A 55,996-nucleotide genomic window follows, 5' to 3' on the forward strand; every position below is an offset into this window, starting at 1 on the left:
TTCAGGCGAAGCGGTCCAGCAGATCGGTGAACGCTTCCTCATCGAGTGAGGCCTGGAACTGGCAGCCGGCGGTGAAATCGTCCGCCCACATCACGTCAGCCGCGACCGGCCCGATCACCGGCAGGTTGAGCCAGATCGTCTGACCGCGCTTCATCGCCGAATAGGTCTGCAAACGGCAACCGTGCAGCGACAGGTCGACCACCTTGCACAGGGTCCGGCCGATGCCGCCCTGCCCGCCGAGACGCGCATCAAACGAAACCGGCGCACGCGGGGAGCGGCGCCGGCCTTGCGTTTGTGCGGGTTCGAAGTCGGCTGCGAAGGTGGCCATGCCGGGATGCTAATACGGCATCCCTAACAGCTAGTTACCCGCGCCCGCCGGATCGTTACTTGCGCAGCGTCAGACCACCGCCGAAACGCTTGTTGAAGCGCGCGACCTGACCGCCCTGGTCGAGCATCTGGCCGCGACCGCCGGTCCATGCCGGGTGCGCCAGCGGGTCGATTTCGAGCGTCATCGTGTCGCCTTCCTTGCCCCAGGTGGAGCGGGTCTCGTACACGGTGCCGTCGGTCATCTGCACCTTGATCATGTGATAGTCGGGGTGCGTTCCGGTCTTCATGGGTCTTCTCCGATTGGCGGCTGGTTCCGACCAGCCTGGAAGCGCGCGCGGGTAGCGCCCACGCGCGGGAAAGTCAAAGGACGCGCGTCACGCCGCCTTTGGCGGATCGGCGATCATCGCGGTAAAGTTCGCTTGCGCGGCGACCTTGCCATCGATCAGTGCGCGGCCAGCGAACTTGCACACGCTGCTGCGCTTTTGCACGAACTCGACCTCAAGCCGCAGCAGCACGCCCGGCTCGACGGGTGCACGAAACTTCGCCTCGTCGATCGCCATGAAGTAGACGAGCTTGCCCGAACCGGCGAGGCCTAGGCTCTCGACCGCGAGCACCCCCGCCGCCTGCGCCAGCGCCTCGACGATCAGCACGCCCGGCATGATCGGACGGCCAGGAAAATGCCCCTGGAAAAAGCCCTCGTTGATCGTCACCGCCTTGATCGCGGCGATCGACCGGTCAGGGATCAACTCCTCGACACGGTCGACCAGCAGCATCGGATAACGGTGCGGCAGCGCCGCCATGATGCGCGTGATGTCGAGCGGGCCGATCGACCCGCCCGCTGTTGCATCACTGTTCGACGTATCAGTTAGCGTGACGTCGCTCACCGACCCGACGGCGCCTTCCGGTTGCTCGCGGCGGGCGCGGCGGCTGCAGGTGCCGCAGCAGCGGGTGCGCCGGCGCCCTGACCGGGCTGCCAGTTCGCGGGCACGGCGGTGCTGACGCTCGGCACCAGACGATCGAGCTCGGCGGTGATCGCCGGCGTGATATCGGCGGCAGGCTGCGTGAACAGCGTTGCCTGCGGCGAAACGAGCAAGCTGACGTTCTTCGCCTTGACGACGTTCTGCACCGCAGTGGCGAGCTGACGCTGCACCTGCTCGGCGGCATAGGCGCGCGCGCGCTGCGCCGGGGCGGTCAGGCGCTGCAGCTCGTTGTTGCCGGCCTGCTCCTTTGCCTGGATCGCGCTCAGCTGCGGACGCAGCGACGCCTCGGTCGCGCCGGGCGCGCGCGCCGCGGTCTGCGCGGCGGTGACGAGCGGCTGTAGCTCGGCCTGGATCGCGTTGCGACGCGTGTTCGCTTGGTCGAGCTGCGCCTTGTAGGTCGTCTGGATCTGCGTCACCGCAGTGGTAAACGCGCGCGAATTGGCGATCGCCGCTTCGGGGTCGGCGACGGCAACGCCGTTTACCTGTGCACTGGCGGTACCCGCCGCGATAACGCCCGGCGTCGCAAGCGCGGCGGCGAGCAGGATGGTCTTGAAGGTCTTCATCAGAACTGCGTCCCTACGTTGAAGGTAACAAGTTTGGGGTCGTCGCCCGGCTGGGTGACGAGTGCCTTTGCGAGATCGATACGAAGCGGGCCGAACGGCGAGTTCCAGTTGACGCCGACGCCAACTGTCACACGCGGCTTGGGCGAATTGCCCAGGAACTGCTCCTGGAACGGATTCGACCGGATCAGCGGATTGTTCGGCACGACGCCGTTGCAGGTGCCGCCCGTACCGGGGATGCCTGCCGAGCAGATCGTCGTCGCGGTGCTGCCGTCCGCCAGCGTGTAGGTGTAGATCGGTTGTCCCACATCGTTGGTCAGCGGCAAGGGCAGCACGACCGTCTTTCCATCGATCACCGTGGTCGGGAACGTCGCGGTCAGCGGCGGCCGCCTCAGCCCCCACAGGCTGCCGACCTGCGCATAGATCGACGGACGCAGACCGAGCTCACGCGCGCCGGCTCCCAGCGGCAGCTCGAGTTCGAGCTTGGCGAGGTAATAGGCACGACCGCCGAGCGCATCATCGGTGATCTGGTTGCGATCGGTCTGCAGGATCTGGTTGCCGTTCGCGTCGGTCGTGTACGGCGTGCGCAGCACACGCGGGCCGACGCCACGGATGTCGAACCCGCGGAACTGCGGCATGCCGAGGTAGAAGCGATCGTTGATGCGGATGGAGTCGTTCCCGTCCGCGCGCTCGCCCTCGAGCGAGTGGATGTAGCCGCCTTCTGCAGTGAGCGAGGCGATGAAGCCCTTGCCCAGTCCCTTGAATTTCGCGCCCTCGATCCGCGAGCGGATGTACTTAACATCGCCGCCAAGCCCGGCGAGGTCCTGGCTGATCGACAGGCGCTGACCCGCGGTCGGACGCAAGCGGCTGTTAAGGCTGTCGTAGATTAGCGAATAGCCGATCGACGAGGTGAAGCGATTGCCGAGCGCCGAGCAGAGATAGCTGCCCGCCTTCAGCACGTCGCACTGACCGTTGGTGAAGAAGGTATTCCGGTCGAGCGTCACCTCGTCGTACGACAGGCCGTAACGGCCCGCCAGCTGCCAATATTCGGTCAAGGGAACGCCCGCGCGCACCTGGAACCCGGTCGAGACCTGACCGTAGGTCGTGTTGCGATCGTTGCCGATGTAATTGAACGAGTTGTAGTCGCGGCGGAACACGTCGACACCGACCGCGACATTCTTGTCGAACAGGTACGGCTCGGTAAAGCCAAGCTCGATCGACTTGGAATAGCTCGAGTAATTGACCCCAGCGCGCAGTTCCTGTCCGCGCCCGCGGAAATTTCGCTGCGTGATGTTCGCCTGGATGATGAAGCGCTCGAGGCTCGAATAGCCCGCCGACAGCTGGAGCTCGCCGGTCGACTTTTCCTCGACGTTCGCGTTCAGCACGACGCGATCGGGCGACGAGCCCTGCTCCTGCTTGATCTCGAACTTGTCCTGGAAATAACCCAGCGAGTTGATGCGATCCTGACTGCGCTTGACCTGGAAGCTGTTGAACGCATCGCCTTCCGCCAGGCGGATCTCACGGCGGATCACCTTGTCCTGCGTCTGCGTGTTACCGGTGATCTCGACCCGCTCGACATAGGTGCGCTGCGCCTGCGCGATGTGGAAGTTGATCGACATCGTGAGGTCGTCACGATCGCGGTTGAACTCGGGCGACACGTCGGTGAAAGCGTAGCCGAACAGGCCGGTGGTCTGGCTAAGGCTGTCGACCGTATCCTCCACCGCCTTCGCGTTGTACCAGTCGCCCTTCTTGATCGACAACGTCTTGGCGAGCGCCTTGCCGTCGAAATCGCGGATGTCGCTGTCGACCGTGACGTCGCCGAACTTATAGCGCGGGCCTTCCTCCACCACATAAGTGATGATGAAGTCCTTCTTGTCGGGCGTCAGCTCGGCCACCGCGGAAGTCACGCGAAAATCGGCATAGCCTTGCGTCAGGTAGAATTGGCGCAGCTTCTGCTGGTCATAGGCGAGACGGTCCTGATCGTAGGAGGTGTTCGACGACAGCAGACGCGTGAAGCGCGCCTCCTTGGTCGCCATCTGCGCGCGCAGCTCGCTGTCCTTGAACTTCTCGTTGCCGAGGATGTTGATCTGGCGAACCTTGGATTTCGGCCCCTCGCTGATCTCGAACACCACGTCGACGCGGTTCTGATCGAGGTTGACCATCTTGGGGTCGACCGACGCGGCGAAGCGGCCCTGACGGCGATACAGCTCGACGATGCGCGCGACATCGGCGCGCACGGCCGAGCGGGTGAAGATCTGCCGCGGCTTGAGCTTGATCTCTTTGGTGATCTTGTCATCCTTCAGGCGCTTGTTGCCTTCAAGGATGACGCGATTGATGATCGGGTTCTCACGCACGCGGATGATGATGTCGCCGCTCAGCGCACCCTCGATCTGCACGTCGGCGAACAGGTCGCTCGCCAGCAGGTCCTTCAATGCCTGATCGAGCGTCTCGTTGTTGTATGGCTGACCCTGCCGCAGCTTGGTGTAGCTGAGCGCCGTCTCGGGCTCGATCCGCTGCGTGCCTTCGACGCGCAGGCTCTTGATGACGCCGCTCGGCGCAGGCGTCGCGGCCGGTGTCGGCGCAGTGCTCGCCGGTGCGGACTGCGCGGTCGCGGTACGCGCGGCCGGAGCTTGCGCCGTCGGCGTCTGCGCCGCAGCCGCGACCGGGAGCCCGGCAAGGATGGTGCAGCCCAGCAGCGCCGGCAGGGCACGCGTCCGCGAAGTTGAAACGTTCAGAACCGTCACCATGTTACCTTCGAGAAAACCCGTTGCGCTCGCCAGGCTCGCGCCCGCCCTGCAACACCTGCGTCAGCCGATCAAGCCGGCTAGATGTCGCCATAGTCCGAAGTTGCCGAGATCGTTGAAGGTGACGAGCATCATCAACGCCAGCACCGCCGCCAATCCGCCGCGATAGGCCCACTCCTGCGCTTCCGGGCCGACCGGTTTCCGCCTGATCGCCTCGATCAGGTAGAACAACAGATGCCCGCCGTCGAGCATGGGCACTGGCAGCAGGTTGATGAACCCCAGATTGATGGACACGAGCGCGAGCAGGAACACGAACGCGTCCCAGCCGAGCGTGATCTGTTCGCCCGATACCTTGGCAATGGCGAGCGGCCCGCCCAGTTCCTTGACCGAGCGTCGGCCGGTCGCGATCTGGCCGATCGTCTCGACCATCATCTCGACGATCTCGCCGGTGCGGCGGACCGCGACGACCGGGGCCTCGAACAGGCCGACCTGACGAACGACCGGATCGCCTGGCGCGATGCCGAGCAGCCCGACCTTGTAATCGTTGCCGAAGCGATCGCGCTGCTCCTGCGTGCCGATCTGCGCTTCGACGCTGGTCGCCCGGCCGTCCCGAACATAGTCGATCCGCACACGCTCCCCGGCACGGATTTTCACGTACCGGACCATGTCCTCGAATGTGTCGATCTGACGCCCACCGAGTGCCTCGACCCGGTCACCGGCGCGCAAGCCCGCCTGGGCAGCCGCAGTGCCGGGCAGTGCCTGACCGACGATCGCGGGTGTCTGCGCGTCGCCGTAGGCGAGCGCGAAGCCGGCAAGGATTAGGATGGCGAACACGAAGTTGATGGCCGGGCCGGCGGCGACGATGATCGCGCGCTGCCACACGCTTTTCGCCTGGAACGTCCGTGCCCGCTCCTCCGGCGGCAGCAGCAGCCAGTCGGGATCGGTGCGGCCCGCCGCGGTCATGTCACCCGCGAACTTGACGTAGCCGCCGAGCGGCAGAACCGCCAATTTCCAGCGTGTGCCGCGCTTGTCGGTCCAGCCCGCGATCTCGCGCCCGAACCCGATCGAGAACGCGTCCGCCTTCACCCCGAACCAGCGGCCGGCGAGATAATGGCCCATTTCATGGATGAAGACGAGCGGCCCGATCACCAGCGCGAACGCCAGGATGGTCAGCAGCAGTCCCGGTGTCTGGATCAAGCGACGCAATCCTCTACGCGCTCGCCCGCGAGGTGCCGCGCCTCCGCGTCGATCGCGATCACCGCGTCGATCGTCTCCGGCGCTTCGGGAGCGAAGCGGTTCAAGGTATCTTCCACGATTGCGGCGATTTCAAGAAATCCGATGCGGTCGGCCAGGAACGCGGCGACCGCGACCTCATTGGCGGCATTCATGATCGCGGGGCGTGCCCCCCCCTCCTCCAACGCCGTTCGTGCCAGCGCCAGCGCGCGGAAGCGCACCGCATCTGGCGCCTCGAAGTCGAGCCGGCCGAGCTTCACGAGGTCGAGCGGCGCCATCGGCGTCGTCATCCGGTCGGGCCAGGCGAGGCAATGCGCGATCGGCACGCGCATGTCGCTCGGCCCCAATTGCGCGAGCATCGATCCGTCGACGTAATCGACCATCGAATGGATCACCGACTGGCGATGTACGACGATCTCGATCCGCTCGTGCGCGACCGGGAAGAGTCGCGCCGCCTCGATCAGCTCCAGCCCCTTGTTCATCATCGTCGCGCTGTCGACCGAGATCTTGGCGCCCATCGACCAGTTCGGGTGCGCGACCGCCTGCTCGCGCGTGACGGCCGCCATCTGCTCCAGCGAGGCGTCGCGGAACGGCCCTCCGCTCGCCGTCAGGATGATCCGCCGCACGCGTTCGGGCCGCGCGAAGTCGAAACACTGGAAGATCGCGTTGTGCTCGCTGTCGGCCGGCAACAGCGTCGCGCCGTATGTCCGCGCGGCCTGCATGATGAGGTCGCCCGCAGAGACGAGCGGCTCCTTGTTCGCGAGTACGACGGTGCCGCCGGCGCGGATCGCCGCCATCGTCGGCGCCAGGCCGGCGCACCCGACGATCGCTCCCATCGTCCAGTCGGCACCCAGCGCGGCGGCATCACAGACCGCCTGCATCCCGCCTGTCGCCTCGACGTTCGTTCCGGCAAGCGCCTGTCGCAGCGCCGGCAGGCAGGTCTCGTCCGCCACGACGGCAAGCTCCGCACCCGTGCGGATCGCGGCAGCGGCGAGTCGCTCGACATCGCAGTTTGCGGTCAACGCGCGGACACGAAAACGCTCGGGCTCGCGCTCGACCAGATCAAGCGTGGAGGTACCGACTGACCCGGTCGCACCCAGAATGGTGACCGTCCGCATCACAGCACCGCCGGCACGACGACGAGCAGCGCCGCGAGCGGTGCCACCGGCACCAGCCCGTCGAGGCGATCGAGCAGGCCGCCGTGACCCGGCAGCACATTACCCGAATCCTTGACGCCCGCGCGACGCTTCAGCCAGCTTTCGAACAGGTCGCCGCCCTGCGCAACGACGCCAAGCACCGGCGTCGCCAACAGCAGCAACAGCGGCAGGTCATAGGCGATGTGGAGCACCATTGCATACAGCGTCGCCGCGACGATCCCGCCGATCAGTCCCGCCCAGGTCTTGTTTGGGCTGACGCGCGGTGCAAGCTTCGGGCCGCCGATCGCGCGACCGGCAAAAAACGCGCCGATGTCGGTCATCCACACCAGCACCATCGCCCAGAGCGACAACAGCAATCCGTGGTCCTGCTCGCGGATCAGCACGAGCGACAATACCGGCAGCGCGCAATAGATCGTCCCGCTCGCCAGCCAGGTTCGCCGCGTCACGATCGCGACGAAGAAGAACGCGGCCGCGGTCAGACCGAGCGCGAGGAAGCTCGCCCCTGCCGCGACAGGTGCCAGGATCGCGAGCGGAACAGAGAGCGCATATTGCGCCAGCCGCTTCTCCCGCGCGGGCGTCGCGGTCAGATCGGACCATTCCGCCATCATGAACAAGGCGACCACGACCATCAGCAGCCAATAGGCAACGCCACCGATCCACAATGCGACGAGCGCGACCGCAGCCATCACTGCGGCCGCAGCGATCCGCAAGGTCAGTTCGGAACGCCGCGGGCGCGTGGTCACAGGCCACCGAAGCGGCGTTGCCGCTGCCCGAACGCCTCAACCGCGGCGGCGAGATCGCGCGCGCTGAAATCAGGCCACAGCGTGTCCACGAACAGCAGTTCGGCATAAGCGGCCTGCCACAGCAGGAAATTGGACAGACGATGTTCGCCGGAGGTACGGATCATCAGGTCGAGCGGCGGCAGTTCGCGCGTTTCCAGCTCTCGCTCGATCGTGCCGACGTCGATCGCGGCCGGATCGAGCGTGCCGTCCTGCGCCCGCACCGCCAGCGCCTGCGCTGCGCGCACCAGCTCAGCCTGCGCACCATAGTTGAGCGCGATCGCGAGAATCGGGCCCGAGTTCTTCGCCGTCCGCGCCAGCGCATCGTCGATCAGCGCGACGACGTCGGCCGAGAAGCGCGTGTAATCACCCAGCACACGAAGCCGTACGTTCTCACGGATCAGTTCGGCAAGGTCATTGCGGATGAAGAATTTGAGCAGACCCATCAGGTCGCTCACTTCTTCTGCTGGCCGACGCCAGTTTTCCGACGAGAAGGCGTAAAGCGTCAGCGCCTCGATCCCCATCGTGCGCGCGGCGCGTGTGACGGCGCGAACCGCCTCCACGCCGGCCTTGTGCCCCGCCGCGCGCGGCAACAAGCGCTTCTTCGCCCAGCGTCCGTTGCCATCCATGATGATGGCGACGTGACGCGGCAGCGGCCCGCCAGCGATCTGCGGCCTAGCTGCCGTCGCCATCAGCATTCCCCCCTATGCCAACGCTGGCTCACTTGCCGAGGATTTCCTTTTCCTTCGCAGCCGAGACGCTGTCGATGTCGGCGGTGGTCGCATCGGTCAGCTTCTGCACCTCGCCCTCGAGCCGCTTGCGCTCGTCTTCGGAAAAGACACCTTTCTTCTCGTCGGTCTTGAGCGCGTCCATGCCGTCGCGGCGGACGTTGCGCACCGCGATCTTCGCCTTTTCCGAATATTGCCCGGCGAGCTTCGCTAGCTCCTTGCGGCGCTCCTCGGTCAGGTCGGGGATCGGCAGGCGCAAATTCTGCCCGTCGTTGATCGGGTTGAGACCAAGCCCGGCAGACCGGATCGCCTTCTCGACCGGTCCGACGTTGGTCTTGTCCCACACCTGGACCGAGATCATCCGCGGCTCGGGCACCGAAACGGTCGCGACCTGGTTGAGCGGCATCTTCGCGCCGTACACCTCGACCGTCACCGGATCGAGCAGCGAGGTCGATGCACGACCGGTGCGCAGACCACCCAGGTCGCCCTTGAGCGATTCCACCGCGCCGTTCATGCGACGCTCGATATCGGCCTTGTCATACGCGGGCATGGTTCACTTCTCCGAGTTGGACTGAACGATCGTCGAAACGCCCTCACCGTGCAGCACGGCGGCGAAATTACCGTGCTCGCGGATGTTGAACACGACGATCGGAATGTTGCTGTCACGGCACAAGGCGACCGCGCTCGCGTCCATGACGCGTAGGTTCTTCGACAACACCTCGTCATAGCCGATCGTGTCGTAACGCTTGGCGGTCGCGACCTGCTTCGGGTCGGCATCGTAGATACCGTCGACGCTGGTGCCCTTGAACAGGGCGTCGCAGTTCATCTCGGCCGCGCGCAGCGCAGCACCGCTGTCGGTGGTGAAGAATGGCGAGCCGACGCCGGCCGCGAAGATCACGACGCGACCCTTTTCCAGATGCCGCATCGCACGGCGGCGCACGAACGGCTCGCACACCGACTGCATCGGGATCGCGGACTGCACGCGCGTGTCGACGCCGATCTGCTCCAGCGCATTCTGCACCGCCAGCGCGTTCATGACGGTCGCGAGCATGCCCATGTAATCGCCGGTCGCGCGCTCCATGCCGCGCGCCGCACCCGAGATGCCGCGAAAGATGTTGCCGCCACCCACGACGACGCACAGCTCGAACCCTTGCGCCTTCACCTCGGCGATCTCTTCGGCGACGCGCGCGGTGACGGTGGGATCGATCGCGAGACCGCCCTCCCCCATCAACACTTCGCCCGACAGTTTCAGCAAGATACGGTTGTAGCGCGGTTTGGTCATCGATTCCGAATGGTCTGGGGAAAGGCTGGCGGACCTTAGAGGTGAGGTCAGGACGGAGCAACCCGCCCCATACGCAAACCGCCGCCCCGGTGACTACCGGAGCGGCGGCTTGTCTCGACACGTTTCGGCGCGTCAGGCGTTCTGCGGCACACCCGAGGCAGCGGCGACTTCGGCGGCGAAGTCGGACTGTTCCTTCTCGATGCCCTCACCCAGCTGGAAGCGGACATAGTCGACCAGCTTGATCTCGGCGCCGGCATCCTTGCCCGCCTTGGCGACAACGTCGCTGATCTTGGTCTTGCCGTCCATCACGAACAGCTGGCTGACCAGCGCGTGCTCCTTGCGGTACTTGGCGATCGAGCCTTCGACCATCTTGGCGATGATGTCGGCGGGCTTGCCGCTCTCTCCCGCCTTCTCGGTCGCGATCGCGCGCTCGCGCTCGATCTCGGCCTCGTCGAGGTCACCCTCGTTGAGCGCCTTCGGGAAGGCCGCCGCAATGTGCATCGCCAGGCTCTTGCCGAGCGACTGGAGCGCTTCTGCATTCGCCGCGCTCTCCAGCGCGACCAGCACGCCGATCTTGCCCAGACCCGGCGATTGCTGGTTGTGCACATAGGCAACGACCGCGCCCTGCGACACCTCGAGCTTGCGCGCGCGGCGGATCGACTGGTGCTCGCCAATCGTCGCGACATTGTTGGTCAGCGCCTCGGCGACCGTCGTGCCCGACGGCATCGACGCTGCCTTGATCGCCTCGACGTCGTCGCCGGTGCTGAGCGCGATCTGAGTCACCTCGCGAACGAACGCCTGGAACTGATCATTCTTCGCGACGAAATCCGTCTCCGAATTGACCTCGACCGCCGCGCCCTTGGTGCCCGACACGGCGACGCCGACCAGACCCTCGGCCGCGGTGCGGCTCGACTTCTTCTGCGCGGCGGCAAGGCCCTTGGTGCGCAGCCAGTCGAGCGCGGCGTCCATGTCGCCCGACGTCTCGTTCAGCGCTTTCTTGCAATCCATCATGCCCGCGCCGCTCTTCTCGCGCAGGTCCTTCACCATCGAAGCGGTGATGTCGGCCATCGTTCTGGTCCTCGAATGTGGTTGATCGCCATCCCACCGGGCATCCCGCCACGTGTGGAAGAGCATTAAAGCAAGTGGAGGCCGCCACATAGGCAGCCTCCATGACAATTGCACGTCGGCCACCCGGATTACCGGGCGCGAATGCGGAAATTACGCCTGCGCGTTTTCCGCCATGACGTGACCTTCGGCGTTCACGTTGGTGTCGATCGGAGCGTCGGCCCCGGCAATCGCCTCTTCCGCCGGCGGCTCGATCATCGCGCCCAGATCGGCGCCGCTGCGCGCCTGCTGCTGCTGATTGCCGCGGGTCGCCGCGATCGCGATCGCCTCGCAGTACAAACGGATCGCACGCGCCGCATCGTCGTTCGCCGGAACCGGGAACGCGATACCGTCGGGCGAGACGTTCGAGTCGAGGATGCCGACGACCGGGATACCCAACGTATTGGCTTCCTTGATCGCCAGCTCTTCCTTGTTCGCATCGATCACGAACATGACATCAGGCACGCCGCCCATGTCGCGGATGCCGCCCAGCGACATCTCGAGCTTGTCGCGCTCGCGCGTCAGCTGGAGCACTTCCTTCTTGGTCAGACCGTGCGTGTCGCCCGAAAGCTGCTCCTCAAGCGCCTTCAGACGCTTGATCGAGTTCGAGATCGTCTTCCAGTTGGTGAGCATGCCGCCCAGCCAGCGGTGGTTGACGAAATGCTGGCCCGCACGACGCGCCGCCTCGGCGATCGGCTCCTGGGCCTGGCGCTTGGTGCCGACAAACAGGACCTTGCCGCCCGCCGCGACGGTCGACGACACGAACTCGAGCGCGCGCGCGAACAGCGGCACGGTCTGCGACAAGTCAATGATGTGGACGCCGTTGCGATCGCCGAAGATGTAAGGCTTCATCTTCGGGTTCCAGCGGTGGGTCTGGTGACCGAAGTGCGCGCCGGTCTCGATAAGCTGCTGCATGCTGACGACAGGTGCCGCCATAATCATATTCCTTCCGGTTGTGCCGCTGGGAAGCGTGTGACGCGTGCGAGCTGAAAGCCCGGCGCACCGGTGGTGTGATGCTTCCCATGTGGGATTGAGGGGGTGGCGCTTAGCCGTGGTCAGCCGTTCGCGCAAGCCGCAAACATAGGTTGACGACGGAACGAACACGGAACATACAGCGGAACAGACAAGGAACCTTGCTGATCTTGCTCTACATTCGACGGTTATCGTCCGTAGCGGACGCAATCGCCGGAACGAACATGATTAACAAATGTTGGCGGACGTTGGGTTCGCACTGGCGAAGGAAGCGAACATGCTGATCGTGCTTGATGTTCTAATATTCGGGGGCGCCACGATCGGCGCGACTTACGCAATGGCAGCGACGGTGATGCCGAATGTGGGGCGTATCATGGATGCGCTGTCCGGACAGCCTGAGGCGAGATTCGAGCCGTTGGCGACGCTGGTTCGTGCCGAGAACCGTATCGCGGTCAGGCGCTGGTCGGCGGGATCGGTGCGTCCGCAGTCCCGCCAGCGCGAAGCCGCTTAACCCGGGCATAGCTCGACATGCTGAACGGCAGCGCGAGCAGATAGCCGACGCATACCAGCGACAGCGTTTCCCATGGGGCGGAGACGGCGGCGGCACCGACAACGACGACGAGTGCGATCGCCTCGAACCGCACGTTTCGGCGTAGCCGGAGCGATGACCAGGAAAACGTGGCGACGCTCGAAACCATCAACAATGCCACGAACACGGTCCACGGTGCGACAAGGCAAGGCGAACGGAATATCGCCTCCCCTGTTGCGAACCACAGGAACATCGGCAGCAGCGCCAATCCCGCGCCGGCGGGTGCGGGGGCGCCGGTCAGGAAGCCGGCGGATTTATGCGGCTGATCGTCGGCATCGATCGCCGCGTTGAATCTGGCAAGGCGTAGTGCGCAGAACACCGCCAGCATCAAGGCAGCGGTCCAGCCGAAGCGCGGCAAGGTCGACAGTGACCAGAGATACAGGATCAGCGCCGGCGAGACGCCGAAGGAAATCGCATCGCTGAGCGAGTCGAGTTCGGCGCCGAAGCGGCTCTCGCCCCGCAACATGCGGGCGACACGTCCGTCCAATCCGTCGAGCACGCCGGCGAGCAAGACCATCGCGACCGCCATCGCCCAGTTCTGCTGGATCGCAAAACGGATACCCGACAGACCGGAACATAGCGCGAGCGCCGTGACCGCGTTGGGTGCGACCGCGCGCAGCGGCAGTCCGCGCGGACGGCGAAGCGGGCGAGCGGCGCGCATCGTTACTGTGCGATCCCGCGGACCGGATCGCCGCCGAAACGCCCGAGCACGGTTTCACCCGCGATCGCGCGCTGACCAAGCGCTACCTGCGGCACACAACCTTCGGGCAGGAAAACGTCGACGCGGCTGCCGAAGCGGATCAGTCCGACCCGCTGTCCGACCGCAACGATGTCACCGACCTTGACGAAGCCGACGATCCGCCGTGCGACCAGTCCGGCAATCTGCGTGAAGCCGATGCGGCGCCCGTTGTGGCCATCGACGACGAAATGCTGCCGTTCGTTCTCTTCCGACGCCTTGTCGAGATCGGCGTTCAGGAACTTGCCCGAGATGTAGACCACCTGCCGGATCGTGCCCGCGATCGGCGTCCGGTTAATGTGCACATCGAATACCGACATGAACACCGACACTCGCACCATCGGCTCCGCTCCCAGGTCGCCGACCAGTTCGCGGGGGACCGGGACGCGCTCGATCATCGTGATCAACCCGTCGGCGGGCGACACAACCAGATCGTCGCCGATCGGCGTGGTCCGTACGGGATCGCGGAAGAAGGCGGCGACCCACAGGGTCACACCCAGCAACGGCCAGAACAGCACCTTGGTCACGATCGTCGCCAGCAAGGTGATGCCGAGCGCGATGGCGGTAAACTTCTGCCCCTCGGGGTGGACGGCGGGGAAGCGCCACTTGACCGTGGACGTGCCCGCCGGGGGCTTCTGCAATGATGACATGGTTACGGGTCTATCGTCGGTGAACCGACCTGACAACGCGCCGCGTCGTTCCCGCCGCTTTTCGTGTCGTTAGACGGCGCGCAGGTCCGCTGCGCTTGATCGCGGCCCCTGCCCTTTCTATGCGCTGCCCCAACCCTCCCCAACTCGGAAGTGAGAACATGGCCAAGATCAAGGTGAAAACGCCCGTCGTGGAGATCGACGGCGACGAGATGACGCGGATCATCTGGGAATGGATCCGCGAGCGCCTGATCAAGCCGTATCTCGACATCGAGCTCGACTATTACGACCTCGGCATCGAGCATCGCGACGCGACCGACGATCAGGTAACGATCGACAGCGCCGAGGCGACCAAGAAGTATGGCGTCGCGGTCAAGTGCGCGACGATCACGCCGGACGAGGCACGCGTCGAGGAGTTCGGCCTCAAGAAGATGTGGCGCTCGCCCAACGGCACGATCCGCAACATCCTGGGCGGCGTGATCTTCCGTGAGCCGATCGTCATCAAGAACGTGCCCCGTTTGATCCCGGGCTGGACGCACCCGATCGTGGTCGGCCGTCACGCGTTCGGCGACCAGTACAAGGCGACCGACTTCGTAGTGCCGGGCGCGGGCAAGCTGACGATGAAGTGGCAGGGCACCGACGGTCAGGTGATCGAGCGCGAGGTGTTCGACTTCCCCGAAGGCGGCGTCGCGATGGGGATGTACAACCTCGATCAATCGATCCGCGACTTCGCGCGCGCCAGCATGAACTACTCGCTCGGCCGCGGCTGGCCGCTGTACCTGTCGACCAAGAACACGATCCTCAAAGCCTATGATGGCCGCTTCAAGGACCTGTTCGCTGAGATCTTCGAGGCCGAGTTCAAGGACGAGTTCGCCGCCAAGGGCATCGTCTACGAGCACCGCCTGATCGACGACATGGTCGCCTCCGCGCTCAAGTGGAACGGCGAGTTCGTGTGGGCGTGCAAGAACTACGACGGCGACGTGCAATCGGATCAGGTCGCGCAGGGCTTCGGCTCGCTGGGCCTGATGACCTCGGTGCTGATGACGCCGGACGGCAAGACGATCGAGGCCGAGGCCGCGCACGGCACGGTCACGCGCCACTACCGCCAGCACCAGCAGGGAAAGGCGACGTCGACCAACCCGATCGCATCGATCTTCGCATGGACCGGCGGCCTGAAGTACCGTGGCCAGTTCGATGACACTCCCGACGTCACCCGCTTTGCGCAGACGCTGGAGCAGGTCTGCATCGAGACGGTGGAGAACGGCGACATGACCAAGGATCTCGCAATCCTGATCGGTCCCGATCAGAAGTGGATGACGACCGAGCAGTTCTTCGAGGCGGTCCGCGTGAACCTCGAGAACAAGATGGCGAACTGGGCATAAAGCCTGGTCAGCGGCGGCGGAGTTCGACCACGAGCCCGCCGTCGCCTTTCAGTGTCTGGGTGGCGCCGACGGCGAGCGTGACCGTTTGGCGAAGTTCGATCGTGCTGGTTCCGCCGCAGCCCGCATCGCGTGGCCGGGTCCAGCGCGCCTCAACCGAGAAAAGGTCGTCGGCCATGTCGCTGCGCATCACACGGCGAAGCGTGACGCTCGCCTCGCGCTGCGATGCGCCGAACGGCAGGTCGACCTGTTCGCACGACGATGCCACAGCCTCGCTCTGGCTTTGTCGCCACGATGCCCCGCGCGCGCCATCGACCAGCAACCTGCCCGACCGCAACACGCCCTGCGGCACGCGCACTACGACATCGAGCGGAACGCTCTCGCGCATGGCAGCCATGCGATCGCTTGCGGAAGACCGGGTGACGATCGGCGCGGGCACGTAGACCGAGGATGCTGGCGGTGCCAAGACGACGCCGGTCTGCGCAAGAAGCAGCAAGAACATTTGATAACTCCCGATAACCGGCCTCCTTTGTTTATCGCCAGCCGTTACGAAGTACTGCAGTAACAGCGTTAATCCAGCGGACTGGCTGTCCGCGTCGGTTGGCAATGCCGCCCATCTCCGCCAAGGTGCCCGGATGGCGATCGGTTTGGAAAATGCGGGCTTCTCGGACGCGCTCGTCGTGCTGGGCGCGGCGGGCCTCGTCATTCCGGCATTCGCGCGTTTCCGGATCAGCCCGGTCATCGGCTTCATCCTCGTCGGCGCGCTGGTCGGCCCAGCAGGTCTGGGTGCGCTGACGCAGGCGTTCCCGTGGCTCTACTACGTCACCATTTCCGATCCGCATTCGATCGAACCGTTTGCCGAGTTCGGCATCGTGCTGCTGCTGTTCTCGATCGGGTTGGAATTATCGTTCCGGCGATTGTGGTCGATGCGACGGCTGGTGTTCGGCACCGGCGCGGCGCAGTTGCTCGGGTCGGCGGCACTGATCGCCATCGCGCTCCATGTGCTCGGACAACCATGGGCCGGCGCGGCAGGACTGGGGCTTGCGCTGTCGCTGTCCTCGACTGCACTCGTGCTTCCGCTCGTGGGTACAACGGGGCCGGTCGGGCGCGGCGCGTTTGCGATGCTGTTGTTCGAGGATCTCGCACTGGTGCCGATCATCTTTGCGCTTGGTGCGATGGCGCCAGCCGCGGGTGATGGTGGCTGGGGCGCGATCGCGGGCGTGGCGCTGCGCGGCGGCTTAACCGTCGTCGCGATCTACGGTGGGGGGCGCTACTTCCTGCCGCGGCTGTTCGCACAGGCGGCGCGCACGAAGAGCCCGGAGCTTTTCCTCGCGGCATCACTGCTGGTCGTCATCGTCGCAAGCGTCGCTACCACCGCGGCCGGGTTGTCGCCGATCGTCGGTGCGCTGCTCGCCGGATTGCTGATTGCCGAAACCGAATACCATACTGAAGTCGAGGTCATCACCAAGCCGTTCCAGGGGCTCGCGCTCGGCGTATTCCTGATCACGGTCGGCATGAGCGTCGATATTCGACTGATCCTCGCCAACTGGCCGTCGCTGCTGCTTGCCGTGGGCGGTGTGGTGCTGACCAAGGCGGTGGTGACCACGCTGCTGCTGCGCGTGTTCAACGTGCGTCGCGGCGTCGCGGCGGAGACGGGCCTGTTGATGGGCAGCCCGTCGGAGACCACGCTGATCGTCCTCGCGACCGCTGCACAGGCGGGATTGATCCTGCCGTCGACCGCGACCTTTTGGCAGACGGTGACCGCGATCGGGCTGACGATCACGCCGTTGCTTGCCGCATCGGGGCGCGCGATTTCTCGCCGCATCGAACAGCGCGCGCCGCTGGAGGACATTCCCGCTGCCGATGACGGGCGCACGATCATCATCGGCTTCGGCCGCGTCGGCGAGTTGGTCGCAGACATGCTGTCGCGGCACGACCGCGCCTATCTGGCGGTCGAGGCGAACATCGACGCGGTGACCAAAGCGCGCGAAGCGGGTCGAAGCGTCGTATTCGGCGACATCGTGCGACGCGAGTTGGTCGACCGGCTCAACCTCGACACCGCACGTGCGCTGATCCTGACGATGGACGATCCCGTGCTGACGGTGCGCCTGACACGGCAGGTGCGTGCGCAACATGCCGACCTCCCGATCATCGCGCGTGCCCGCGACCCGCGCCACGCCGCCGAATTGTACCGCGCCGGGGTGACCGACGCGGTGCCGGAAACGCTGGAAAGCTCGCTCCAATTGTCAGAAGCGGTGCTGGTGGAACTGGGCGCGGCGATGGGGCCGGTGATCGCGTCGATCCACGAAAAGCGTGAAGAGTTGCGCAACGACATTCGCGCGGAGGCTGCGATGTCGCGTGATCCACGCATCCGTCGTATCCGCAGCCGCGACGAAATAGCGGCCGCAGGTGCGGGCTGACGCCAGCCATACACGCGATGCATCCTACCGCGTCCGCGTCACGTTTATGCCGGAAACAACACCTAGGTGCGTAACGAATGAGGCCTTCCGACCTGCGCGTCGCATTGTTCAGCGGCAACTACAATTACGTGCGCGACGGCGCGAACCAGGCGCAGAACCTGCTGGTAGGCTACCTGCTGTCGCAAGGCATCAAGGTCCGCGTCTACTCCCCCACAAGCGAGACGCCCGCATTCGCGCCGCGTGGCGACCTGGTCGATGTGCCGGCGATCCCCTTTCCCGGGCGCGGCGAATACAAGCTTGGTCGCTCGTTGCCGGTCGGACCGCGGCGCGATCTGGAGGCGTTCGCCCCCAACATCGTCCACGTCTCCGCCCCTGAGTTCCTCGGCCATGCCGCGGTGAGCTGGGCACGCGCGCATGATGTGCCCGTCGTCGCCGCGGTTCACACTCGGTTCGAAACCTACTTCGATTATTACCGCCTCGGTTTCATCCAGCCCGCGATCCGCTGGATCCTCAAACGCTTCTACAACCGTGCCGATCGCGTGCTCGTGCCGACGCCTTCGATGGGTGAGATCATCCGCGCGCTCGGTGTCGAGACGCCTGTCTCGCTTTGGCCACGCGGGGTCAATCACCAGCGCTTCTCGCCCGATCGACGCAGTCTGGAATGGCGACGCTCGCTGGGCATCGCCGACGACGAGGTCGCGGTCGGGTTCCTGGGGCGGCTGGTGCTGGAAAAGGGCCTGGGCGTCTTCGCCGATGTGATCGCGGCGCTGCGCGAGCGCGGCGTACGGCACCGGGTCATCGTCGTCGGCGAAGGACCTGCGCGCGACTGGTTCGCCGGACGCGCGCCCGAGGCGGCGTTCGCCGGCTTCCAGAGCGGCGATGACCTGGGCCGTGCGGTCGCGTCGATGGACATTCTGTTCAATCCCAGCGTCACCGAGACATGGGGCCAAGTGACGTCGGAGGCGATGGCGGCCGGCGTGCCCGTCGTTGCCGCGCGCGCGACCGGCGCGGTCGACCTGGTACAGGATGGCGTGACCGGTTTCCTCGTCACGCCGCAGCAGGTCGACGGCTACGCCGATGCGATCGCGCGGTTGATCCGTGAGCCCGACCTGCGCGCCAGCGCGGGCGCGGCGAGCCACGCGCGTGCGGCCGGGTTCCAATGGGATACCGCCAACGCGCAGGTGCTGGCCGCTTACCGCGAGGTCATGCAGGCACGCACGGCACGTTAGGCGGCCCGCTCCTGCCAGTCGAACGTCAGCGGCGCTTCGCGAAAGGCAAACCGGTCGAGATGGCTTGCCACGACATCGCGCATCCGGGCAGCGTCCTCATTTGCTGGCACGTGCAACAGCAGGTCGAGCGTGTCGTCGCTGGCCTGCATCTCGAGCCTGCTTTCATTGGGAAAGGTGATGACACCTTCTTCTTCAGAAAAGGTGACGGTCATCTTGTGGCTCCAATGCTTGGCGAGCTGCTGAAGGTAGCGGCTCGCCGAAAGCGTCGGCACGCGTGCCACTGAAACCGATCCGCTCATGATTTCAGCCTTTCTACCTTCTGCGCAAGCTCATCGATCATAGCTGCGACCTCGTGCATCCGATCCTGCGACACCTCGCCGGTGGCGAACGTGTGGCCAAGCGCTACCTTGAGGTTGCCCATGGCGCGACGGATCGGCGCTGCATCGACGCGTTCCCGGTGCGCGGCGAGTTCGCGCAGCCGGTTCATCAACGCCGCGATCTCCTCGGCACGCTCTTCCAGGTGCTGCACACCTTCGTCGGTTGCGGCAAAGCGCTTCTTCGCGCCGTCCGACTGCTGCTCCGCGATCAGCCCCATCTCGTCGAGCAAGGTCAGCGTCGGGTAGACGACGCCGGGGCTGGGCACATATGCTCCTGCGGTCAGCGCCTCGATCTCGCGGATCACGTCATAGCCGTGGCGTGGCCGCTCCGCGATCAGCTTGAGCAGCACGAGCCGAAGTTCGCTGCCGTCGAACATGCGCGCGCGCCGGCCGCCACGCGGTTCCTCGCCGCGGGCAAACCAGTCGCCGCCGAATGGCCCATGTCGACCACCGCGAGGCCCCTGCATCTCAAACCCTGCCATCTTTGCGGCAAGTCGCGCCTCCCAGCCGTGCCAGCGTCGTCCGCAATCATTCATGTGATGTTTCATCTCAGTCTCCTTGCGCTCACAGATATATCTTGGAACGCTTTTAGCAAGACCCTTCTAGATATATCTTTGCGCACATGATGGCAGGACATGACGCCGCGGCACGCATTGTCTAGGAATCGACCAATGGCCGATCTGTTCGCCGGGCTTGAGCCCGACACACCGCCTCCCCTGCCCCTCGATGCGCCGCTGGCCGATCGGCTCCGCCCACGCGCGCTCGCCGACGTGGTCGGGCAGGCGCATCTGACCGGCGCCGCGGGTGCGATCGGCCGCATGGTCGCGGCAGGTCGGCTTTCGTCGATGATCCTCTGGGGACCGCCCGGCACCGGCAAGACGACGATCGCGCGACTGCTCGCCGATGCCGTTGGCTTGCGCTTCGCGCCGATCTCGGCGGTGTTCTCGGGCGTCGCCGATTTGAAGAAGGTCTTTGCCGAGGCACGCGATCACGCGCGCATGGGCAAGCGGACGTTGCTGTTCGTCGACGAAATCCACCGCTTCAATCGTGCGCAGCAGGACGGTTTCCTGCCGTACGTCGAGGATGGAACGGTGACGCTGGTGGGTGCCACGACCGAGAACCCGTCGTTCGAGTTGAACGCGGCGCTGCTCAGCCGCGCGCAGGTGCTGATCCTCCATCGGCTCGGGTCGGAGGCGCTGGAACAGCTGATCGCGCGGGCGGAGGCGGAGGTCGGGCGCGACGTGCCGCTCGACGCGGCAGCACGCGACGCGCTGATCGCCAGCGCGGACGGCGATGGGCGCTTCCTGCTCAATCAGGTCGAAACGCTGTTTTCAGTTGCGCTCGACCAGCCGCTCGATCCGGCCGGGCTGTCGTCGTTCCTGCAACGCCGCGTGGCCGTCTACGACAAGGATCGCGAAGGCCATTACAACCTCATCAGCGCACTACATAAGTCGATTCGCGGTTCCGACGCCAATGCCGCGCTCTATTATCTCGCGCGGATGCTGACTGCGGGTGAGGAGCCGCTCTACCTGCTTCGGCGGCTGACCCGCGCGGCGGTGGAGGATGTCGGGCTCGCCGATCCGCAGGCGCTGCAGCAATGCCTCGCGGCGAAGGATGCGTACGACTTTCTCGGCAGTCCGGAGGGTGAACTCGCGATCGCGCAGGCGTGCGTCTATCTGGCGACGGCGCCGAAATCGAACGCCGTCTACGCTGCGCAAAAGGCCGCGTGGCGCAGCGCACGCGAGACGGGGTCGCTGATGCCGCCCGCCAACATCTTGAACGCACCAACCAGGTTGATGCGCGATATCGGCTACGGCAAGGGATACGAATACGACCACGATGTCGAAGGCGCGTTCTCAGGTGCGAACTACTGGCCAGACGATTTGTCGCCGCAGCGCTTCTACGAGCCGAGCGAGCGCGGGTTCGAGAAGCGGATTGCCGAGCGCATGGCTTGGTGGGATGAACGACGCCATGCACAGACGCCGCGCGATTGAACCGCTCTTCCCTGCCCTGGCCGCAGCCGCGCTCCTCAGCGGAGCAGCCACCGCGCAGGACAAGCCGGTACCAGCAAAACCGGATCAGCGCTACGCACGCGCGATCGCCGCAGGGTACAAGGCTGCGACGCTATGTGGCGCCGTCTTCAATGCCGGCCGCACCCAGCCGGCGGTCGAGTCGCTGGAGCTGCGCGGCATCTATCCCGAATACGCTGCGCTCGTCCCGATGCTGACTGCGACGATCGATCGTACCACCCCCCGCGTCACCGTCCCCTTCGCGCCCGACTTGCCGGCGCGGCAGGCGACGTGGCAGCGCGGGCGCGGCTGCACGCTTGCGCCGATCGGCGCGATGCCGCCGCCGGTCGTCACGACCTACGCGCGCCAACCCGCGCCTGCTTCGAGTGACCCTCGCCCTTGGCCGATGGGTGATGCAGGCATCCGGCCAGCCCCTTCCCCGGCGCTGACAAGCGTCGTCGCGCGCGCTTTCTACGCCTATGGAGAAGGCAGCCAGACGGTCGGCGTGGTCGTGCTGAACGATGGCAAGATCGTTGCCGAGCAATACCGTGATGGCTTCGGTCCGTTCGTCGCCAATCGCACCTGGTCGGTCGCGAAGAGCATCAGCGGCACGCTGGTCGGCATGGCGGGCGTCGATCCACAACGGCCGGCCAACATTCCCGAATGGCAGAGCGGCGATCCGCGTCGCACGATCAAGCTCGACGATCTTCTGCGCATGGCCTCGGGCCTGCACAGCGACACCGCCGGCAATCGTACCGACGCGATCTACTTTGGCGGCACGACGGTGACCGAGCAGGTGCCGTCCTGGCCGCTCGAGGCGAAGCCGGCTACGCGTTTTCGCTACGCCAACAACGACATCCTGCTGGCGGTACGCAGCCTTCGGGCATCACTGGGCAACGCGGCATACGCGCAATTGCCGCAATCGCTGTTCACGACGCTGGGCATGACGCACACGGTTGCGCAGCGCGACTGGCAAGGGAACTACATCCTGTCGTCAGACGCATGGTCGACCGCGCGCGATCTCGCCCGACTGGGGCAGTTCTGGCTGCAGGACGGCGTGTGGCAGGGAAAGCGCGTCCTGCCGGCGGGCTGGATGGCCTACATGACGACGCCCTCTGGACCGCAGCCCGACCGCGCCGAAGGCTACGGCGCGACAATGTGGCTGTTTGGTGAGAAGCAGGGCCTGCCTGCCGGCAGCTACGCCGCGCAGGGCAATCGCGGGCAATATGTCATGGTGATCCCGGCCGAGAGGCTGGTGGTGGTCCGCCGCGGCGAGGATCCGACGGGCAGCAGCTTCGATATCGCGCGCTTTACCGCCGACGTGCTTGCCGCTTCGCGCTGAGCAGCCGCGCGATTGATGAGCGAGAATCGTTTCCGTCATTTTGCCGGCATCGACTGGTCGGGCGCGATCGGCGAACGGCAGAAGGGCATCCGCGTCGCGCTGTGCAGCGACAGCAATACGGGACCGGTACTCGTCAGGCCCGATCACATCTGGTCGCGCCAGGAGGTGCTCGACTGGCTGATGAACGAATTGCCCACGGATACGCTGGTCGGGCTCGACCTCGGCACCGCGCTGCCGTTCTTCGATCGTAGCGCCTATTTTCCCGGTTGGCCGCAGACCCCGAGCGATGCGCGCGCGCTCTGGGCGTTGGTCGAGCAAATCTGCGCCGATGATCCACATCTGTGTGCGACGAGCTTCGTCGATCATCTGGATGCTGCGCGTCACTTCCGCCGACATGGCGGGCGCAGCGGCGACTTGTTCCCATCCGGTCGTGGACGCTGGCGACTGGCCGAGCATGCCCAGGCCGCGCTCGGGCTCAACCCGGTCAGCAACCTGAACCTTGTGGGTGCCGCGCAGGTCGGCAAGTCGAGCCTGACGGGCATGCGGATGCTGCACCGATTGAGCGGTCACCTGCCGATCTGGCCGTTCGATCCCGATCCAGGGCACGGCAGCCTGGTGCTGGAGATCTACACCACGCTTGCCGCGCGCGAAGCCGGCGTTGGGCGTGGCCGAAGCAAGCTGCGCGACGTCGCCGCGTTGAATGATGCGCTTGCCTCGCTCGGCAGCGCAGCCGTACCCGGTGCGGGGCCGATCGACGATCACAGCAGCGACGCGCTGCTGACCGCCGCATGGTTGCGGGTCGCCGCGTCCCGCACCGAGCTATGGCACCCGCCTGCCCTAACGAGCCAAGTCGCACGGATTGAGGGCTGGACCTTTGGTGCGCGGTAATGCAGCGCGGCGCAAAGGGGCTGGACGCCGAGGCACGGCTGTCGCATGGCGACGTCGACGGCGGGCCGGTTTAGCTCAGCTGGTAGAGCAGCGGTTTTGTAAACCGAAGGTCGCGGGTTCGATTCCTGCAACCGGCACCACGTCGTCTCCCCTTTCGCATTACCGATTTTTCAGGCAGCGTCGACGCTGCGGCAAGTCGCCGCGCTTTATCCCCGTATCGAACCCGGGAGGATGGCGTGATGACATTTGGAAAAGCAGTGGCGGCGGTAGTGGCGCTGATCGGTCTGACCGCCGGCGCATCGGCGCTGGCCGCCGAGCCGGCGCCCACCGCGTCAATCTACGGAACGTGGATCAATCCGTATCACAGCGTCGCTGTCCGCACCGCACCGTGCGCCGATCGCCTGTGCGGCCGTGTCGTCTGGGCAAGCCGGGAAGCGCAGCAGGATGCGCGCGACGGCAACGTGCCCAACCTGATCGGCACGTCGCTGCTCGAAAACTATCGGCCGACCGGCGCGCGAACCTGGGCCGGGACCGTGTTCGTCCCCGACATGGGACGGCATTTCTATTCGTTGATCGAACAGGTCGACGACAGCAACATGCGGGTCCGCGGCTGTATCCTGCACGGCCTGTTCTGCAAGTCGCAGGTATGGCAGCGCGTCGCGGACGTGCCGCGTGGATAAATTGCTCGCGGCCGCAGCACGCTATCGCGTCGCGCTGTCGGTCGCGGTCGTGCTGTTGCTCGTCGCGCTCGGCTTCGCCGCGATGGAGGAGCTGACGCGGCACCTGAGCTATGCGCAGGTCCGGGACGCACTGCACGCGATGACCGTGCCGCAGATCGTCGCCGCGATCACTTTCACCGCGCTCAGCTACCTGGCGCTGACACTCTATGATGCGCTTGCGCTGCGCGTGATCGGTCGGGCGCTGCCGTGGCGGACCGCGGCGCTCGCCTCGTTCACCAGCTACACGCTCAGCCACAATCTCGGCCTGTCGCTGGTGACCGGCGGATCGGCACGTTACCGCATCTACACCGCCGCCGGACTAGACGGACCGGACATCGCACGCGTGATCGGGGTCGCAAGCGCGACTTTCTGGAGCGGCATCGTCACGGTTGCGGGCGCAGCGCTGCTTGCCCGATCGGAAGCGATTGAGCTCGCCAGGTTCACCTTGTCGCCCACCGTCTCGCATGTCGTCGGCGCGGGTATCCTGCTGGCGGCGACCGCCCTGGTGCTGCTCTGCGCGCGCAGCAAGGGTCCGCTACGATGGCACCGCTTCAGCCTGCCGCTGCCGACGGGAGGGCAAGCCTTGGCGCAGATCGGCGTTGCGCTGCTCGATGTGACCGCGGCCGCCGCCGCACTGTTCGTGCTGATGCCCGGCGCGTCGCTGCACCTGCTGCCCAGCTTCGTCCTCGCCTACGCGCTAGGCATCGTCGCCGCGGTGGTGACGCACGTACCGGGCGGGATCGGCGTGTTCGAGGCGGTGGTGCTGGCAGTGTTGCCAGGTGACCGTGTAACCGCCTTTGCCGCGCTGGTGGCCTATCGGCTGATCTATTACCTGTTGCCGCTCGCCGTGTCCGTGCTGATGCTTGGGGGAAGAGAACTCGCTCGACGTCGGGCGCTGTCGGTTCGACTGCTGCGCGAAGGGCGCGCCGCCGCGACCGGGATCGCCCCGCTCGTTCTTTCCGCAGCGACGTTCACCGGCGGCGCGATGCTGTTGCTGTCGGGATCGCTGCCGTCGCTGAAGGGTCGCATGGGGATGCTGTCGCACATCGCGCCCCTCCCCTTCATCGAGGCGAGCCACATCGCCGCGAGCCTGGTCGGTACCGGGTTGTTGCTGCTCGCACCCGGCCTGTACCGCCGTCTCGACGGTGCGTTCGTCGCGACGCGCGCGCTGTTGATCGCGGGCGCACTGTTCTCGTTGTTCAAGGGCATCGATTACGAGGAGGCGACCGCGTGCCTGATCCTCGCCGGTTTGCTCCACTGGACGCGCGCCGCTTTCTACCGCCGTACCGCGCTCACGCAGATGCCGCTGTCGGGTGCGTGGCTTGGCGCGGTGGCCGTCACGGTCGCGGCCGCGACCTGGGCCGGGTTCTTCGCCTACCGACAGGTTCCGTACCAGGACGACCTGTGGTGGCATTTCGCGCTCCGGGGCGATGCGCCGCGCTTTCTGCGGGCTACGCTGAGCATCGCGGTGCTGTTGTCGGGCGTTGTGGTGTGGCGCTGGATGGGGCCGGCGCCAAGCGCGCCCGAGATCGCCTGCGATCCCGACACGGTCAGCGATATCCTGTCGCGCGGCAATCGCACCGACGCGTTACTCGCGCTTACGGGAGACAAGAACTTTCTGTTGTCGGAAAGCGGGGGCGCGATGCTGATGTATCGCCGTCGCGGCGCAAGCTGGATCGTGATGGGCGATCCGGTCGGCGAGCAGAGCGAATGGCCCGACCTGCTGTGGCGCATCCGCGACCTGGCCGATGCCGCGCAAGGTCGCTTGCTGCTCTACCAGATCGCACCGCCGGTGCTCGACCTCGCGATCGGCATGGGCCTTCACGTCATCAAATATGGCGAGGAAGCGATCGTCGACCTGCCGGACCTGACGTTCGAGACACCGCGGATGCGCTCGGTCCGCAAGGCCGAACGTGCCGCCGCACGTCGCGGCCTAGCCTTCCGCATCGTGCCCGCTGCTGACGTGCCTGCGATCATCGACAAGCTACGCTTGGTGTCAGACGAGTGGACCGAGTCGAAGGGTCATGTCGAGAAGGGATTTAGCCTCGGCCGCTTCGATCCCGATTACCTCACCAACTTCGACGTCGCGCTGGCGATGGTCGATGATCGTATCGTTGCCTTCGCCAACCTGTGGCTGACCGACAATCTGGCCGAAGCGTCGGTCGATCTGATGCGCCACTGCGACGACGCGCCTTCGGGCACGATGGACTTCCTGTTCGTCCACGTCATGCAATGGGCGCGCGAGCAGGGCTATCACCGCTTCTCGTTGGGCATCGCGCCGCTGTCGGGGATTGCTGGTCGTCGCCTGGCACCCGCCTGGGCGCGCGCCGCCGCACTGGTTTTTCAGCATGGCGAGCGCTTCTACGGCTTCCGCGGCCTTCGCACCTACAAGGAGAAGTTCGCGCCTGTGTGGGAACCGCGCTACATCGCCGGGCCGCGAGGACTTGGCCTCGTCCAGGCGCTGCGCGACCTGTCGCGGCTGATCGGCCAGCCGACGCCGCTGCCTCCGAGTTCCGCGGTCGACGCAGTTCCTCGCAGGAATGAGCTTACGTTGGAACAGGGCGAGCGCACTTCCAGCACACTGGTATTCGCGAGCTAGTCGATCGGCGGAGCGGTCCACCCGCTCGGCGGTGCAACCTGGGCCACCGATGCTCGTTTCGAACCTGACATGAAGATCAGGGTGGCAAGCTACAACATGCGCAAGGGGATCGGTACCGATCGCCGGCGCGATCCGCAGCGTATCCTAGACGTTCTGAGCGAAGTGGATGCCGACATCGTCGCGCTGCAGGAAGCGGACCGGCGGTTCGGTACGCGTGCCGCAGTGATCTCGCCGCACCTGCTTGAGGAGCATGGCGGATGGAAAGCGGTCGGCTTCGGCGTCCGCGCGCTCAGCAGCGGCTGGCATGGGAATGCGCTACTGGTGCCCCGTTCCGCGACCGTGCGTGCATGCGAGGTGCTGCACCTCCCTGCGCTCGAACCGCGCGGTGCGGTGATGGCCGATGTCGAGGTGGGCGGGACGACGATGCGGGTCGTCGGCATGCACCTCGATCTGTCGGGTCTGTGGCGACGGCGTCAGGCGCAGGCCGTGATAAGCCACGTCGCCGCAACTGCGCACCAGCACCCGACCGTGATGATGGGAGACCTGAACGAGTGGAGCCGCCAGTCAGGCTGCCTCCGCGACCTGGCGCGTGGCTTCGCCTTCGCCGACACGGGCCCGAGCTTTCACGCGCGGCGGCCAATCGCGCGGCTCGACCGGATCATGGCGTCACGCGACCTTAGGATCACCGCTTGCGGTGTTCATGCGAGTGCGTCCGCTCGAAAGGCATCGGATCATCTGCCGATCTGGGCGGAGCTGACCCTGGCATGAGCAATCGCACGTGAGCGACGGCGACGGCGCAGCATTCGAGCCTGCAGCGGCGGTTCGCGACAAGGAGCTCCGGCTGGCGCTCGTCTGCTATGGCGGGATCAGCCTGGCGGTCTACATGCACGGCATCACCAAGGAGGTGTGGCATCTGGCGCGGGCCAGTCGCGCATCGCACGACGGCACACCGGACCTGACCGGCGCCGCACGCGTCTACGCCGATCTGATCGCCGAGATGCGCGAGGCAGCCGGCATCCGCCTGCGCATCCTGCCCGACATCGTCGCCGGCGCGAGCGCGGGCGGGATCAACGGCATCTTCCTCGCGCAGGCGATCGCGGCGGGTCAGTCGCTCGATCCGCTGACCGACCTGTGGCTCGATGGCGCCGATGTCGAGCGCTTGATCGACACCGATGCAGCACCGGCCTCGAGGTTCGCAAAGGTGTGGGCGCTGCCGCTCGCATGGATGGCCGCGGGACGAAGCGCCGAGCAGCTGGATCACGCCGATGAGCATACGCGTGCAGAAGTGCGCACCAAGCTGTCGCACTTCATCCGTTCGCGCTGGTTCGAGCCGCCGTTCTCGGGATCGGGGTTCACCGACATGCTGCTCAATGCCTTCGCCGCCATGGCAGCGGCTCCGCGTGGGCCGCGCCTGCTTCCGCCCGGCCAGCCGCTCGACCTGTTCGTGACCGTAACCGATTTCACCGGCCATCCCGAGCGCCTCGAACTTCATTCCCCGCGCGAGGTGACCGAGACCGAGCACCGACTGGTGTTCCCGTTCAGCGATGGCGGGCGACCGTGCGAGACGCTTGCCGATCCGGCCGAGCTGACCTTTGCGGCGCGGGCGACCTCAAGTTTTCCGGGCGCGTTCCCTCCGTTGACTGTCGCAGAGCTTGACGGCGCGTTGGAGAAGCGCGCCGCGTCTTGGCCCGGTCGCCGCGTCTTCCTACGCCGCGTGCTGCCGCGACAATTCGCCGCCAACACCATCAACAAGACCGCGTTGATCGACGGATCGGTACTCGCCAACGCGCCCTTTCGTCCTGCGATCGATGCGCTGCGCGATCGACCCGCGCGACGCGAGATCGATCGCCGCTTCGTCTACATCGACCCGGCACCGGGCATGAAGTTCCGCCTGTCCGGCTCGATCGACGGCGTACCGGGCTTCTTTCAGACCATCTTGGGCGCGGTCAGCGAACTGCCGCGCCAGCAGCCGATCCGCGACAATCTTGAGGCACTTGCCGAGCGGTCGCGCCGGATCGAGCGGATGCGCGCAGTGCTGGAGGCGATTCGGCCCGAGATCGATCGCGAGATCGAGCAGCTGTTCGGGCGAACGTTTTTCCTCGATCGCCCAACACCTGCGCGGCTGGTGGCGTGGCGCAGGCGGGCGCAGGTGTCCGCCGCCGAACGCGCCGGCTTCTCCTATGCCGGCTATGGTCACCTGAAAGTGACAAAGGTGGCCGAGTTCATCGCGACGCTGCTTGACGCGGCCGGCGGCGCACCGGGCTCGCATCGCTGGAACAACACGCGCGCACGGATCGATCAGGCGCTTGTCCGGCGCGGCGTGACTGAACAGGCGGTGTTCAGCGGAGCAGGCAGCGAGCCTGCGGTCGCGTTCCTTCGCACCTTCGACCTCGATTTCCGCATCCGTCGCCTGCGCCTGCTTGCGCGACGGATCAGCGAAGCCGAAGTTGCCGCCGGCACCGACACATTCGAACCGCTGAGAGAGGCGGTGTACGAGTCGCTCGGCACCTATCTTGAGGCGCGGCGGCCCCGAAACCATCGCGCGCTACGCACAGCCATCCGCAATGCGCGCAACGATGCCGATGCGTTGCTCGACGCGCTCGGCGTTTCGCTCGACCTGACGCGGCTCGATGCCGACACCGACGCGCGGATCGCCGCCGCGCTCGCCGGGTTGCCGCGTGAGGTGCGCCGCGCGATGCTGCTCCATTACCTGGGCTTTCCGTACATCGACGTGGCGACCTTGCCGCTGCTGCAGGGCGAAGGGAACGACGAGTACGATCCGATCCGCGTCGATCGCATCTCGCCCGACGATGCGCGAACGATCCGTAGTGGCGGCGCGGAGGCGACGTTGAAGGGTATCCAGTTCAACAGCTTCGGTGCCTTCTTCAGTCGAGCCTATCGCGAGAACGACTACCTTTGGGGTCGCCTCCACGGCGCGGAGCGGATGATCGACATTGCGGTTTCGGCCCTGCCCGCCGGAGCACCGCTGCGACCCGGCCGCGTCGCTGCAATCAAGCGCGCGGTGTTCCTCGCCATCCTCAACGAAGAGGAGCCGCGCCTCAGCGCCATTCCGACGCTCTTCGACACCCTTCGGCGCGAGATCGGCTGAAGGCTGGCCAAAATGCGCCGCGGGCGATAGCGTCGGCGACGATGCAGTTCCTCAAGATCCTGTTCTGGTGCCTGCTGGCCTTCATCGCCGCGGTGTTCACCTTCGGTAATTGGACCACCGTCTCGATCCAGCTGTTCGGCGACCTGGTCATGGAGATCAACCTGCCCTTGCTGTTGCTGCTGACCTTCCTGCTCGGCTTCGTGCCGACGCTGGTCTATCAGCATATCGCGCGCTGGCGGTTGCGGCAGCGCCTGGCCGCCGCCGAGCGCGCATTGGCGAGCACGCGCGCGATCAGCGAGGCCGCCCTGCCGGAGCCGCTCGCGACAGTTTCAGCGCAAACCGCCGCCACGTCGGAGACGATCTGATGTCGAACCGCATCTTCGTCGCGCTGGACACGCCCGATCTCGCCCGTGCGCGTGCGGTAGCGCAGAAGGTCCGCCATCACGTCGGCGGCGTGAAGCTGGGGCTCGAGTTCTTCTGCGCCAACGGCCCAGCCGGCATCCGCGCGATCGAGGAAGCCGGTCTGCCCGTGTTCCTTGACCTCAAGCTGCACGACATTCCCAATACGGTGGCCAAGGCGGTGCAGTCGCTCGCGGTCCTCAAGCCAGCGGTGCTCACCGTGCACGCCAGCGGAGGTCGCGCAATGCTCGAGGACGCAAAGGCAGCGGCGCATCCCGACACGCGCGTCGTCGCGGTGACGATGCTGACCAGTCTCGACGAGGATGATCTGGCCGCCACGGGGATCAGCGGCAGCGCGCACGACCACGTTCTGCGTCTGGCCGACCTCGCGCGCGAAGCCGGGCTGGACGGCATCGTCTGCTCGGGCGCAGAGGTGAAGGCGGCGCATCGTGCCTGGCCAAGGGGGTATTTCGTCGTGCCCGGCGTCCGCCCCGTGAATGGCGCCGCGGGCGATCAAAAACGCGTGGTGACACCGCGCCGCGCGCTCGACGATGGTGCGTCGATCCTGGTCATTGGCCGACCGATTACGCAGGCGAGCGATCCCGACGAGGCCGCGCGCGCCATTGCCGCGACGCTCTGACCGGCATGGCGGTCGACGATACGGTCACGGTGGCGGAAGACGCCCGCGCGCTGGTGGCCGCGGTGCGCGAGGCGGCACGGCGTCACAATCTCAGCTGGAACATGCTCGTACCTGATCGCTTCACCCTTAACCACGACGCCGAGGAAGCCGAGGAGGCCGCCTATGCCGAGATGGCGGCGACCAAGCGTGCGCTTCGCGACCATATCTGCACCGTCTACGGCATCTCGGTCGATGAACTCGCCAGCCTGGCAACCCCGTGACGCACGGCGGGGGCTTGGTTGCGCTCGCATCGCGCTGCTAGGAGAAGTGCCATGCACGTGACGGCGAAGATATGCGGGCTCTCCACGCCGGCGACACTCGATGCGGCCATTGCGGGTGGTGCCAGCCACGTCGGCTTCGTCTTCTTTCCACCTTCGCCGCGCAATCTTTCGTTCGAGCGATCCGCGATGCTGTCCGAACGCGTGCCCGGCCACGTCGGCCGCGTCGGAATTTTCGTCGACCCCGATGATGAGACGATCGCGCGCGCGGTGCAGTCGGCTCGACTGGCTGCGATCCAGCTGCACCGCACGGCGGCGACCAGGGTCGCGCATCTTCGCGCGGTGACGGGAGTGGACACCTGGGCGGCGATCGCGATCAAGACACGCGGCGACCTCGATCGGGCACGTGACTACACCGGCGCGGCCGATCGGCTGTTGTTCGATGCGAAGACACCCGCCGGCGCGGCGCTGCCCGGAGGCATGGGCGTTCGGTTCGACTGGTCGCTGCTTGACGGTTTCCGCTCGCCACTCCCCTGGGCGCTGTCAGGTGGGCTCGATGCCGCCAATGTCGCCGACGCGGTGGCGCGTACCGGCGCCCCGCTGGTCGATACCTCGTCGGGCGTCGAGGATGCGCCGGGTGTCAAGAGCGTGGACAAGATCGCCGCCTTCCTTCAAGCGGTGCGCCGCCTATGACACTCACCACTGCTCCTGCCGCCGCGCTCAACAGCTTTCGCCAGCAACCTGACGCGCGCGGCCATTTCGGCGATTACGGCGGGCGTTACGTTGCCGAGACGCTGATGCCGCTGATCCTCGATCTCGAACGCGCGTATCGCGCGGCGAAGGAGGATCCCGCATTTCAGGCGCAATTCGACGATCTGCTCGAACATTATGTCGGCCGCCCCTCCCCACTCTACTATGCCGAACGACTGACGGAGGCGCTGCGCGAAAGCGCGCCTGCGGGGATGGGTCCGGAAATCTGGTTCAAGCGTGACGAGCTGAACCACACCGGCGCGCACAAAATCAACAATTGCGTCGGGCAGATCCTGCTAGCGATGCGGATGGGCAAGACGCGCATCATCGCCGAGACGGGCGCGGGCCAGCACGGCGTCGCGACCGCAACCGTCTGCGCGCGCTTCGGCCTGCCCTGCGTCATCTACATGGGTGCGAAGGATGTCGAGCGGCAGGCGCCCAACGTGTTCCGCATGAAGCTGCTCGGCGCCGAGGTGCGTGCGGTCGAGAGCGGCGCGCGTACGCTTAAGGACGCGATGAACGAGGCGCTGCGCGACTGGGTCGCGAATGTCCATGACACCTTCTACATCATCGGCACGGCGGCGGGACCACACCCCTACCCCGAACTCGTCCGCGATTTCCAAAGCGTGATCGGGCGAGAGGCGCGCGCGCAGATGCTGGTGCGGACCGGTCGTTTGCCCGACCTGCTGGTCGCCGCGATCGGTGGCGGTTCCAACGCCATCGGGCTGTTCCATCCGTTCCTCGACGATGCCGACGTACAGATGCTTGGTGTCGAGGCCGCGGGCGAAGGGTTGGAGGGCAAGCACGCCGCCAGCCTTGCCGGTGGCTTCCCCGGCGTGCTTCACGGCAACAAGACCTATCTGTTGCAGGACGACGATGGGCAGATCGCTGAGGCGCACTCAATCTCGGCGGGGCTCGACTATCCCGGTATCGGTCCCGAACATGCCTGGCTGAAGGATATCGGGCGGGTGACCTACACCAGTGTGACTGATGCCGACGCACTCGACGCGTTCCAGCTGCTGTGCCGATCCGAGGGGATCATTCCCGCACTTGAACCATCGCACGCCATCGCGGCGGTGGTCACGCGATCGAAGCAGATGCGGCGCGATCAGGTGGTCCTCGCCAATCTGTGCGGTCGCGGCGACAAGGACATCTTCACGGTGGCCGAGGCACTCGGGGTGGCGATCTGATGTCGCGGCTCTCCGACGCTTTCCGCGACGATCGACCTGCGCTCGTCACCTTCGTGACCGCAGGCGATCCCGATGTCGCCACGACGGCCGGCGTCCTCGACGCGCTGGTCGCGGGCGGGGCCGATGTGATCGAATTAGGCATGCCGTTCACCGATCCGATGGCGGACGGCCCGGCGATTCAGGGGGCGAATATCCGCAGCCTCGCGGGCGGCACGACCACTGCCGACATCATGAACCTCGCGCGCGGCTTTCGCGAGCGCCACCCGGACGTGCCGGTGGTGCTGATGGGCTACGCCAATCCGATGCTACGCCGCGGTGCCGACTGGTTCGCCGCCGCAGCACGCGAGGCCGGGGTCGACGGGGTGATCTGCGTCGACGTACCGCCCGAGGAGGACGACGCACTCGGGCCGTCGCTTCGTGCGGCGGGGCTCGATCTCATCCGGCTGGCGACGCCAACGACCGATGCGGCGCGGTTGCCGGAAGTCGTGAATAGTGCCTCTGGATTCCTCTACTACGTCTCGGTCGCGGGGATCACCGGGCTGCAGCAGGCGCAGCAGGGCTCGATTGAGCAGGCGGTTGCGCGGCTGAAGCAGGCGACCGACGTGCCTGTCGTGGTCGGTTTCGGCGTCCGCACTCCTGAACAAGCGCGTGCGATCGGCGGCATTGCCGATGGCGTCGTTGTCGGCTCCGCGATCGTCGAGATCGTGGCACAGCACGGCACGCAAGCGCCCGCCCATGTGACGACCTATGTCCGCGGCCTGGCCGATGCGCTCGCCTCGGCCCGGAAGGAAGCAGTACGATGAGTTGGTTGAGCAACGTCCGCAATGCCTTGTCCGCGATCGTTCCGGCGGGAAAGCAGCAGACACCCGAGAACCTGTGGCACAAGTGCAAGGGCTGCGGGATGATGGTGTTTACAAAGGAGCTGGAGGAGAACCTCCACGTCTGTCCGACGTGCGACCACCACGACCGCATCGGTCCGGCTGAGCGGTTCGCTTATCTGTTCGACGAAGGCAGCGCGCACCCGTTGGCTCCGCCAAAGGCACCGGAGGACCCGCTCAAGTTCCGCGACTCGAAGCGGTATGTCGACCGGTTGAAGGCGGCGCGTGCCGACACGGGCGAGCAGGATGCGTTCGTCAACGCGCGCGGGTTGATCCATGGGTGCAAGGCCGTGATCGGCGTGCAGGATTTCGCCTTCATGGGCGGGTCGATGGGCCAGGCCGTCGGCGAAGCGTTTATCCAAGGCGTCGAGGCCGCGATCGCGGACCGTGCGCCCTACATCGTCTTCACCGCGTCGGGCGGCGCGCGCATGCAGGAAGGTATTCTCAGCCTGATGCAGATGCCGCGTAGCACGGTCGCCATTCAGATGCTCCACGATGCCGGCCTGCCGTACATCGTCGTGCTGACCGATCCGACCTCGGGCGGCGTCATGGCAGCCTATGCGATGCTGGGCGATATCCACATCGCCGAACCCAAGGCGACGCTCGCCTTCACCGGCCGGCGCGTGATCGAGAACACGATTCGTGAGAAGCTGCCCGACGATTTCCAGACGAGCGAATATTATCTTGAACACGGCATGATCGACATGGTGGTGCACCGCAAGGACCTGCGCGACCGGCTTGCCAGCGTGATAGGCTATCTGTGTGCGGAGCGAAGCGCGGCGGCGTGAGGCAAGCGCCTCGGCCTTACTGACGCGGGAAGATTCATGCCCGATCACGCCCGCTCCGCCGATCCCGCCGTCCAGCGGCAGCTTGATCGTTTGTGGGCCTTGTCGCCCGGTGCCGATGTGCTCGGGCTCGAGCGGATTACCCGCCTGCTCGCGCGTCTGGGCGACCCACACCTGCGCTTGCCGCCTGTCTTCCATGTCGCAGGCACGAACGGCAAGGGCTCGACCTGTGCGTTCCTGCGCAACGCGCTTGAGGCGGCGGGCTATCGGGTACATGCCTATACGAGCCCGCATCTGGTTCGCTTCAACGAACGGATCAGGTTGGCCGGAACGCTGATAGACGACACCACGCTGGCAGGCTTGCTCGGCGAGGTGCTGGACGTCGCCGAAGGGATCGGCGCGAGCTTCTTCGAGGTGACGACGGCAGCGGCGTTTCTCGCCTTTGCGCGCGTGCCGGCGGACGCTTGCGTGATCGAGGTGGGTCTGGGCGGGCGCCTCGATGCTACCAACGTGCTCCCGACCGCAGCGGTGTGTGGCATCGCCGCGCTCGGCATGGATCACGAAGCCTTTCTGGGCGACACGCTGCCGAAGATCGCGGCGGAAAAGGCGGGAATAGCAAAAGGTGACGTGCCGCTGGTCACGATGGCCTATCCTGCCGGCATCACGGCGGTGATTGCGCAAAGTGCCGCACGCGCCGGCGCGTCTTTGTTGCCGCAACAGGCTGCGTGGCGATTTCGGGTCGATGGCGACACGATCGTCTATCAGGACAGCGTCGGTGAGCTTCGGCTTCCGCTGCCAACCATGTACGGCGCGCATCAGGCCGACAATCTCGCGCTCGCCACCGCGATGCTGCGCCATCAGCGCGCACTCATGGTGCCGAAGGGCACGATCGCCGCTGCCGCACGGGCGACGTTCTGGCCGGCAAGGCTGCAACATCTGTCGCCCGGCCCGCTCGTTGATCTGATGCCGCACGGATCGGCGGTATGGCTCGACGGCGGACACAATGCTTCCGCGGGCGAAGCACTGGCGCAGGCGCTTGGCACGATCAGCGAAGCGGGTGGTGTCACGCTGATCCTGGGCATGCTGGCGAACAAGGACGCGCGCGGCTTCCTCTCGCCGCTGGAGCCGCTACTCGACCGCGTGATCGCGGTGCCGGTACCCGATCACGGCTGCCACGCGCCAAGCGAACTCGCCGACGTTGCTGCTGCGTTCGGCATTCAGGCGAGCACCGCTGCCGACGTGGATGCCGCGATGAGACTGGTCGCCGACATCTTCCGGGTAGAGCCCGGCAGGACCGTGCTGATCGCGGGTTCGCTCTACCTCGCCGGCGAAGTTCTCGATCTGAATGACGAGGCACCAAGCTGACACAAATCTGCGATTGACTTGCAATAGCGGTTTAACGAGGATGCGTGGACGATAAGGAGTCGCCCGCGATGGCCGTCAACACCATGTCCTCTGTTCTTCCGCGCACCGGTCCGGCTTGTCCCAATGCGCGGCTGGCGTTGTTCGCGATCCGCCGGATGGGCGCACACGGGCTTGCTGACGCACGCGCCAGCTACGCGCTGTTCACCACCTTTGGCGAAGGATTCCGACGACCGTTGATGCTGACGCGAACGATGATGGCGGACATCGCCGCGCATTCGTCGATGCCGGTATCGATCGCGCCATGCTGCTGCGGGCGGATGACCGCGTCGGAACATGCGCTGCTCACTATCCTCGCACGGGTCGAGGTCGCGCCGGATCAGGCGCGCTGGCTGATGCAGGACCTGCTGGGCCACCGGAACGTGGACGGCGTGCTGGCAAGTGCCGCCGCGCTCGCCGCCGCCTTTGCCGACGAGGGTCGCCCCGTCACCGCGTGACGATCAGGCCGGGGCACCATCGCGTGCGTCGCCCGGCCCCTCGATCCCGGCGCTGCCGACCGAGCGGTCGATCAACCCGGCGCGGCTCATCCACCAAAACAGCACAACGCCGGGAAGCGCCAGCACCGTAGTCAGGACGTAGAAGTTGAAATAACCGAGCTGCTCGACCAGCGCTCCCGCCGTCGTTCCCGTCAGCACGCGTCCCAGCACGCTCGTCGCCGCAGAGATCAGCGCATATTGCGCCGCGGTAAAGCGAAGATCGGTCAGCGCGGAGAAGTACGCCACCAGTGTCACGCCGCCGATGCCGCTGGCAATATTCTCGAACCCGATCGCACCCGCCATGCCGACGTTGCTGTGCCCGGCGGCGGCAAGGAAGGCGAACGACATGTTGCTTACTGCCATCAACAACAGGCTGAGCAGCACCGATCGCTTCAACCCCATGCGCGCGTACAGAACGCCGCCGATGAAGATCCCAACCAGATAGGCCCAGAAACCGATGCCGACGTCGTAAAAGGCGATCTCGTCGTTGCTGAACCGCAGGTCGTCGAACAGCAGGCGAAAGGTCAGATTGGCAAGCGTGTCGCCGACCTTGTGGATCAGGATGAACAGCAGGACCAGCCACGCGCCGCGCCGCATGAAGAACTCGGCAAATGGTTGCCACACGGCGCCGAGCGCGGTCGCGAAGCCGCGCCGCTCCACCGGCTCGCGTCGCCGCGCCGGCTCACCGAGCAACAGTCCCGCGAGCATTGCGGGGAGCGCGAGCAGCGCGCAGGCGAGATAGGCCGCCGACCAGCCATGCCGCGCCGCGACGACCAGCGCTAGCGCGCCGGCACCCGCGGAGCCGATCCTCCAGCCATATTGGCTCATGCCCGAGCCGACGCCCAATTGCCGCGGTTCGAGGATCTCGATGCGGTAGGCGTCGATGACGATGTCGAACGTCGCGCCCGCGATGCCGACCAAGATCGCTGCTGTTGCGGTTGCGGAAATCGATGCGCGAGGATCGACCAGCGCCAGATGCGTCACCGCCGCGATCACCAACACGCCGGCGAAGATCAGCCACGACACGCGCTGCCCAAGCCGCCCGATCACGGGCAACCGCACGCCATCGACAAGCCACGCCCAAAGGAATTTCAGATTGTAGACGAGGAAGGCCAGGCTGAACGCGGTCACCGTCTTCTTGTCGATTCCCGCCTGCGACAGTCGCGTCGTCAGCGTCGCCGCGATCATCGAGTAAGGAAAGCCCGAGGAGATCCCGAGCGCCAGCGCGGCAAGCGGCGCACGTTCCGTGTACGGCCTGACCCCGTCCCACCACGTCCGCCGTTCCGCGCCCGTCATCTCCGGCGACACTGCCATTCACTCGCTCCCCGCACTCTATTGCGCAGGACCCTAGCGGGAATCTGGCGGCGCGTAAGCCCGCCGCCATTGCGTTCAGCCCAATCCCATTGTGATCGTGACCCTTTTGGCTGATCCGCGATCAGGTCGCCGTGGCGAACAACTCAAACCCTTGCGGCAGGCGTTTTGCATGGCGCCCCGCGCGAACGGCGTCGACCACGTCGATCGCGGTGAGTAGGTCGCGTTCCATATACGGCTTGGCAAGGAACCCGACCGCGAGCGCGCGGGCCTCGAGCGGACAACTGCCGGTTACGAACATGACCGGGACACCCTGCTCGGCGGCCGCACGTGCGACATCCAGCCCGCTTCCGTCCGCCAGCCGCACGTCGGCAAGGATCAGGTCGACCACCCCCGCGCCGCGCGCGAGCACGGCGTGCGCATCCGCGACACGGTCGACGGTCGCCAGGACCTCATAACCGTGTTCACGCAGCATCCGCTCGGTATCGAACGCGACCAGCGGCTCGTCTTCAACGACCAGCAGACGTGTGATCAGCCGTTGCTTCCGTCCAAACAGCATGCGCCCGCTTTCATCGTTCCGCACACACAACGCAAAAGGATGATTTCGGTCGCAATTATTTGACAGCGCCAGCATCGGCGGGGCTAAGGCGAGCGCATGGCCGAGGACCCTCAGCAACAACGCATCGCCAAACTGCTCGCGCGCGCGGGTGTCGCATCACGCCGTGATGTCGAACGCATGATCGCGGACCGGCGCGTCGCGGTTGGCGGAACAGTGATCGACACGCCGGCGACGCTGCTAGCGAACCTCGACGGGGTGACGGTCGATGGCGAGCCGGTTGCCGCGCCCGAACCGACGCGACTGTTCCTGTTCCACAAGCCTGCCGGCTACCTGACCGCCGCGCGCGACCCTGCCGGGCGTCCGACGATCTACGACCGCCTGCCCACCGATCTGCCGCGCCTGGTGCCGATCGGGCGGCTTGACCTCAACACCGAGGGCCTGTTGCTGCTTACCACCGACGGCGCGTTCAAGCGTCAGCTCGAGCTGCCGTCGACCGGCGTCGAGCGTGCCTATCGCGCGCGTGCCTACGGCGATGTGACGCAAGCGCAGCTCGAAGAGCTGATCGACGGTGTCGAGGTCGAGGGCGTGCGCTATGGCAGCATCGATGCGAACCTCGAACGTCGCACCGGCGCCAACGTGTGGGTCGAAATGATCCTGACCGAGGGAAAGAACCGCGAGGTTCGCCGCGTGCTGGAATATCTAGGTCTTCAGGTCAGCCGACTGATCCGCACGCGTTATGGCCCGTTCGTGCTAGGCGACCTGCCCGTCGGCGCGATCGGAGAGGTGCGCGGCGCCGACCTGGTCGCGTTTCGACAGACGCTGAAGGCGAGCGCACGGGCAAAGGGCGATGCGGATGCGACCATCTCCGCGCCTGCCCTACGCAAAGGCGACATCACGCGGCGGACAGTTGGCCCGCCTCCAGCCACCGGCGAGTACGATCCAACCGCGAGCAACCGTCGCCCAAGCACGACGGAACCGGATCGCCGACTGCGCCGCGCCGCCCCGCCCCGGATCGCTCGTGCAGGCGTCGCGGCGAACTCCCCGCCCATTCCGGTCGTTCAGACGAACACCAAGAGCAACCGCGATGCCGCTCGACCGACCGCCGCCAGCCCGGTCGGCCGCGCCCAAGCCCGCCTTGGCGCCGCCGGTCCGAGCGCCGCGTCGCGCCAAGGCGATCAGCAGAGGGGTGAACGACGCGAAGCAGCGGCTGTGCGTGAACAGTCCGCTGCCCGCGTGCAACGTCAGGGTATCCCGGCAGCCGCTGACGATGCCGCATCACCGCGCCCGGCCAAATTGCAGCGCAAGGCCGGCTGGGCGAAGCCGAAACCGAAGGCCGGCCCGCGTGGTGGAAGACCCCGAAAATGAGGATCATCGCAGGCGAATGGCGCGGCCGGGCACTCGCCGCACCCAAGGGCGACACCACGCGTCCGACCGCAGACCGTACGCGTGAGGCATTATTCTCGATGCTGGCGAGCCGTGTCGGCAGCTTTGACGGCCTGTCGATCGCCGACCTGTTCGCGGGCTCCGGGGCGCTCGGGCTGGAGGCCTTGTCGCGCGGCGCGGCATCGTGCCTGTTCGTCGAACAGGATCGCGCCGCGCTCGACAGCTTGCGCGCCAATGTCACCGCCCTTGCGGCGGGTACGCGCGCGACCGTCCGTGCCGGCTCGGTGCTGGCGCTCGGTCCCGCGACTGCACCGCTCGACATCGTGATGATGGACCCGCCTTACGCCTCCGGCGCAGGGGAGGTCGCGGCCGACAAGCTGGCACGGCTCGGCTGGATCGGCCCCGCGACGTGGCTTACGATCGAGACGGGGCGCGGTGAGGCGGTCGAGCTGGACGGTTACGCGATCGATGCCGACCGGCAATATGGTCGTGCGCGGCTCACCATCCTGCGCCGGACCGACTGAACATCAGTTCACCGACAGCGGCTGAACCGCGCTCGGTCGCGCCTCACGCATGACCAGCAGCGCGACGAGGCTGAGGAGCGACAGCGCGGCGAGGTAGCCGCCGACCAGCATCAGCCCGCCGCGCTCCACCAGCGCCTGCGCCGCGACCGGTGTCAGCCCACCACCAATAATCCCGGCCATGTTGAACGACAGGCTGACCCCCGTGTAGCGGACGCGCGCCGGAAACAGGCTCGGCAGCCACGCACCGAGCGGGCCGTAGACAAACCCCATCACGAAGAGCGCGAAGGCAAGGCTCGCGAACATCGCCGGCACCGAGTGCGAGCCCAGACCCGGCACGAGCAGGAAGCCGGCGACGACCGCGCCGGCGCAGCCACAGGCGAGCACATGTCCCGGCGTCGTGCGATCCGCCCATACGCCCGACAGCGCGATACCGACCGCCATGAACAGGATCGCTGCGAGTTGCAGCGACAGGAACACCTGCGTGTTCACGCCCATGATCTTGGTCGCATAACCGAGCGCGAACGCCGTCGCGATATAATAGACTGCGAAGCACGCCACCGCGCCGAACGTGCCGCCGAGCGTCTGTCGCCAATGGTGCCGCATCAATTCGCCCATCGGCACCGATGGTGGCGGACCTTCCTCCATCATCGCTGCGAAGGCAGGCGTTTCGCTGATCTTCAGGCGCACCCACAAGCCCAGACCGACGAGCACGATCGAGAGCAGGAACGGCACGCGCCAGCCCCAGGCGAGGAACTGCGCCGGCGTCATCAACAATCCCAGCAACAGGAACAGGCCGTTCGCGGCGATGAAGCCGACCGGTGCGCCGAGTTGCGGCACCATGCCATAGCGCCCGCGCTTGCCCGCCGGCGCGTTCTCCACCGCAAGCAGCGCCGCACCGCCCCATTCGCCGCCGAGGCCGAAGCCCTGCCCGAAGCGCAGCACGCACAACAGGATCGGCGCGAGCTTTCCCGCAGTCGCATAGGTCGGCAGAAAGGCGATCGCGAGCGTCGATCCGCCCATCAGCATCAGGCTGGCGACCAGCGTCGACTTGCGCCCGATCCGGTCGCCGTAATGTCCGAATGCCCATGCTCCGACCGGTCGCGCAAAGAATGCGACCGCGAGGCTTGCATAGGACGCGAGCAACTGCACCGAGGCGTCTCCCGCCGGGAAGAACAACGGCCCAAACACCAGCGACGCAGCAGTCGCGTAAATGTAAAAATCGTAGAATTCGACTGAGGTGCCGACCAGGCTGGCGAGCAGGATGCGACGGTGTGAGGCTGGCTGCGACATGCCGCGTCATCGGGCAGCGTTGCGGCTCACGTCAACGCGCAAGATGCGGCGGCGGCCACCAAAACGCGCCCGGCTGCAACATCCGCGCAACACATGCGCGCTAGACCTCGGGACGCGGCGCTTTTCTTCCCTGTTGGGCGCCGTACGGGTCGGACAACCCCCGTCCGATCCCTTCCCTGAACTGCGGGGCAGCGTCACCGGCGCTGCCCCGGCTTTTCTCAAAACGCGCCGCGCTCCACCAGCTGCAGCAGCAGCCAGTATAGCGTCCCTGACAGCAGCATCGCGACCGGCAGGGTCATGATCCACGCGGCGGCCAGCTGGATCAGCGTCCGCCGCTGCAATCCCATTCCGCTCGCGACCGAGGCGCCCGCGACGCCCGACGACAGAATGTGCGTCGTCGACACCGGAAGCCCGAAGCGGTCGGCGGCCAGGATCGTGCCCGCCGCCACCAGCTCGGCCGACGCGCCCATGCCATAGGTCATGTGCTGCTTGCCGATCTTTTCACCCACGGTGACGACGATCCGCTTCCATCCGATCATCGTGCCGAGCCCGAGCGCCAGCGCGACGGCGACCTTGACCCACAATGGGATGTACCGCGTCCCCGCCTCTAGCCGGGTCTGATAATCCTTCAGCCGGTCGGCATCGGCTTCGTTGAACCCATGCTTGTCGGCATCCTTCGCGATCATCCGCGTCGTATCGAGGACGAGGTACATGTCGTTACGAAGGTTGGGCGTGGCTTCCGCCGGCACCTTCTCGAGCGAGCCGTAGCCGGCGACGCGCGCTGCGACATCGCGCGACACCGCCACCGCCGCGCCATAGACAAGCGGCGTCTCGACCGTGCGATGCGACAGCGCGTCGATCAGGATCGGCCGCGCTCGCTCGACCGGCACCGCCGCCTCGCCGTGACGCGCCAACACGCGCGAGGCTGCATCGGCGCTCGCGTAAAAGGCAGGCGTCTCACTCGCCGGCAAGGTGCGATTGAGCGCATAGGCAGTCGGCGCGCAGCCGATCAGGATCAGCATAATGAGCCCCATGCCCTTCTGCCCGTCATTCGACCCGTGGCTGAACGACACCGCGGTGCAGGTGAACACCAGCAGCGCGCGGATGCCGCGCGGCGGCGGCGCGTCACCACCGGGCGACTGCATCAGCGTCGGGTTGCGCGCAACACGGCGCAGCACCAACAGCATTGCGGCGGCGGCGAAGAAACCGATCACCGGCGCCATCAGCAACCCCGACAGCACCTTGGTCGCCTGGCTCCAATCCACTCCCGACGTGCCGTTGGCACCGTGATGCAGCAATTGATTGGCAAGCCCGACGCCCAGCACCGAGCCGATCAGCGTGTGGCTCGACGAGTTCGGCAGCCCGACGTACCAGGTCGCCAGGTTCCACATCACCGCGGCGAGCAGCAGCGCGAAGATCATCGCGAACCCCGCCCCGACCCGACATTCAGGATCAGGTCGACCGGCAACAGCGTGACGATCGAATAAGCGACCGCCCCCGACGACAACATCACGCCAAGGAAGTTGAAGAACCCCGACCACATGACCGCCAGGTTGGCGGGCATGGAATTGGTGTAGATCACGGTCGCGACCGCATTGGCGGTATCATGGAAGCCGTTGACGAACTCGAACCCCAGCGCGATCAGCAACGCGAGACCGAAGAACAGGAACACGCCGGTCGCCAGCTGCTCGCCCACCTGCTGGGTATCGAGAAATACGCTGATCCCGGCGTAGCCGAAACCGGCAATGACGAGCAGGGCGAACACCATGCGCGCGATCGGATGCGATGGCTTGTCCAGGTCAACCGCACGTGATGGCGGGCTGGACGAAGAGTCGGCGAGGACGTTGCTTGCCATAGATGTCGTTCCTGTCGCTCCGGCGTGACGTTTTGATGACAGCGTTGACGGTGAAGACGACGCCCGGAGAATGGACGGTGGCCAGAACGCCGCTGGTCGACCTTGGTGCCGCAAAGCATCGCCTCGGTCCGATGGGCTGTAGCGAACATGATGGCGCTTGAGCCGGGCACGAGCGTGTTTCGCCTTTGTTCTCGATGATTGCGCCGGCCGGCTCGCCTGCCTACGTGGACCCGGTGACCGATACGCAGATTGCCCAACCGCCCTATTTGTCCACCCTCAACGCGCCGCAGCGGGAGGCCGTGCTGACGACGGATGGCCCCGTGCTTGTCCTCGCCGGGGCCGGCACGGGCAAGACCGCGGCGCTGACCGCACGGCTCGCTCATCTGCTCTACACGCGGCGCGCATGGCCATCGGAAATCCTGGCGGTGACCTTCACCAACAAGGCCGCGCGCGAGATGCGCGAACGGGTCGGGCGACTGGTCGGCGAGACGGTGGAGGGGATGCCGTGGCTGGGAACGTTTCACGCGATTGGCGCCAAGATGCTGCGGCGACATGCCGAACTGGTCGGGCTGCAATCCAATTTCACGATCCTCGATACCGACGACCAACTGCGGTTGCTCAAGCAATTGATCGTCGCCGCCGACATCGACGAGAAGCGTTTTCCGGCACGTAGCCTCGCCGGGTTGATCGACGAGTGGAAGAACAAGGGGCTGACTCCGCGCGACGTCGATGCGGGCGAGAGCGAGCGTTATGCCAACGGACGCGGCGGTGAGCTGTACGAGCAATATCAGGTGCGGCTCCGGTCAGTGAACGCCTGCGACTTCGGCGATCTGCTGCTCCACGTGCTCACCATCCTGAAGAGCAATCGCGAAGTGCTGGAGCAGTACCAGCAACGCTTCCGCTACATCATGGTGGACGAGTATCAGGACACCAACTCGGTCCAGTATCTCTGGCTGCGCCTGCTCGCGCAGGAGCGGCGCAACATCTGCTGTGTCGGCGACGACGATCAGTCGATCTATTCGTGGCGCGGCGCGCAGGTGGAGAACATCCTCAAGTTCGAGAAGGACTTTCCCGGCGCCAAGGTGATCCGGCTGGAACAGAATTACCGCTCGACGCCGCATATCCTCGGCGCCGCATCGGGCGTGATCGCCAACAATGGCGGGCGGCTAGGCAAGCAATTGTGGACCGAGCTCGACGCTGGCGAGAAAGTGCGCGTCATCGGCGTGTGGGACGGCCCCGAGGAGGCGCGCCGCGTCTCGGACGAGGTCGAGACGTGCCAGCGAGCGGGCAAGAGCCTGGATGATGTCGCGATCCTGGTGCGCGCGCAGCATCAGACGCGCGAGTTCGAGGACTGCTTCATCTCGGTCGGGCTGCCGTATCGCATCGTCGGGGGCTTCCGCTTCTACGAGCGTGCCGAAATCCGCGACGCGCTCGCTTACCTGCGCATCGTCAACCAGCCAGCCGACGATCTCGCGTTCGAACGGATCGTCAACGTGCCCAAGCGCGGGCTCGGCGACAAGGCGGTGGCGAAGCTCCACCAGCTTGCCCGCGCGGAAGGGTTGCCGCTGAGCCTTGCCGCGGCGCGCATCCTCGACAGCGACGAGCTGACCCCGCAGGCGCGCAAGTCGCTCGGCCGCTTCGTCGGAGACGTTGCGCGCTGGCGAGACATGGCGCGCGACCTGCCCCATCCCGAACTCGCGCGGCAATTGCTTGATGAGAGCGGCTACACCGCTATGCTCCAGGCCGAAAAGACAACCGAGGCCGCGGGACGGCTGGAGAATCTGTCCGAGCTCGTTCGCGCGATGGAGGAATATGAGAACCTCGGCGCGTTCCTCGAACACGTCAGCCTCGTCATGGACAATGAGGCGACGCGCGAGGACCCGAAGATCACGATCATGACGATCCACGCCGCCAAGGGGCTGGAATATGACACCGTGTTCCTCGTCGGCTGGGAAGAAGGATTGTTTCCGTCGCAGCGCGCGCTCGATGAGGGCGGCACGCGCAGCCTGGAGGAGGAGCGTCGACTCGCCTATGTCGCGATCACGCGCGCACGCCGCCGCGCGGTGATCTTCCACGCCGCGAATCGCCGCATCTACGGTCAATGGACCAGCTCGATCCCGTCGCGCTTCGTCGGCGAACTGCCGGCCGATCACATCGACAGCGAGACGACGATGTCGGGCGGCGAGAGCCTGTGGCGCGCCAACTGGACCGAGCGCGCCGATCCGTTCGCGGATGTGTCGCGCGGCACCGGGCGCGGTCCGGGATGGCAGCGCGCGGCGGGTACGCTGGGCGCGAAGCCGGGCGGCGAGTGGACCAGCCGTACCTTCACGCGTGAGCCGACACGCGTGGTCGAGAGCCGCACGAGCGCGGTCAGCATCGGCAACAAGGGCCGCGGCGACCTGTCGCTTGGCCAGCGCGTGTTTCACCAGAAGTTCGGTTACGGCGCGATCGCGGAGATCGAGGGCAACAAGCTCGAGATCGATTTCGAGCAGGCGGGGCGCAAGCGCGTAATGGACACGTTCGTGACGGTCACCTGACCGTGCCGGGTGCTGCCGATCCGGTCTTTATTTTGCGTTCTAGCTGCCCTTCCCGGCTTACCGGCGTTGTCGCACGTAGAGGCGCCGCATGTCCGAGACTGCCGGGAGACCGAATCGACGCTGTGGGAAAAGGTGAAGGGCGAGATCACCGCCGGCGCCAAGGGCGGCAAGAAGGGGCAATGGTCCGCGCGAAAGGCGCAGATGGCGGTGTAGGAGTGTCAGAAGCGCGGCGGCGGCTACGTCGGCAAGCAGGACGAGCATAATTCGTTGCACGAGTGGACCGAGGAAGACCGGGGCACCAAGTCGGAGAAGGAAGGCGGCAAGACGGGCGAGCGCTACCTACCCAAGGAAGCGCGCGAGAGGCTGAGCCACGAGGAGTACAGGCGCACGACCGCCAAAAGCGCGCCGACACGAAGAAGGGCAAGCAGATCTCCGCCTAGCCCAAGGACGTCGCCGACAAGACCCGCTCGGCACGCGACCACCGCAGCAAGTCAGAGCTCTACGCCGAAGCGAAGAAGCGCGACATGTCCGGCCGATCGAAGATGGGAAAGGACGAGCTGCTCAAGGCGCTTGCTTGACGCGGACTGCGCCGCTCGCCCACAATGCCCACCAGATGATCAGCGGCTGCAGGGCAAGGCGCGGTGCATGGTACCAGATCGACAGGCCGGTGCCGTGTGACAGGTCGTTGATCGCGTGCTGGACGTTGGCGGGCCAAACGCACAGCGCGTAGGCGGCGAGTGCCCAGCCGGCCGGCCTGCGCCACCGTGGAAAGACGAGCGCCATCGCCCCCGCAAGCTCGCAAATACCCGTTGCCAACACCACCACGCGTGGTTGGGGTACCCATGCGGGCACGATCCGCACTATCGCTTCGGTGAAGTAAAGGTGGCCCGCACCCGCGAGTGCATAGAAAGCGGTGAGCAGCCGGCACCCGACCGATCGGACGCGCGTCTCCGTCACTGCTCGATCGCGAGAAGGGTCACTCCGTCGTACTTCGCCTCTTTCGGCTCGAACAACTCGCTTGCGGTAAAGCGCCGCGGCGTGACCCGCAGCCCGGTGAGACCGGTAAGCTTGAACGCACCGATCTTTGGCTCGCGCGGGGGCTGTCCGTCACGCTCGAGCGTCAACGCGTCCAGATAGATTTCGCCGTGCTTGGTGTACACGATGTGCGGGGCGAGCGTCACCGTACCCCGGTTGTAGCTCGCCGCAATCGCCTGCTGCTTCACAATGGCTTCGAACACGAGCGGCATCGTGTCCGGAACGGCCGCGGCGGAGCGATCCTCACTGATGGTCAACGTCATTCGCCCATCTTAGCCGGACTCGCTGCGGTGCAGCAAGAACGTGCGGCGAAACGACGGGTTTCCTGTCATTCGCCGCACGTTTCACTCACTTGACGCCGGGCACGCCCATCAGCTTCTGCGCAAAATAGGTCATCTGCAACGCGTTCAATCGCGCACCCTGCTCTATGTCTGCATCGCCCGAGTGACCGCCCGCGGTATCCTCATAGAACAGGTAAGGCAGGCCGTATTCCTTCAGACGGGCGGCGAACTTGCGTGCGTGCTGCGGGCCGACGCGGTCGTCCTTGGTCGTCGTCCAGACATACGGCTCCGGATAGTTCACCCTGCGCTTGATGTTCTGATACGGCGAGATCTTCTCAAGGAACGCGCGCTCCTCGGGCACGCTGACCGAGCCATATTCGTCGACCCATGACGCGCCGGCGGCGATCTGTTCGTAGCGGATCATGTCGAGCAGCGGGACCTGGATCGTCACTGCCTTCCACATGTCGGGATGCTGGTTGAACTCGACCCCCATCAGCAGCCCGCCGTTCGAACCGCCGTAGATGCCGAGCTTCGACGGACTGGTCAGCCGCCTAGTGAACAGGTCGCGCGCAACGGCAGCGAAATCGTCGTAGATGATCTGCCGCTTGGTTTTTCGCCCCGCATCGTGCCACGCTGGGCCGAACTCGCCGCCACCGCGGATGTTGGCGAGCACATAGGCGCCGCCGCGCTCCAGCCACAGTTTGCCAGTCAGCGCGGCATAGCTCGGCGTCATCGACGATTGGAAGCCGCCATACGCCGTCATCAACGTCGGCGTGCTGCCGTCGAGTGGCGCATTCTTTGCGTGCACGATAAAGTACGGGATCTTGGTCCCGTCACTCGACACCGCCTCGAACTGCTCCGACACCAGCCCTGCTGCATCAAAGCGCGCGGGCAGCGCCTTCACCTGCTGCGGTGCAGCCGTGCCGCCGGCCGACACCGACCACAAGGTCGTCGGGGCAAGGAAGCTGGTGACCGTCAGATAGGCGTCGTCGCTGTGATCGGTCGCGCTCGCGACACCGATCGATGCATTGTCGGGAAGCGCAAGCTGGCGCTTCGTCCACCCGCTCGCGCCATGGGTGAAGACGATCGCGCGGCCGCGGACGTTGTCGTATACGCTGGCGATCACGTGATTGCGCGTCGTCGTCACGCGATCGACCGACTGGCGCGCGGTCGGCGCGAAGACCAGTTGCGGCGTGAAGCGGCCTTTCACCACCTCCGACAGCGGCGCGGAGGCGACCGCACCGGCCGGAATCGCGCCCCAGGGATCGCTCGTCTCGAAGATGACCTGCCCGTCGACCATCCCGCTGGGGAAGGTGCGCGCGGGCACGTCGAGCTTCACCAGCTTGCCGTCGTGCTCGACGAGCGTCTCACCACCAAAGAAGGTCGGGCGGCGCTGCACCATGACGACGCGGTTGCCCGCGCCATCCTCCATCACCATGCCGTAGGTGCCGAGTTGGTCCTCCGGCTTGCCGCGGTACACCTCCTCCGCCTGCGACAGCGGCTGTCCGCGCCTCACGCGCTTGACGACGAAGGGATAGCCCGAGCCGGTCATCGTGCCCGCGCCCCAGTCGCGTGAGACGAGCAATGTGTCGGCGTCGATCCAGTCGGCGCCCTGCTTGGATGTCGGCAGGTTGAAGCCATTCGGCACGAACGTGCCGCTGTCGAGGTCGAACTCGCGATAGGTCACCGCATCCTCGCCGCCTTCGGACAGAGCGACCAGACAGCGCCGCTGGTCGGGTTCGAGACAGGTCAGCCCCTTCCACACCCATTTCTTGTTCTCGGCACGGCTGAGCGCGTCGAGGTCGAGCGCCACCGTCCACGCGGGGGCCTCAGCGGCATATCCCTGCTTGCTGGTCCAGCGCAGGACGCCTTGCGGATGCTCCGCGTCGCGCCAGAAATTGTAGACGCGCCCGTGCAATTGGATCGGCATCGCGATCCGGTCCTTCGCCGACGCGATCGCCAGCGCTTCGGCATAGAATTGCTTGTAGCGCGGATCGTTCTGGAGCCGCGGCAGCGTGCGGGCATTCTCCGCTGCGACCCAGGCGAGCGGCTTGGCTCCGTCCTTGTCCTCCAGCCACATATACGGATCGGCAGAAGCGGTGGCGGCGGCCGGAGCCGCGGTCTTGTCAATCATCGGCTTGTTGTGGGTGCCCGCTTGGGCGCCTGCAACCATGGCGAGCGCAATCAGGATCATTCAAGGCTCCGTACAGCTTGGCACCCTTGTGACGCTGCGGCATGGGTAAGACAATGGAAAGTGAGCGCTTCGCCCAATCCCAAGCCGATGGTCTGCCGCCGCGGCGACGGCTCGCCGCAATCGCGGCCTTGTGCTTCGGTACCGCGCTGGTCGTGATCGATGGCGGCGTCGCAAACGTCGCGTTGCCGACGATCGCGCGCGACCTTGGGGTGAGTTCCAGCTCGGTCGTGTCGATCGTCACGATCTACCAGCTGATGCTTGTCATGCTGATGCTGCCCTTTGCGGGTCTAGGCGAACGGATCGGGCTCAAGCGGATGTACCAGCTTGGTCAGCTGATCTTCACGGTCGCAACGCTGCTATGCTTTTTTGCCAAAAGCCTGCCGTTCCTGCTGGTGGTCCGCGCCGCGCAGGCGATCGGCGCGGCGGGCGCACTGGCGGTCGCAAGCGCGCTGATCCGGCAGACCTATCCGGCACAGCAACTCGGTCGCGGGCTGGGCATCAACTCGGTCATCGTGTCGAGCTCGGCCGCGGCGGCGCCGACGATCGGCGGCCTGGTGCTTGCGGTCGCGCCGTGGCCGTGGGTGTTTGCAAGCGCTATCCCGTTCGCAATCGGCTCGCTGCTGCTCGGCCGCGCGCTCCCCGACGCGCCACCGCGCGATCAGCGGTTCGACCTTGCCGGCGCGGTGATGTGCGCGGCGATGTTCGGGCTCGTCATCGGTGGGCTCGAAAGCGCGGTGCACGGCGACAGCCCGGTCGTATCTGCGGCGATCGTGCTTCTGGGTGTGGCGCTCGGCACCTATTTCGTCCGACGCGAACGAGGAACGGACAATCCGATTTTGCCGATCGACCTGCTCGGCCGTCCGGTGATCGCCTTGTCCGCGATCGGCGCCTTCAGCGCCTTTACCTCGTCGATGACGCTGTTGCTGTCGACGCCGTTCCGGCTGACACACTCCTACGGCTTCTCCGCCGCGGAGGTCGGCGCGGCGATCGCGCCATGGCCGCTCACCAACATGATCGTCGCACCGCTGGCCGGCTGGCTGTCCGACCGCGTGCCCGCCGGGCTGCTCGGCGGCGTCGGTATGGCGATCTCGATCGTGGCGCTGACCCTCATCGCATACATGCCTGCCGATCCGGGCTATTTCGACATTGCGTGGCGGATGGCGCTGTGCGGATCGGGCTTCGGCATCTTCCTGCCGCCGAACGCGCGACTCATCATCGGATCAGCCCCGCGTGAACGTGCCGCCGCTGCGGGTGGTCTCGTAAGCACGGTGCGGCTGGTCGGGCAAACGACCGGCGCAACGCTGGTCGCGGCCTTGCTAGCCTTCGGTGTCGGTGCACGCAGCACGCCCCCGCTGGTCGCGGCAGCACTGGCGCTGGTCGCAGGGGTATGCAGCCTCGCACGGCTTCGGCCATCGATCCGCAATCCGCAGCGTAGCGAAACGCAGGACGTGCAACCCGCCGCCCCGGTCCGCTGACCTCAGCCGCCGCGTGCGGCGATCCAGGCGAGCCACAGCCAGCCGGCGATCAGCATCGCGCCACCGATCGGCGTGATCGCCCCGAACCAGCGCGGCGCACCCAACGCCATCAGGTACAGCGTGCCCGCGAAGATCGCGCTGCCGATGACGAACAGCCAGCCAGGGCCGCGCGCGTCGAGCCGAAGCGCAATCAACGTCGCGACCGCATGGATCAGCTGATACTGACCGCCGGTCTTCAGCCACTCCGCTGCCGCACCCGACGCACCGTGCGCTCCAAACGCGCCGGCACCCACCGCGAGCGCACCCGACAGCGCGGCCAAAAGCATCAACAGGTTCAAGTCGCCGTTCCCGTACCGCGTCCGACCGGCGTCGGCTCGCGCGCCAATTCGGTTATAATCACGTCTCGCGCAGCGCGGATGTCGCCAGTCTCGATCTGCAACCGCAATCGTTCACGGTCACGCGAGCGGTACATGTCCTCGGCGCGGTCGATTTCCTCGTTCGAGATCTGCAAGCCCTGCATCGCCAGCCGCGCCATCTTGACCGCCGATTCGAGCACCTCGCGCACAACGTAGCGCGCGGGACCGTTCTTGAGCTTGATTAGCGCGCGGCGATCGAACGCACGGACGTAGACGGCGGCATTCGGGAATGCTTCGTGAACGCTTTCCAGCCAGTCGGCATCGATCTGGTCGCCGTCGATGCAGAACAGGATCAGTTCGGCGTCGGCGGCTCCAGCCTGCCGCAGCAGATCGAGCCTCGTGCCGTCGCCGAAATAGACTTTGGCGCCGAACTCCGCTGCGACGTCGATCATCTCGATGTCGCTGTCGATCAGCGTGACGGGCACACCGCTCGCCATCAGCATCTGCGCTACCGTCTGCCCGAACCGGCCGTAGCCTACGACCAGCGCGTTGGCGCCGTCGGCGCTCGGCCCGTCGCGCTCTCCGACCGGATCGATCGGTGCCTCGCGGAAGGCGCGGGTCGCCATCATCAGGAACGGCGTGGTCGCCATCGACAGCGTAATGACCGCGCCGAACAGGCTGGCCGCCTCTGGCGCGATCAGGAAGCCGCTCTGCGCTTGTCCCAGCAGCACGAAACCGAACTCGCCGCCCTGGCTGAGCAGCAGCCCTAGCCCGAGCGCCGGTCGCCACGGCATGCGGAACACGCGCGCGATCAGGAAGATCACCGACGCCTTGGTCACGATCAGCGCGGCGGCCATTCCCGCCACGAACAAAGGCCGCTCGGCGATCGCCGACAGATCAAGCATCATGCCGACCGCGAGGAAGAACAATCCGAGCAGGATCGAGCGGAACGGCTCGACATCCGCCTCCAGCTCATGGCGATACGGGCTGTCGGCCAGCATCACGCCCGCAACGAACGCGCCGAGCGCGGTCGACAGCCCGAGCAGCTCCATCAGCGCAGCCGAGGCGATGACCGTGAAGAGCGCCGCGAAGACGAACATCTCGCGCTCGCCCAGATTGCCGATCCAGCGGAACAGCGGGCCGAGGATGAAGCGACCCGCCGCGATCAGCCCGACAATCGCGAGCATGGTGTAGAGCGCGAGCAGCCAGCCCGACGGGCCACCCGCCTCGGCCGGATTGCGGCTCATCGCAGCGATGATCGTGATCATCGGGATGATCGACAGGTCCTGGAACAACAGGATCGAAAAGGCGCGCTCCCCGAACGGCGTCCGCAGCCGCCCGGCCGATTGCAGCATCGGCAGCACCTGCGCGGTCGACGACAGGGCAAGCGGCATGCCGAGCGCCAGCGCCGCCGCGACCGAGAAATGCGCGACGAACGCCAGGATCGCGGTGATCGCCGCTCCGCAGGCAAGCACCTGCAAAGTGCCGAGCGCGAAGATGTCTTCCTTCAATCGCCACAATTTGGCCGGGCTCAGCTCCAGTCCAACGATGAACAGCAGCATCGTGATGCCCAGTTCGGCGAAGCCCATCTTGGCTTCCGCATTGCCGACCAGGCCGAGGACATGCGGCCCGACCACCGCCCCGGCGACGAGATAGCCGAGCGTCGCACCCAGGCCCAGGCGGCGGAACAGCAGCACGAAGACCAGTGCGAAGCCGAGCAGGATGAACCCGTCGCGCAGCAGCGACCCGTCGGCGGCATGCTCCATCAGCGCGGCACCTGCGCGGTAATGGTCCCGTTCGCGTGAGCCGCAGCATCCGCCGCTTCCGCCGCGGCCTCGAACGCAAGCCGGATCGAGGGATGACGGGCGGTCAGCTTCAGGCCCGGTGAGAAGACCTGTATGCCGGGCCAGTCGGGCGCCTCACCCGTACCCGCCAGCCATGTCGTCAGCTGGTCACGCGCGGTGGCAAGCTCGGCCGGAGTCCGCCCGATCGCGTGGCTTGCCAGCAGCGTCGACGACGCTTGTCCGAGCAGACAGGCGCGCACCTGGGTTCCGACCCTGGCGACGCGGCCATCCGCCCCAAGCTCGATATCGACCGTTACCCGGCTGCCGCAGATCGGTGAGCGCTTCTCCGCCGATGCCGCACCCTCAGGCAACCGGTCGGGATACGGATTGCCGAGCGCGAGCGCGGAAATCTCCGGCGTGTAGAGGTCGAGGCTCAAGAGGCGGTGTTTCCGTTGTCTTGCGGGATCGGGTACCAGCGCGGCGAGAACAGCGGCTTTCCGCGACGTCGGCGATCGACCACGTCGGCGATCGAGGCGCTGGTTGCACTGAGCAGCGGGTAGGTTCGCGCCTGCACGATCCACGCCGGTCGCCGCGCAGGGCCGCCGCCCATCAGGTCGAGCACCAGCACGATCAACAGGAACGCGAGGCTGGCGAAGATCAATCCCTTGAGCGCGCCGAAACCGAAACCGAGCGCGCGGTCGATCGGCCCCAACACCGACGTGCGCGTCCGCGCGCTGACCGCGTTCACGACGATCCGGCTGAGCAGGTACGTCCCGCCGGTCAGGATCGCAAACGCGAGCACCGTCGCACCCGACGGCGTGCCGATCGTCGGTGCCAACGCGCGCGACAGCGGCAGGTGGAAGATCTTAAGCGCGAACACCATCGCCACCCAGGCGAACAGCGCCAGTACCTCCGCCACGAAACCACGCTTCGCCCCCAACAGCGCGGTCGAGGCGACGAGCAGCAGGACGACGATGTCGAGGGCGTGCAGGTTCATCACGCTCTAGATACGGGCTGCCGCCGCAGGCGACTAGCCCCGGCCGAGCATGTGATCGACGAAGCGTCCGAGATTGCCGAAGCTGGACAGGCGCACCGACGCGCCCTCCGACACGCCTGACGGCACCATTGCGCGCGTGAAGCCCAGCTTGCCCGCCTCCTTCAACCGCAGCGGCGCATGCGCGACCGGGCGTATCTCGCCAGACAGCGCGATCTCGCCGAACGCGACTCCATCGGAGGCGACCGGCCGCTCGCTGAGCGCGGAGATCAGCGCCGCTGCTACCGCCAGATCGGCGGCAGGGTCCTGCACGCGGTAACCACCGGCGACGTTCAGATAGACCTCGCAGGTCGAAAAGCTGAGCCCGCAGCGCGCTTCCACCACCGCCAGGATCATCGCCAGCCGCCCTAAGTCCCAGCCGACCACTGCACGCCTGGGCGTCGCCCCGCTTGCCAGTCGCACCACTAGCGCCTGTATCTCAACCAGCACCGGCCGCGTTCCCTCCAATGCGGGGAACACGATCGAACCAGTGACGCTCTCGTCGCGCTGCGTCAGGAACAGGCTCGATGGATTTGCAACCTCGACCAGCCCCTCGCCCGCCATTGCGAAAACGCCGATCTCGTCCGTCCCGCCGAAGCGGTTCTTGATCGCGCGCAAGATGCGATACTGATGGCTGCGCTCGCCCTCGAAGCTGAGCACGGTGTCGACCATGTGTTCGAGCACGCGCGGCCCCGCGATCGACCCGTCCTTGGTCACGTGCCCGACCAGCACCACCGCCGTCCCGCGTTCCTTGGCGAAGCGGATCAGTTCCTGCGCGGTGGCGCGCACCTGACTGACCGTGCCCGGTGCGCCCTCGATCAGGTCGGAGTGCATCGTCTGGATCGAGTCGATCACCAGCAATGCGGGCGGATCGACTTGCAGCGTGGTCAGGATGTCGCGCGTCGAGGTCGCGGCGGCGAGCTGTACCGGCGCATCGCCGAGACCGAGCCGCTGCGCGCGCAACCGCACCTGATCCGCCGCTTCCTCACCCGAGACGTAGGCGACGCTGCGCCCGCCGCGGGCCAGCCGTGCCGCCGCCTGCAGCAGCAGCGTCGACTTGCCGACGCCCGGATCGCCGCCGATCAACGTCGCCGAGCCCGCGACCAATCCGCCGCCGAGTGCGCGGTCGAGTTCGGCAATGCCGAAGCTCATCCGCTCCGGTAGGGCGATGTCGGCGTCGAGCTTGACCAGCGTCAGCGCGCGCCCGCCCGATTGCAGATTATGTTTCGCCTGGAACGGCGTGACGACCGCCGACGCCTCCTCGACCAGTGTGTTCCATTCGTTGCAATCGGTACATTGCCCCTGCCAGCGGTGCGACACTGAACCGCACGACTGACAGACATATCGACGTTGCGCTTTAGCCATCCCCCGTCCTAGCACATGCGGAACGAGAGAGGAACAAAGGCCCGATCAATCCTTCGACGGGATCGCCAAACCCCGCTGCACCGCCGGTCGTGCCAGCCCGCGATCAAGCCAGGTTTTCACGTGGCCGAACTCGTCGAACCCGACGAGATCGCCCGCTTTGTAGAAGTCTCGCAGCGCCCGCACCCAGCCGAGCATCGCGATATCGGCGATCGAGTAATCGCCGACGAACCATTCCTTGCCAGCGAGCGCGCGATCCATCACGCCGAGCAACCGCCTGCTTTCGTCGACGTAACGATCGCGTGGACGCT

The 55,996-nt window shown here is 66.2% G+C and carries 55 protein-coding genes, 1 tRNA gene and 1 pseudogene (1 of these 57 cut by a window edge); 26 read left to right on the forward strand and 31 right to left on the reverse strand.

Annotated features, from left to right (window positions below; translation table 11 throughout):
- Position 1: 1 nt before the first annotated feature.
- The 13 genes from SMN802W_RS0100005 to rpsB all read right to left on the reverse strand — a co-directional run bounded on the left by SMN802W_RS0100005 (position 2) and on the right by rpsB (position 11,830).
- Positions 2-328: a PilZ domain-containing protein gene (locus tag SMN802W_RS0100005; protein WP_019514823.1), complete on the reverse strand. Its 327-nt coding sequence runs from the start codon at positions 326-328 to the stop codon at positions 2-4.
- Positions 329-383: 55 nt separating this feature from the next.
- Positions 384-614, reverse strand: a complete 231-nt coding sequence (rpmE, locus tag SMN802W_RS0100010) for a 50S ribosomal protein L31 (RefSeq protein ID WP_019514824.1) — start codon at positions 612-614, stop codon at positions 384-386.
- An 87-nt stretch (positions 615-701) separates the two neighbouring features.
- Positions 702-1,211, reverse strand: a complete 510-nt coding sequence (fabZ, locus tag SMN802W_RS0100015) for a 3-hydroxyacyl-ACP dehydratase FabZ (protein WP_019514825.1) — start codon at positions 1,209-1,211, stop codon at positions 702-704.
- Positions 1,208-1,870, reverse strand: a complete 663-nt coding sequence (locus SMN802W_RS0100020; protein ID WP_019514826.1) for an OmpH family outer membrane protein — start codon at positions 1,868-1,870, stop codon at positions 1,208-1,210. Before SMN802W_RS0100020 ends, fabZ begins: the two co-directional genes overlap by 4 nt.
- Entirely contained in the window at positions 1,870-4,614 is a 2,745-nt protein-coding gene (bamA, locus tag SMN802W_RS0100025) for an outer membrane protein assembly factor BamA (protein ID WP_019514827.1), read from the reverse strand. The genes SMN802W_RS0100020 and bamA overlap by 1 nt, the downstream gene beginning before the upstream one ends.
- 60 nt (positions 4,615-4,674) lie before the next feature.
- Complete coding sequence (locus SMN802W_RS0100030) at positions 4,675-5,808, reverse strand: M50 family metallopeptidase (protein ID WP_019514828.1); 1,134 nt, start codon at positions 5,806-5,808, stop codon at positions 4,675-4,677.
- Positions 5,805-6,962: a 1-deoxy-D-xylulose-5-phosphate reductoisomerase gene (locus SMN802W_RS0100035; RefSeq protein WP_019514829.1), complete on the reverse strand. Its 1,158-nt coding sequence runs from the start codon at positions 6,960-6,962 to the stop codon at positions 5,805-5,807. The genes SMN802W_RS0100030 and SMN802W_RS0100035 overlap by 4 nt, the downstream gene beginning before the upstream one ends.
- A complete protein-coding gene (locus SMN802W_RS0100040) occupies positions 6,962-7,744 on the reverse strand; it encodes a phosphatidate cytidylyltransferase (protein WP_019514830.1) in 783 nt (260 codons plus the stop codon). Before SMN802W_RS0100040 ends, SMN802W_RS0100035 begins: the two co-directional genes overlap by 1 nt.
- Entirely contained in the window at positions 7,741-8,472 is a 732-nt protein-coding gene (locus SMN802W_RS0100045) for an isoprenyl transferase (protein WP_026325566.1), read from the reverse strand. Before SMN802W_RS0100045 ends, SMN802W_RS0100040 begins: the two co-directional genes overlap by 4 nt.
- A gap of 28 nt (positions 8,473-8,500) precedes the next feature.
- Positions 8,501-9,058, reverse strand: a complete 558-nt coding sequence (frr, locus tag SMN802W_RS0100050; protein ID WP_019514832.1) for a ribosome recycling factor — start codon at positions 9,056-9,058, stop codon at positions 8,501-8,503.
- A 3-nt stretch (positions 9,059-9,061) separates the two neighbouring features.
- Positions 9,062-9,790, reverse strand: a complete 729-nt coding sequence (pyrH, locus tag SMN802W_RS0100055) for a UMP kinase (RefSeq protein ID WP_019514833.1) — start codon at positions 9,788-9,790, stop codon at positions 9,062-9,064.
- A 132-nt stretch (positions 9,791-9,922) separates the two neighbouring features.
- Positions 9,923-10,858 carry a translation elongation factor Ts gene (tsf, locus tag SMN802W_RS0100060; protein ID WP_019514834.1) on the reverse strand — a complete coding sequence of 312 codons (936 nt, stop codon included), beginning with the start codon at positions 10,856-10,858 and terminating at the stop codon, positions 9,923-9,925.
- 150 nt (positions 10,859-11,008) lie between these two features.
- The gene (gene rpsB, locus SMN802W_RS0100065; protein ID WP_019514835.1) at positions 11,009-11,830 is read right to left on the reverse strand and encodes a 30S ribosomal protein S2; all 822 of its coding nucleotides are present in this window, start codon (positions 11,828-11,830) and stop codon (positions 11,009-11,011) included.
- A 313-nt stretch (positions 11,831-12,143) separates the two neighbouring features.
- Here rpsB and SMN802W_RS16070 point away from each other — a divergent pair, with 313 nt between their 5' ends.
- Positions 12,144-12,377 carry a hypothetical protein gene (locus SMN802W_RS16070; RefSeq protein WP_051083421.1) on the forward strand — a complete coding sequence of 78 codons (234 nt, stop codon included), beginning with the start codon at positions 12,144-12,146 and terminating at the stop codon, positions 12,375-12,377.
- On the opposite strand, the gene SMN802W_RS0100075 is transcribed toward SMN802W_RS16070, so the two are convergent.
- A complete protein-coding gene (locus SMN802W_RS0100075; RefSeq protein WP_019514837.1) occupies positions 12,319-13,116 on the reverse strand; it encodes a CDP-alcohol phosphatidyltransferase family protein in 798 nt (265 codons plus the stop codon). The two genes, SMN802W_RS16070 and SMN802W_RS0100075, sit on opposite strands and share 59 nt — an antisense overlap.
- 2 nt (positions 13,117-13,118) lie before the next feature.
- A complete protein-coding gene (locus SMN802W_RS0100080) occupies positions 13,119-13,841 on the reverse strand; it encodes a phosphatidylserine decarboxylase (protein ID WP_026325567.1) in 723 nt (240 codons plus the stop codon).
- A 158-nt stretch (positions 13,842-13,999) separates the two neighbouring features.
- On the opposite strand from SMN802W_RS0100080, the gene SMN802W_RS0100085 reads away from it, so the two are divergent.
- Complete coding sequence (locus SMN802W_RS0100085; RefSeq protein ID WP_019514839.1) at positions 14,000-15,220, forward strand: NADP-dependent isocitrate dehydrogenase; 1,221 nt, start codon at positions 14,000-14,002, stop codon at positions 15,218-15,220.
- Between the two features lie 7 nt (positions 15,221-15,227).
- On the opposite strand, the gene SMN802W_RS0100090 is transcribed toward SMN802W_RS0100085, so the two are convergent.
- Positions 15,228-15,719 (reverse strand): hypothetical protein, encoded by a 492-nt coding sequence (locus tag SMN802W_RS0100090; RefSeq protein WP_019514840.1) that lies wholly within the window; start codon positions 15,717-15,719, stop codon positions 15,228-15,230.
- 133 nt (positions 15,720-15,852) lie between these two features.
- On the opposite strand from SMN802W_RS0100090, the gene SMN802W_RS0100095 reads away from it, so the two are divergent.
- Both SMN802W_RS0100095 and SMN802W_RS0100100 read left to right on the forward strand, forming a co-directional pair.
- Positions 15,853-17,637 carry a cation:proton antiporter domain-containing protein gene (locus tag SMN802W_RS0100095; protein WP_019514841.1) on the forward strand — a complete coding sequence of 595 codons (1,785 nt, stop codon included), beginning with the start codon at positions 15,853-15,855 and terminating at the stop codon, positions 17,635-17,637.
- 77 nt (positions 17,638-17,714) lie between these two features.
- The gene (locus SMN802W_RS0100100; protein ID WP_019514842.1) at positions 17,715-18,866 is read left to right on the forward strand and encodes a glycosyltransferase family 4 protein; all 1,152 of its coding nucleotides are present in this window, start codon (positions 17,715-17,717) and stop codon (positions 18,864-18,866) included.
- On the opposite strand, the gene SMN802W_RS0100105 is transcribed toward SMN802W_RS0100100, so the two are convergent.
- Both SMN802W_RS0100105 and SMN802W_RS0100110 read right to left on the reverse strand, forming a co-directional pair.
- On the reverse strand, positions 18,863-19,165 hold the full coding sequence (locus tag SMN802W_RS0100105; protein WP_026325568.1) for a DUF2218 domain-containing protein: 303 nt from the start codon (positions 19,163-19,165) through the stop codon (positions 18,863-18,865). The two genes, SMN802W_RS0100100 and SMN802W_RS0100105, sit on opposite strands and share 4 nt — an antisense overlap.
- Positions 19,162-19,791 (reverse strand): PadR family transcriptional regulator, encoded by a 630-nt coding sequence (locus SMN802W_RS0100110; protein ID WP_019514844.1) that lies wholly within the window; start codon positions 19,789-19,791, stop codon positions 19,162-19,164. The genes SMN802W_RS0100105 and SMN802W_RS0100110 overlap by 4 nt, the downstream gene beginning before the upstream one ends.
- 123 nt (positions 19,792-19,914) lie before the next feature.
- Between SMN802W_RS0100110 and SMN802W_RS0100115 the strand changes: the two genes are divergently transcribed.
- The 17 genes from SMN802W_RS0100115 (at position 19,915) to SMN802W_RS0100195 (ending at position 36,667) form a co-directional block, all read left to right on the forward strand.
- Positions 19,915-21,237, forward strand: a complete 1,323-nt coding sequence (locus SMN802W_RS0100115; RefSeq protein ID WP_019514845.1) for a replication-associated recombination protein A — start codon at positions 19,915-19,917, stop codon at positions 21,235-21,237.
- Positions 21,215-22,594 (forward strand): serine hydrolase domain-containing protein, encoded by a 1,380-nt coding sequence (locus tag SMN802W_RS0100120; protein ID WP_156818661.1) that lies wholly within the window; start codon positions 21,215-21,217, stop codon positions 22,592-22,594. Before SMN802W_RS0100115 ends, SMN802W_RS0100120 begins: the two co-directional genes overlap by 23 nt.
- A 15-nt stretch (positions 22,595-22,609) precedes the next feature.
- Positions 22,610-23,482, forward strand: a complete 873-nt coding sequence (locus SMN802W_RS0100125; RefSeq protein WP_019514847.1) for a hypothetical protein — start codon at positions 22,610-22,612, stop codon at positions 23,480-23,482.
- A 64-nt stretch (positions 23,483-23,546) separates the two neighbouring features.
- Positions 23,547-23,622: transfer RNA gene (locus SMN802W_RS0100130), tRNA-Thr, on the forward strand.
- 99 nt (positions 23,623-23,721) lie between these two features.
- A complete protein-coding gene (locus SMN802W_RS0100135; protein ID WP_051083406.1) occupies positions 23,722-24,162 on the forward strand; it encodes a DUF2147 domain-containing protein in 441 nt (146 codons plus the stop codon).
- Complete coding sequence (gene mprF / locus SMN802W_RS0100140; RefSeq protein WP_019514849.1) at positions 24,155-26,800, forward strand: bifunctional lysylphosphatidylglycerol flippase/synthetase MprF; 2,646 nt, start codon at positions 24,155-24,157, stop codon at positions 26,798-26,800. Before SMN802W_RS0100135 ends, mprF begins: the two co-directional genes overlap by 8 nt.
- Positions 26,801-26,869: 69 nt before the next feature.
- Positions 26,870-27,568 carry an endonuclease/exonuclease/phosphatase family protein gene (locus SMN802W_RS0100145; RefSeq protein WP_019514850.1) on the forward strand — a complete coding sequence of 233 codons (699 nt, stop codon included), beginning with the start codon at positions 26,870-26,872 and terminating at the stop codon, positions 27,566-27,568.
- A gap of 10 nt (positions 27,569-27,578) precedes the next feature.
- Complete coding sequence (locus tag SMN802W_RS0100150) at positions 27,579-29,909, forward strand: patatin-like protein (protein WP_019514851.1); 2,331 nt, start codon at positions 27,579-27,581, stop codon at positions 29,907-29,909.
- 41 nt (positions 29,910-29,950) lie between these two features.
- On the forward strand, positions 29,951-30,274 hold the full coding sequence (locus SMN802W_RS0100155) for a lipopolysaccharide assembly protein LapA domain-containing protein (RefSeq protein ID WP_019514852.1): 324 nt from the start codon (positions 29,951-29,953) through the stop codon (positions 30,272-30,274).
- On the forward strand, positions 30,274-30,948 hold the full coding sequence (gene pyrF, locus SMN802W_RS0100160; protein ID WP_019514853.1) for an orotidine-5'-phosphate decarboxylase: 675 nt from the start codon (positions 30,274-30,276) through the stop codon (positions 30,946-30,948). The genes SMN802W_RS0100155 and pyrF overlap by 1 nt, the downstream gene beginning before the upstream one ends.
- Positions 30,949-30,953: 5 nt before the next feature.
- Complete coding sequence (locus tag SMN802W_RS0100165) at positions 30,954-31,208, forward strand: hypothetical protein (RefSeq protein ID WP_019514854.1); 255 nt, start codon at positions 30,954-30,956, stop codon at positions 31,206-31,208.
- Between the two features lie 51 nt (positions 31,209-31,259).
- Entirely contained in the window at positions 31,260-31,898 is a 639-nt protein-coding gene (locus SMN802W_RS0100170) for a phosphoribosylanthranilate isomerase (protein WP_019514855.1), read from the forward strand.
- Complete coding sequence (gene trpB, locus SMN802W_RS0100175) at positions 31,895-33,145, forward strand: tryptophan synthase subunit beta (RefSeq protein WP_019514856.1); 1,251 nt, start codon at positions 31,895-31,897, stop codon at positions 33,143-33,145. The genes SMN802W_RS0100170 and trpB overlap by 4 nt, the downstream gene beginning before the upstream one ends.
- The gene (trpA, locus tag SMN802W_RS0100180; RefSeq protein WP_019514857.1) at positions 33,145-33,948 is read left to right on the forward strand and encodes a tryptophan synthase subunit alpha; all 804 of its coding nucleotides are present in this window, start codon (positions 33,145-33,147) and stop codon (positions 33,946-33,948) included. The genes trpB and trpA overlap by 1 nt, the downstream gene beginning before the upstream one ends.
- Positions 33,945-34,811: an acetyl-CoA carboxylase, carboxyltransferase subunit beta gene (accD, locus tag SMN802W_RS0100185; RefSeq protein ID WP_019514858.1), complete on the forward strand. Its 867-nt coding sequence runs from the start codon at positions 33,945-33,947 to the stop codon at positions 34,809-34,811. Before trpA ends, accD begins: the two co-directional genes overlap by 4 nt.
- Before the next feature lie 36 nt (positions 34,812-34,847).
- Entirely contained in the window at positions 34,848-36,173 is a 1,326-nt protein-coding gene (locus SMN802W_RS0100190) for a bifunctional folylpolyglutamate synthase/dihydrofolate synthase (RefSeq protein ID WP_019514859.1), read from the forward strand.
- Between the two features lie 44 nt (positions 36,174-36,217).
- The gene (locus SMN802W_RS0100195) at positions 36,218-36,667 is read left to right on the forward strand and encodes a DUF6628 family protein (RefSeq protein ID WP_019514860.1); all 450 of its coding nucleotides are present in this window, start codon (positions 36,218-36,220) and stop codon (positions 36,665-36,667) included.
- A 3-nt stretch (positions 36,668-36,670) separates the two neighbouring features.
- Here SMN802W_RS0100195 and SMN802W_RS0100200 read toward each other — a convergent pair whose 3' ends face one another.
- Together SMN802W_RS0100200 and SMN802W_RS0100205 are read right to left on the reverse strand one after the other, a co-directional pair.
- The gene (locus tag SMN802W_RS0100200) at positions 36,671-38,020 is read right to left on the reverse strand and encodes an AmpG family muropeptide MFS transporter (RefSeq protein ID WP_037522764.1); all 1,350 of its coding nucleotides are present in this window, start codon (positions 38,018-38,020) and stop codon (positions 36,671-36,673) included.
- 121 nt (positions 38,021-38,141) lie between these two features.
- Positions 38,142-38,576, reverse strand: a complete 435-nt coding sequence (locus SMN802W_RS0100205) for a response regulator (protein WP_019514862.1) — start codon at positions 38,574-38,576, stop codon at positions 38,142-38,144.
- 96 nt (positions 38,577-38,672) lie between these two features.
- Between SMN802W_RS0100205 and SMN802W_RS0100210 the strand changes: the two genes are divergently transcribed.
- Both SMN802W_RS0100210 and rsmD read left to right on the forward strand, forming a co-directional pair.
- Positions 38,673-39,941: a pseudouridine synthase gene (locus tag SMN802W_RS0100210; RefSeq protein WP_019514863.1), complete on the forward strand. Its 1,269-nt coding sequence runs from the start codon at positions 38,673-38,675 to the stop codon at positions 39,939-39,941.
- Positions 39,938-40,483, forward strand: coding sequence for a 16S rRNA (guanine(966)-N(2))-methyltransferase RsmD (gene rsmD, locus SMN802W_RS0100215; RefSeq protein WP_019514864.1), 546 nt, complete (start codon positions 39,938-39,940; stop codon positions 40,481-40,483). Before SMN802W_RS0100210 ends, rsmD begins: the two co-directional genes overlap by 4 nt.
- A 3-nt stretch (positions 40,484-40,486) precedes the next feature.
- Here rsmD and SMN802W_RS0100220 read toward each other — a convergent pair whose 3' ends face one another.
- Together SMN802W_RS0100220 and SMN802W_RS16075 are read right to left on the reverse strand one after the other, a co-directional pair.
- Positions 40,487-41,773 (reverse strand): MFS transporter, encoded by a 1,287-nt coding sequence (locus tag SMN802W_RS0100220; protein WP_019514865.1) that lies wholly within the window; start codon positions 41,771-41,773, stop codon positions 40,487-40,489.
- A 218-nt stretch (positions 41,774-41,991) separates the two neighbouring features.
- A pseudogene (locus SMN802W_RS16075) lies at positions 41,992-43,628 on the reverse strand (inorganic phosphate transporter).
- A gap of 194 nt (positions 43,629-43,822) precedes the next feature.
- Here SMN802W_RS16075 and SMN802W_RS0100230 point away from each other — a divergent pair.
- Positions 43,823-46,165, forward strand: a complete 2,343-nt coding sequence (locus SMN802W_RS0100230; RefSeq protein ID WP_083925523.1) for a UvrD-helicase domain-containing protein — start codon at positions 43,823-43,825, stop codon at positions 46,163-46,165.
- A 66-nt stretch (positions 46,166-46,231) separates the two neighbouring features.
- Positions 46,232-46,378: a hypothetical protein gene (locus SMN802W_RS18615; RefSeq protein ID WP_019514867.1), complete on the forward strand. Its 147-nt coding sequence runs from the start codon at positions 46,232-46,234 to the stop codon at positions 46,376-46,378.
- A gap of 348 nt (positions 46,379-46,726) precedes the next feature.
- On the opposite strand, the gene SMN802W_RS0100240 is transcribed toward SMN802W_RS18615, so the two are convergent.
- The 3 genes from SMN802W_RS0100240 to SMN802W_RS0100250 form a co-directional block, all read right to left on the reverse strand.
- A complete protein-coding gene (locus tag SMN802W_RS0100240) occupies positions 46,727-47,122 on the reverse strand; it encodes a DoxX family protein (protein ID WP_019514868.1) in 396 nt (131 codons plus the stop codon).
- A complete protein-coding gene (locus SMN802W_RS0100245) occupies positions 47,119-47,463 on the reverse strand; it encodes a hypothetical protein (RefSeq protein WP_019514869.1) in 345 nt (114 codons plus the stop codon). Before SMN802W_RS0100245 ends, SMN802W_RS0100240 begins: the two co-directional genes overlap by 4 nt.
- Positions 47,464-47,548: 85 nt before the next feature.
- Positions 47,549-49,675: a prolyl oligopeptidase family serine peptidase gene (locus tag SMN802W_RS0100250; RefSeq protein WP_019514870.1), complete on the reverse strand. Its 2,127-nt coding sequence runs from the start codon at positions 49,673-49,675 to the stop codon at positions 47,549-47,551.
- Between the two features lie 41 nt (positions 49,676-49,716).
- Here SMN802W_RS0100250 and SMN802W_RS0100255 point away from each other — a divergent pair, with 41 nt between their 5' ends.
- Positions 49,717-51,150, forward strand: a complete 1,434-nt coding sequence (locus SMN802W_RS0100255; protein ID WP_238560075.1) for an MFS transporter — start codon at positions 49,717-49,719, stop codon at positions 51,148-51,150.
- A gap of 2 nt (positions 51,151-51,152) precedes the next feature.
- Here the strand turns inward: SMN802W_RS0100255 and SMN802W_RS0100260 are convergent, their stop codons facing one another.
- The 6 genes in view from SMN802W_RS0100260 to SMN802W_RS0100285 are tightly spaced (at most 45 nt apart) and all read right to left on the reverse strand, a layout consistent with a single transcriptional unit that may run on beyond the window.
- Positions 51,153-51,476, reverse strand: a complete 324-nt coding sequence (locus SMN802W_RS0100260; RefSeq protein WP_019514872.1) for a DUF423 domain-containing protein — start codon at positions 51,474-51,476, stop codon at positions 51,153-51,155.
- Positions 51,477-51,484: 8 nt separating this feature from the next.
- The gene (locus SMN802W_RS0100265; protein WP_019514873.1) at positions 51,485-53,272 is read right to left on the reverse strand and encodes a cation:proton antiporter domain-containing protein; all 1,788 of its coding nucleotides are present in this window, start codon (positions 53,270-53,272) and stop codon (positions 51,485-51,487) included.
- On the reverse strand, positions 53,272-53,727 hold the full coding sequence (locus SMN802W_RS0100270; protein ID WP_019514874.1) for an iron-sulfur cluster assembly scaffold protein: 456 nt from the start codon (positions 53,725-53,727) through the stop codon (positions 53,272-53,274). The genes SMN802W_RS0100265 and SMN802W_RS0100270 overlap by 1 nt, the downstream gene beginning before the upstream one ends.
- Entirely contained in the window at positions 53,724-54,287 is a 564-nt protein-coding gene (locus tag SMN802W_RS0100275; protein WP_019514875.1) for a CvpA family protein, read from the reverse strand. Before SMN802W_RS0100275 ends, SMN802W_RS0100270 begins: the two co-directional genes overlap by 4 nt.
- 33 nt (positions 54,288-54,320) lie before the next feature.
- On the reverse strand, positions 54,321-55,688 hold the full coding sequence (gene radA, locus SMN802W_RS0100280; RefSeq protein WP_026325577.1) for a DNA repair protein RadA: 1,368 nt from the start codon (positions 55,686-55,688) through the stop codon (positions 54,321-54,323).
- A gap of 45 nt (positions 55,689-55,733) precedes the next feature.
- Positions 55,734-55,996, reverse strand: partial view of a glutathione S-transferase N-terminal domain-containing protein gene (locus SMN802W_RS0100285; protein ID WP_026325578.1) — the final stretch only. The gene runs 439 nt beyond the window's last position; the window shows 263 of its 702 coding nt (coding positions 440-702); its start codon lies off the right edge, out of view; its stop codon occupies positions 55,734-55,736.

This window comes from Sphingomonas sp. Mn802worker (assembly GCF_000382485.1).
GTDB lineage: Bacteria > Pseudomonadota > Alphaproteobacteria > Sphingomonadales > Sphingomonadaceae > Sphingomonas.

Coding starts and splice junctions, on each gene's coding strand:
- SMN802W_RS0100005 (WP_019514823.1), bottom strand. CDS start 328: ATGGCCACCTTCGCAGCCGACTTCGAACCCGCACAAACGCAAGGCCGG.
- rpmE (WP_019514824.1), bottom strand. CDS start 614: ATGAAGACCGGAACGCACCCCGACTATCACATGATCAAGGTGCAGATG.
- SMN802W_RS0100020 (WP_019514826.1), bottom strand. CDS start 1,870: ATGAAGACCTTCAAGACCATCCTGCTCGCCGCCGCGCTTGCGACGCCG.
- bamA (WP_019514827.1), bottom strand. CDS start 4,614: ATGGTGACGGTTCTGAACGTTTCAACTTCGCGGACGCGTGCCCTGCCG.
- SMN802W_RS0100035 (WP_019514829.1), bottom strand. CDS start 6,962: ATGCGGACGGTCACCATTCTGGGTGCGACCGGGTCAGTCGGTACCTCC.
- SMN802W_RS0100045 (WP_026325566.1), bottom strand. CDS start 8,472: ATGGCGACGGCAGCTAGGCCGCAGATCGCTGGCGGGCCGCTGCCGCGT.
- frr (WP_019514832.1), bottom strand. CDS start 9,058: ATGCCCGCGTATGACAAGGCCGATATCGAGCGTCGCATGAACGGCGCG.
- pyrH (WP_019514833.1), bottom strand. CDS start 9,790: ATGACCAAACCGCGCTACAACCGTATCTTGCTGAAACTGTCGGGCGAA.
- tsf (WP_019514834.1), bottom strand. CDS start 10,858: ATGGCCGACATCACCGCTTCGATGGTGAAGGACCTGCGCGAGAAGAGC.
- rpsB (WP_019514835.1), bottom strand. CDS start 11,830: ATGGCGGCACCTGTCGTCAGCATGCAGCAGCTTATCGAGACCGGCGCG.
- SMN802W_RS16070 (WP_051083421.1), top strand. CDS start 12,144: ATGCTGATCGTGCTTGATGTTCTAATATTCGGGGGCGCCACGATCGGC.
- SMN802W_RS0100075 (WP_019514837.1), bottom strand. CDS start 13,116: ATGCGCGCCGCTCGCCCGCTTCGCCGTCCGCGCGGACTGCCGCTGCGC.
- SMN802W_RS0100080 (WP_026325567.1), bottom strand. CDS start 13,841: ATGTCATCATTGCAGAAGCCCCCGGCGGGCACGTCCACGGTCAAGTGG.
- SMN802W_RS0100085 (WP_019514839.1), top strand. CDS start 14,000: ATGGCCAAGATCAAGGTGAAAACGCCCGTCGTGGAGATCGACGGCGAC.
- SMN802W_RS0100090 (WP_019514840.1), bottom strand. CDS start 15,719: ATGTTCTTGCTGCTTCTTGCGCAGACCGGCGTCGTCTTGGCACCGCCA.
- SMN802W_RS0100095 (WP_019514841.1), top strand. CDS start 15,853: ATGGCGATCGGTTTGGAAAATGCGGGCTTCTCGGACGCGCTCGTCGTG.
- SMN802W_RS0100100 (WP_019514842.1), top strand. CDS start 17,715: ATGAGGCCTTCCGACCTGCGCGTCGCATTGTTCAGCGGCAACTACAAT.
- SMN802W_RS0100105 (WP_026325568.1), bottom strand. CDS start 19,165: ATGAGCGGATCGGTTTCAGTGGCACGCGTGCCGACGCTTTCGGCGAGC.
- SMN802W_RS0100110 (WP_019514844.1), bottom strand. CDS start 19,791: ATGAAACATCACATGAATGATTGCGGACGACGCTGGCACGGCTGGGAG.
- SMN802W_RS0100115 (WP_019514845.1), top strand. CDS start 19,915: ATGGCCGATCTGTTCGCCGGGCTTGAGCCCGACACACCGCCTCCCCTG.
- SMN802W_RS0100120 (WP_156818661.1), top strand. CDS start 21,215: ATGCACAGACGCCGCGCGATTGAACCGCTCTTCCCTGCCCTGGCCGCA.
- SMN802W_RS0100125 (WP_019514847.1), top strand. CDS start 22,610: ATGAGCGAGAATCGTTTCCGTCATTTTGCCGGCATCGACTGGTCGGGC.
- SMN802W_RS0100135 (WP_051083406.1), top strand. CDS start 23,722: ATGACATTTGGAAAAGCAGTGGCGGCGGTAGTGGCGCTGATCGGTCTG.
- SMN802W_RS0100145 (WP_019514850.1), top strand. CDS start 26,870: ATGAAGATCAGGGTGGCAAGCTACAACATGCGCAAGGGGATCGGTACC.
- SMN802W_RS0100155 (WP_019514852.1), top strand. CDS start 29,951: ATGCAGTTCCTCAAGATCCTGTTCTGGTGCCTGCTGGCCTTCATCGCC.
- pyrF (WP_019514853.1), top strand. CDS start 30,274: ATGTCGAACCGCATCTTCGTCGCGCTGGACACGCCCGATCTCGCCCGT.
- SMN802W_RS0100165 (WP_019514854.1), top strand. CDS start 30,954: ATGGCGGTCGACGATACGGTCACGGTGGCGGAAGACGCCCGCGCGCTG.
- SMN802W_RS0100170 (WP_019514855.1), top strand. CDS start 31,260: ATGCACGTGACGGCGAAGATATGCGGGCTCTCCACGCCGGCGACACTC.
- trpB (WP_019514856.1), top strand. CDS start 31,895: ATGACACTCACCACTGCTCCTGCCGCCGCGCTCAACAGCTTTCGCCAG.
- trpA (WP_019514857.1), top strand. CDS start 33,145: ATGTCGCGGCTCTCCGACGCTTTCCGCGACGATCGACCTGCGCTCGTC.
- accD (WP_019514858.1), top strand. CDS start 33,945: ATGAGTTGGTTGAGCAACGTCCGCAATGCCTTGTCCGCGATCGTTCCG.
- SMN802W_RS0100190 (WP_019514859.1), top strand. CDS start 34,848: ATGCCCGATCACGCCCGCTCCGCCGATCCCGCCGTCCAGCGGCAGCTT.
- SMN802W_RS0100200 (WP_037522764.1), bottom strand. CDS start 38,020: ATGGCAGTGTCGCCGGAGATGACGGGCGCGGAACGGCGGACGTGGTGG.
- SMN802W_RS0100205 (WP_019514862.1), bottom strand. CDS start 38,576: ATGCTGTTTGGACGGAAGCAACGGCTGATCACACGTCTGCTGGTCGTT.
- SMN802W_RS0100210 (WP_019514863.1), top strand. CDS start 38,673: ATGGCCGAGGACCCTCAGCAACAACGCATCGCCAAACTGCTCGCGCGC.
- rsmD (WP_019514864.1), top strand. CDS start 39,938: ATGAGGATCATCGCAGGCGAATGGCGCGGCCGGGCACTCGCCGCACCC.
- SMN802W_RS0100220 (WP_019514865.1), bottom strand. CDS start 41,773: ATGTCGCAGCCAGCCTCACACCGTCGCATCCTGCTCGCCAGCCTGGTC.
- SMN802W_RS0100230 (WP_083925523.1), top strand. CDS start 43,823: ATGATTGCGCCGGCCGGCTCGCCTGCCTACGTGGACCCGGTGACCGAT.
- SMN802W_RS0100245 (WP_019514869.1), bottom strand. CDS start 47,463: ATGACGTTGACCATCAGTGAGGATCGCTCCGCCGCGGCCGTTCCGGAC.
- SMN802W_RS0100250 (WP_019514870.1), bottom strand. CDS start 49,675: ATGATCCTGATTGCGCTCGCCATGGTTGCAGGCGCCCAAGCGGGCACC.
- SMN802W_RS0100255 (WP_238560075.1), top strand. CDS start 49,717: ATGGGTAAGACAATGGAAAGTGAGCGCTTCGCCCAATCCCAAGCCGAT.
- SMN802W_RS0100260 (WP_019514872.1), bottom strand. CDS start 51,476: ATGCTTTTGGCCGCGCTGTCGGGTGCGCTCGCGGTGGGTGCCGGCGCG.
- SMN802W_RS0100265 (WP_019514873.1), bottom strand. CDS start 53,272: ATGGAGCATGCCGCCGACGGGTCGCTGCTGCGCGACGGGTTCATCCTG.
- SMN802W_RS0100275 (WP_019514875.1), bottom strand. CDS start 54,287: ATGAACCTGCACGCCCTCGACATCGTCGTCCTGCTGCTCGTCGCCTCG.
- radA (WP_026325577.1), bottom strand. CDS start 55,688: ATGGCTAAAGCGCAACGTCGATATGTCTGTCAGTCGTGCGGTTCAGTG.